Raw genomic sequence first — 55,904 nt, 5'->3', positions numbered from 1 at the left:
CCATAAGTCGAATTGCCGCACCCGTGGCAATCAGGGTTCAATATCGCAACCCAAAGACTGATTGGCGGTGTCCGCGGAAGTGGCAAGAACTGCGAAGAGTCGGACATGGCGATCCTGGCAACCCCAGTGGTCCTATGCTGTCAATTAGGTAGCTGTAGATTGTGGAGACGCGTTAAATGGCGCAGAACGAATCGGTTGATGTGGTATTGGTAGGCGCGGGCATCATGAGTGCCACCCTGGCCGTACTGCTCAAGGAGCTTGACCCGACCCTGAAGCTTGAGGTCGTCGAGGCAATGGACTCCGGAGCCGCGGAAAGCTCCAACCCCTGGAACAACGCAGGCACCGGCCACGCCGGCCTATGCGAGCTTAACTACACGCCCCAGGCCGCCGATGGCAGCATCGACATCAAGAAGGCCGTGCACATCAACACCCAGTTCGAGGTTTCGCGCCAGTTCTGGGCTTACCTGAGCAAGAAGAGCACCTTCGGCTCGGCACGTGCATTCATCAACCCGGTCCCGCACCTGAGCTACGTCGAAGGTGACAAGGGTGTGTCCTTCCTGAAGAAGCGTTTCGAGATGCTCAAGCAGCATCACGCCTTCGCCGAGATGGAATACACCGAAGACAAGGCCGTGATGAACCAGTGGATGCCGCTGATGATGCCAGGCCGCCCGGCCGACCAGCACATCGCCGCAACACGCGTGGCCAAAGGCACCGACGTCAACTTCGGGGCACTGACCAACAAGCTGCTCAAGGTGCTGGGCGACAGCGCGGACGCGCAGGTCAAGTACAGCAAGAAAGTCGTCGGCCTGCGCCGTAACGGCAGCGGCTGGACCGTGAGCATCAAGGACGTCAACAGCGGCGGCGCCCGCGAAGTCGATGCCCGCTTCGTGTTCCTCGGCGCCGGCGGCGCGGCCCTGCCGCTGCTGCAACTGTCCGGCATCCCGGAAAGCAAAGGCTTCGGCGGCTTCCCGGTGAGCGGCCAGTGGCTGCGTTGCGACAACCCGGAAATCGTCAAGCAGCACCAGGCCAAGGTGTACAGCCAGGCTGCGGTCGGCGCACCGCCGATGTCGGTGCCTCACCTGGACACCCGCGTGGTGGACGGCAAGACTTCGTTGCTGTTCGGCCCATACGCCGGTTTCACCACCAAGTTCCTCAAGCACGGCTCGCTGATGGACCTGCCGCTGTCGGTGCGCATGGGCAATATCGGCCCGATGCTGGCTGTGGCCCGCGACAACATGGACCTGACCAAGTACCTGGTCAGCGAAGTGATGCAGTCGATGGAACAGCGCCTGGAGTCCTTGCGCCGCTTCTACCCACAGGCCAAAGCTGAAGACTGGCGCCTGGAAGTGGCTGGCCAACGCGTGCAGATCATCAAGAAGGACCCGAAGAAAGGCGGCATCCTGCAGTTCGGTACCGAGCTGGTCTCGGCACAGGACGGCAGCCTGGCAGCACTGCTCGGCGCCTCGCCAGGTGCTTCGGTAACCGTGTCGATCATGCTTGAACTGATCGAGCGCTGCTTCCCCGAGCAGGCCAAAGGTGCCTGGGCTGCCAAGCTCAAGGAAATCTTCCCGGCCCGCGAGAAGGCCCTGGCCGCCGATGCAGCGCTGTACCGCAAGATCAGTGCCGACAACGATGTGGCACTGGAACTGGTGGAAGACAGCCCGGCCAAGCACTACGCCTGAGCCAGCCTGAAACGAAAAAACGCCCCTCGGGGCGTTTTTTTGTGCCTGGGCTTTATCAGCCGCGGGCCTTGGCGATGATCTCGACGTACTCCGGCGCGTTACGCTGGTCGGCGATGACTTCGACGAAGGTCTTGCCGTGCTCGTCCTTGCCATCCAGGTCCAGGCCAGCCTCGACGAAGAAGCCCACGAAGCGCTCGAAGTCATCGATGCGCAGGCCGCGGTAGCCTTTGATCAGCTTGTGGTGCGAAGGCGAGGTCACGCCATCGGCTGGCTCAAACTGGAGGAACGACTTGATGTAGTCGTCACTGATTTCGTCACCAATCACCTGCTTCTTGTCTTTGCGCATTGCCGGCTCCAACTGACCATCATGGAATTTCGAAGGCCGGCAGTTTACCCCCCACAGGCGGCACGCCTCAACGCGAACGTACGGTGCCGGTGTGTAGGTCGGCCCAGATGTGGCCATTGGCGTAGGTCAGGAACTGCACAAAGACCGTCTCGTTGCGCAACAGGTCCATGATCACCCGGTAGTCGCTGACGGGGTAATTGAGGCTCAGAGTGCGGGTCTTGTCATCGTACACCGGCTTCTTGAGGCTTTTGCCGGCCTCACCGTCGAAATTCAGCAACACTTGGCTGATTGTCGCCCCCTTGCTCAGCGGCTTGCCCTTCAGGCGCATCTGCAGCGAAGCAGTGATCGGAATCGGCTGCTGGTCGGACTGGCGCTGGGCTCCCACCACCACCGAGTAGTCGGTTACTTGCAGCAACTGCTGGCCGGTCGGCGCGTCCTGGCGCAGGGACTGGTCATCGGGCGGGAGGAACTGGCTGTGCAGCGGCGCGGCGGCGAGAGGCAGGCTCATCGCCAGCAGCAGGGGAAGAATCGCACGCATGTGAGGCTCCTTGGCATGAAGGAGCACTCTAGCATGCAGGCAACGGCAGGCTTCAATCGAACTGAGCGAGCATCCAGGCTTGGTACTCAGCCACGCCGGGTTCACCTTCACGTGGCGCCCAGGTCGCATGCTCACCCTCGACCAACTGGCGATAAGGGCCGGCCTTGCACTCGAACATGATGGTGTTGGCGTCGAGCGCCACCAGGCCATGGTAGACGCCCGGCGGCAGGTCCACGCCCATGCACTCGCCACCGGCTTCGAGGATACGCGTGCTGGTCAACGCGCCATGCTCATCGAACAGCAACAGGCCGAGGCGGCCCTTGAGCACCAGCAAGGTTTCGGCCTTGTCGTCACTCAGGTGCCGGTGCGGTGCGATATAGGTCGAGGGCTGCATGCCGATCGCCAGGCGGTGGCAAGGGTCTTCCATGTCATGGAAGTTGTGATGGTGCCGCAAACGCGGCGCGTCGGCGGCTTTTTTTGCCAGCCCGGAAAACAGCGTTTGATCGATGAACTCAGGCTGGATCATGGTTACAGTCCCTTGACTGCGAAGATGCCGTTTGCGTTACGCCAGTAGCCTTTATAGTCCATTCCGTAACCAAAGATATAGCGATCAATGCACGGCAGGCCGGCATAGCTGGCCTTCAGGCCTGGGCTGGCCTTGCGGTCGTGGTCCTTGTCGATCAGCACGGCAGTGTGCACAGCGCGTGCGCCGGCATGCTTGCAGAACTCGATGATGGCGCTGAGGGTGTGGCCTTCGTCGAGGATGTCATCGACGATCAACACGTCGCGGTCGATGAACGACACTTCCGGCTTGGCCTTCCAGAACAACTCGCCACCACTGGTCTGGTTGCGATAACGGGTGGCATGAATGTACGAGACCTCCAGCGGGAACTGCAGGTGGGTCAGCAGTTTGCCGGCAAAGATCAGGCCGCCGTTCATCACGCAGAACACCACTGGGTTGGTGTCGTGCAGGTCCTTGCAGATCTGTTCGCCGACCTTGGCGATGGCCGCTTCGACTTCGGCTTCGTTGTATAGGCAGTCTGCCTCGCGCATGACTTGACGGATGTGCTCGAGATCGGCGGACATGGCGCTCTCCAGGGGGCATTTTGGAAAAGCGGGCAAAGGTACGCATCCGCTCGTCACAGATCAAGCATTTATGGACTAACGTGCAAAAGGACTGCACGACAGCAAAGGCTGAATAGATTAATCTAGCGCGGTTTTTTTGCCCGCCTTTCGGAGCCCCCTATGCCTACTCGTGAGATCCGCCACCCGCTGATCCGCCACAAGCTCGGCCTGATGCGCCGTGCCGACATCAGCACCAAGAATTTTCGCGAACTCGCCCAGGAAGTCGGCGCGCTACTGACCTACGAAGCCACCCAGGACCTGCCCCTCGAAACCTACGAGATCGACGGTTGGTGCGGCAAGGTGCAAGTTGAAAAAATCGCCGGCAAGAAGATCACCGTGGTCCCGATCCTGCGCGCCGGTATCGGCATGCTCGACGGCGTGCTCAGCCTGATCCCGGGCGCCAAGGTCAGCGCTGTCGGCGTTGCCCGCAACGAGGAAACCCTCGAAGCGCACACCTACCTGGAAAAGCTCGCACCGGACATCAACCAGCGCCTGGCCCTGATCATCGACCCTATGCTCGCCACCGGCGGCTCGATGGTCGCCACCATCGACCTGCTGAAGAAGGCCGGTTGCAAGGAGATCCGCGCCATGGTGCTGGTCGCCGCACCAGAAGGCATCGAGGTGGTGGAAAAAGCCCACCCGGACGTCCAGATCTACACCGCGTCGATCGACCAGCGCCTGAACGAGCATGGTTACATCGTCCCAGGCCTGGGCGATGCCGGTGACAAGATCTTCGGCACCAAGCAGAAGGACGCCTGACCATGCAGGACGGCTTCAACGACCCGCTCTGGCGCCAGGTCGTCTCGGGCGCGCAGATGCTCTTCGTGGCATTCGGCGCGCTGGTGCTGATGCCGCTGATCACCGGCCTCGACCCGAACGTGGCGCTGTTCACCGCCGGCATCGGCACCCTGCTGTTCCAGCTGGTCACCGGCCGTCAGGTTCCGGTATTCCTGGCTTCGAGCTTTGCCTTCATCACCCCGATCATCCTCGCCAAGGGCCAGTTCGGCCTGGCCGAGACCATGGGCGGCGTAATGGCCGCAGGCTTCGTGTATACCTTCATGGGCCTGATGGTGAAGATCAAGGGGACCGGCTTCATCGACCGCATGCTGCCACCCGTGGTGATCGGCCCGGTGATCATTTCCATCGGCCTGGCCATGGCCCCGATCGCCGCCAACATGGCGATGGGCAAGGCCGGTGATGGCACTGCGCTGATGCCATACAAGACTGCGATGCTGATCTCCATGCCGGCCCTGCTGACGACATTGATCGTTGCCGTGTTCGGCAAAGGTATTTTCCGCCTGGTACCGATCATCTCGGGCGTGCTGGTAGGCTTTGCCCTGTCGTTCGCCTTTGGCGTGGTCGACACCGCCAAGATCGCCGCCGCACCGTGGCTGGAAATCCCCAACTTCACCGCGCCGGCCTTCAACTGGCAGGCCATCCTGTTCATCGTCCCGGTCGCCCTGGCGCCAGCGATCGAGCACATTGGCGGGGTGATTGCAGTCGGCAGCGTGACCGGCCGCGACTACCTGAAGAAGCCCGGCCTGCACCGCACCTTGCTGGGTGACGGCCTGGCCACCACCGCAGCCGGCCTGTTCGGCGGCCCGCCCAACACCACCTACGCCGAAGTGACCGGCGCGGTGATGCTGACCAAGAACTACAACCCGAAGATCATGACCTGGGCGGCAGTCTTTGCCATCACCCTGGCCTTCATCGGCAAGTTCGGCGCGCTGCTGCAGAGCATCCCGGTACCGGTGATGGGGGGCATCCTGTGCCTGCTGTTCGGTTCGATCGCGGCGGTGGGCATGAACACCATGATCCGCCACAAGATCGACCTGGCCGAAGCGCGCAACCTGGTGATCGTCTCGGTGACCCTGGTGTTCGGTATCGGCGGTGTGCTGATCGGTAGCGGCGACGGCCCGGACGACTGGGGCCTGAAGGGTATTGCCCTGTGCGCCATCGTGGCCATTGCCTTGAACCTGATCCTGCCAGGCAATGACGGCTGGAAGCACAAGAAGCTGGATGTGTAGGAGCGGCCTTATGTCGCGAAGGGGCCGCAAAGCGGCCCCCTCAATTCAGACCTTCTCGCACATCCCCGCCAGCACCTTCACCCACTCGGGGTGATCATTCAGGCACGGCACCAGCACCAACTCCTTGCCGCCCGCCTCGACAAACTGCTCGCTGCCACGCATGCCGATCTCTTCCAGCGTCTCGATGCAATCGGCAACGAACGCCGGGCACATCACCAGCAGTTTCTTCACCCCTGCCTTGGCCAGCTCATCCAGGCGCGTCTCGGTGTAGGGTTCGATCCATTTGGCCCGCCCCAGTCGCGACTGGAACGACACCGACCACTTGCCGTCCGCAATGCCCATCTTCCTCGCAAAGGCCTTGGCCGTCGCCAGGCATTGCCCGCGGTAGCACACCGCGCGCATCTCGGCGCTGGCATCCTTGCAGCAGTCTGCCGCCTGGAAGTCATGCTTGCCGGTCGGGTCGAGCTTCTTCAGATGGCGCTCAGGCAGGCCATGGAAGCTCAGCAGCAGGTGGTCGTAATCCTGCTGCAGATACGGTTTGGCGCTGGCGACCAGGGCATCGATATACGCCGCATGATCGTAGAACGGTTGCAGCACCCGCAGCTCCAACGGCAAGTGCCGCTCGGCAACAGTCTGTTTTGCCTGCGCCACCACCGTGGTCACCGTGCTGTCGGCAAACTGTGGATAAAGCGGAGCCAGGGTCACCTTGCGCACACCTTGTGCAGCCAGGCGCGCCAGCACTTCGGGCAACGCTGGCTCACCGTAGCGCATGGCAACTTCCACCGGCCCGTGTGGCCAGTGCTCGACCATCGCCGCCTGCAGGCGCCGGGTCAGCACTACCAGCGGCGAGCCTTCATCCCACCAGATCGAGGCGTAGGCATGCGCCGACTGCTCCGGCCGTTTGACCAGGATCAGCGACACCAACAGACGCCGCACCGGCCATGGCAGGTCGATCACATAAGGGTCCATGAGGAACTGGTTGAGGTAGCGGCGCACATCGGCCACCGAGGTGGAGGCCGGGGAACCCAGATTGACCAGCAGCAGAGCGTGATCGGTCATGCAGCGTCCTATGTCAGAGGCGGCTGGACAGGTTGCCCAGAGCCGATTGCAAATCGTTGAAGCGGAAAGCGAAGCCTGCCGCCAGCAAGCGCACCGGGCGTGCTCGCTGGCCGCCAAGCAGCAAGGTCGACAACTCGCCGAGGCCGGCCTTGAGCAGCAGGCCGGGCATGGGTACGAATGCTGGCCGGTGCAGGGCACGCCCCAGCTGCCTGGCGAAGTCGCGGTTGCGTACCGGCTCTGGCGCGCAGGCATTATAAGGACCGCTGGCATCCTTGTGCTGCAAGAGAAAATCAATCAGGCCGATCTGGTCGTCGATGTGCACCCACGGCATCCATTGCCGGCCATCACCCAACGGCCCGCCCAGCCCCAGCTTGAACGGCAGGCGCAGGCGCGACAAGAAGCCGCCGTCACTCGCCAGTACCAACCCGGTACGCACCAGCACCACGCGAATACCAAGGTGCTGCGCACGCTGGGCGGTTTCCTCCCAGGCGATGCACAGCTGACTGGCGAAGTCTTCGCGAACCGGCGGCGAGGCTTCGGTCAGTTCGCGCTCACCGCCATCGCCGTACCAGCCCACGGCGGAACCGGAAATCAGCACTTCTGGGCGCTGTTCACGGCTGCCCAGCCAGGCCAACAGTTGCTCGGTGAGCGTGATGCGGCTGGCCCACAACAGGTTGCGACGCGCTGCCGACCAGGGCCGATCAGCGATCGGCGCACCGGCCAGATTGACCACTGCGTCCACTTGCTCATCGGCGCTCAGGTCTTCCAACCGACCAATGCCCCGCACCCCACTGCCACACAATCGCGGCACTTGATCAGGGCGCCGGCTCCACACGGTCAGACGATGGCCATTGCCGAGCCAGTACTGGCAAAGGTGCTGGCCGATCAACCCTGTACCACCTGTCAGCAATATATGCATGACTGTGTCCTCGCAGCGTGCTGCCATGGTCTATTTTTAACAACAAGGCACTTTTCCAGACCCATCGCTATCGGATAACCATAGGCCAACATGCCTATGAAGCGGAATAACCTTATACAAAGATTTTTTATTGTACAGGTTTTACTGACAGCGTAGTCTGCCTACAGCAAGGTTCGAAGAGGCCATCATGACAGTACCTATTGCCATCATCGGTGCCGGTATCGCCGGTTTGTCTGCCGCCCAGGCGCTGCAAAAGGCCGGGCAATCGGTCCATTTGTTCGACAAGGGCCACGGCAGTGGCGGGCGCATGGCCAGCAAGCGCAGCGAAGCCGGCGCCCTCGACCTTGGCGCGCAGTACTTCACTGCTCGTGACCGGCGCTTCGTCGAACAGGTGCAGCAGTGGGTCGCCGCCGGCTGGGCGGAGCAGTGGAAGCCGCAGCTGTACAACTACCGCGATGGCGAACTCACCCCCTCCCCCGACGAACAAACCCGCTGGGTCGGCGTGCCACGCATGAGCGCCATCACCCGCGGCCTGCTCAAGGACGTCACGGTGAACTTCGGCTGCCGTATCGCCGAGGTGTTCCGCGGCAAGCAATTCTGGCACCTGCAGGACACCGAAGGTTGCAGCCATGGCCCGTTCAGCCGCGTGGTGATCGCCGTGCCCGCGCCCCAGGCCACCCAGTTGCTGGCCGCCACGCCCAAGCTCGCTGCCGTGGCGGCCGGTGTGCAGATGGAGCCGACCTGGGCCGTCGCCCTGGCCTTCCAGGCACCACTGGACACGCCGATGCAAGGCTGCTTCGTGCAAGACAACGCGCTCGGCTGGCTGGCCCGTAACCGCAGCAAACCCGGCCGTGAAGAACACCTCGATACCTGGGTACTGCACGCCACGTCCGACTGGAGCAAGCAGCACATCGACTTGGCCAAGGAGGAAGTGATCGAGCAACTAAGGGGAGAATTCGCCGAGCTGGTGGGCTGCGTGGTACCGGCGCCGAGCTTCGCCCTGGCGCACCGCTGGCTGTATGCGCGACCAACCAGCAATCATGAATGGGGCGCACTGGCCGATGCCGATCAAGGCCTGTATGCCTGTGGCGACTGGTGCCTATCAGGCCGCGTCGAAGGCGCCTGGCTCAGTGGCCAGGAAGCCGCGCGACGGCTGCTGGAACATCTCGAATAACATCATTCGGGAAAGCTATACAAAAATACTAGTTTGCATAAGTTTCTGGCTGTGCTGGAATGAACTTGTACGCGCTTGCTTCCATGTACAAGTTTCTAGGAGACAGCCATGCACCAACCCGCCCCCGCACATAAGCACCGTATCGCCATCAGCGCCTGCCTGACCGGCCATAGTGTGCGCTACAACGGCGGGCACAAGGCTTCCGATCTGTGCCGTGAACAACTGCAAGCGCATTTCGATTGGCTACCGGTATGCCCTGAGGTTGCCATTGGCCTGGGCGTACCACGCGATCCGATACGTTTGGTGGGTGACCCCGCGCAGCCAGCCGTGGTCGGCACGCGCAACCCAGGCATGGACCTGACCGGCCCTCTGCGCAACTATGGCGAGCAGATGGCCGATGAGCTCGATGACATCTGTGGCTACATCTTCATGCAGAAGTCCCCTTCCTGTGGCCTGGAGCGGGTCAAGGTCTATCAGGACAACGGTTACCCTGCGCCGCAAGGTGGCACGGGCGCCTACGCCGCTGCCTTCTGCGCCCGTCGCCCCGACTTGCCTGTCGAAGAGGAAGGTCGCCTGCACGACCCAGTGCTGCGCGAAAACTTCATCAGCCGCGTCTATGCCTACGCCGACTGGCAGCAATTGCGGGCGCAAGGCTTGAGCCGAGGCGCTTTGGTACGCTTCCATTCACGCTACAAGTACCTGCTGATGGCGAACAACCCCCAGGCCTATCGCCAGCTCGGCCGCCTGCTGGGCAGCATGAGCCGGGAGGATGACCCCGAACAGATCGGGCCTCGCTATTTCAGCCAGCTGATGCAGGCTCTGCGTCGTTGCGCCAGCCGGGGTACCCACTGCAACGTCCTGCAGCACCTGAGCGGCTACTTCAAGGACTCGCTGACGCAGCAGGACAAGGCCGAACTGCAGCACCTCATCGGCCAGTACCAACAAGGCGAGGTACCCTTGGTGGTGCCACTGACCCTGCTCAAGCATCACCTGCGCAAGCACCCTGATCCCTATCTGCAGCAACAGACCTACCTGCAGCCGCACCCCGACAGCCTGGGCCTGCGCAATGCTGTCTGAAACACTGATGCCGATTGGCGAACTGGCCCGGCGCACCGGCGTCCACCCAGTCACCTTGCGTGCCTGGGAGCGCCGCTATGGCCTGCTCAAGCCGCAACGCACCGCCAAGGGGCATCGTTTGTACGGGCAAGACCAATTCGAGCGGGTGCTGGCAATTCTCGCCTGGCTTGAACGCGGTGCTTCGGTCGGCCAGGTACGCGAACTAATCGAACAGCCAGTAGAGCGGGCACCGATGGGCGACTGGCAACCGCGCCAGCAGCAGCTGCTCGAAGCCATCGCCCATCTTTCCCAACGCAGCCTCGATCAGCAACTGAACCAGGTCATGGCCTTGTACCCCGCCGTGACACTGTGCGAACAGTTGCTACTGCCGCTGCTGGAATCCCTCGCCGTTCGCTGGCGCAGCCACTTCAACGCGCGCCTTGAACAGGTGTTCTTCCACACCTGGCTGCGCAGCAAGCTAGGGGCGCGGGTGTACCACGACAATCAATCGTTGCAAGGGCCAGCGGTGCTGCTCTGTGAAGACAGCGAGCGCCCGTTCGACCCCAGCCTGTGGCTGTGCGCCTGGCTGTTGAGCAGCAACGGCATCCCCGTAGAGGTGTTTGAGCAACCGATGGGCGGCACGCAGCTGCAACGCGCCGTGATCACCCTGCAACCGAGGGCAGTACTGATGCACCTTGGCCCACGCATCGACGCCAGCGCCCTGCTGCGCACCTTGCAGGGCATCGCCGGGATCAAGCTGCTGGGCGGCGCCACCCTCGCCCTGCACCAGGCCCAGCTGCACGCGTTCGATCTGCCCGACCTTTTCCTGTTCGATACCCCGCAGGCGGCATTGCGTTTGCTGCAAGGCAATGTCCGCCGGCCTGGAGAGACGAGTGCCCCATGCAACTGATCTGGCTGCGCAGCGACCTGCGCATCAATGACAACTCCGCCCTCAGCGTCGCCTGCGAACGCGGCCCGACCGTGGCTTTGTGGCTGGTTAGCCCCGGCCAATGGCAGGCCCACGACGACGCCGCCTGCAAGGTCGACTTCTGGCTGCGCAACCTGCGCCAGCTGCGCCAGTCGCTGGACCTGCTGAATATCCCGCTGCTGGTGCGCAAGGTCGACACTTGGGAGCAGGCACCGGCCACCTTGCTCGAAGTCTGCCGCCAGCATGCTATCGAGGCGGTGCACTGGAACGATGAATACGGCGTCAATGAAGAACGTCGCGATGCAGCCACGCGCAAGCTGCTGGAGGATTCCGGTGTCCGCACCCACAGCTACCTCGACCAGCTGTTCTTCCGCCCCGGCACCATCCTGACCCGCAGCGGCGACTACTTCCAGGTCTTTTCCCAGTTCAAGAAAGTCTGCCTCGAACACCTGCACCGCAGCCTGCCGTCACTGGCCCAACGGGTGACACGCCAGCAGCCGCTGGCTATCACCAGCGACCCGATCCCCCAGCATATCGAGGGCTTCGACAAGCCTGCCCGCACACTGAGCGAACACTGGCCCGCCGGTGAAGACGAAGCGCAAGCGCGGCTGGCCCGCTTTCTCGATGAAACGGTCAAGGACTATGGGTACCTGCGCGACCTCCCGGCCAAGCCTGGCACCAGCCAGCTTTCAGCCTACCTGGCCGCAGGCGTGATCTCGCCCCGCCAATGCCTGCATGCCGCCCTCGCCAGCAACCGTGGCGAATTCGACAGTGGCAGCAGCGGCGTCCAGACATGGATCAACGAGCTGCTCTGGCGCGAGTTCTACAAGCATATCCTGACCGGTTATCCACAGGTCTCACGGCATCGGGCCTTCCGCGCGCAGACCGAAGCCCTGCCCTGGCGCGATGCGCCGGACGACTTCCAGGCCTGGCAGGAGGGACGTACCGGCTTCCCGATCATCGACGCAGCGATGCGCCAACTGCTGCACACCGGCTGGATGCACAACCGCCTGCGCATGATCGTCGCCATGTTCCTCAGCAAGAACCTGCTGATCGACTGGCGCCTGGGCGAACGCCACTTCATGCGCCATCTGATAGACGGCGATCTGGCCGCCAATAATGGTGGTTGGCAGTGGAGTGCCTCCACCGGCACCGACGCAGTGCCCTATTTCCGTATCTTCAATCCGGTTTCGCAGTCGCAGCGGTTCGACCCCGAAGGACGCTTCATCCGCCACTGGCTACCGGAATTGCGCGGCCTGGATGAAAAATCTATCCATCAGCCGGTGAAGTCTGCTGATCTTTTTGCTAATAATTCCTATCACAGTCCAATAGTCGATCTCAGTAGTAGCCGCCAACGTGCGCTGGAAGCCTTCAAGGGCCTACCACGCCGGCAGGATCAGAGGGCAGTATCTTGAATCACTCGCGTAGTTTCTGGGTTACGGGGGCCAGCAATGGACTGGGTCTGGCCCTGGTGGAGCGATTGCTCGAGCAAGGGCACCGGGTTGCCGCAAGTAGCAAGGAAGGCGAGGAGCTGAAGGCACTGGCCGTGCGCCATGGCAGCCGGCTGTTGATCTTGCCTTGGCAATTGCATGAGGAAGGCGAGGCTACCAGCGCGGCAGAGCAGATATGCCATGCCTGGTGCTCGCTGGATGTATTGATCATCAACGCCGGGACCAGTGACTACCTGGCCGATGACGTGGCGGACAGCGATGTGTTCGAGGCCATCGTCAATGACAACCAACTGGCTGGCGAGCATTGCCTGGCCAGCGCGCAACCGTTGTTGGCACAGGGGCATAGGCCGCAGGCCATGGCGATTTTCAACCGTTATTCAGCCTTGCAGCTCTACTCACCGACGCAAGTGTCGGCGGGCTGGAACAATGTGCCGCAGTGGGCGCGTGAACAGCGCCAGGCGTTGAAGGACCAGGGGATCGACCTCACCGTGGTGGCACCGCAGTCGCTGAAGACTCCAGTGACTTCCGCGCAGGCTGTACCAGATGCCTGGACGCCGCAGAGTGCGGCGCAGGAGCTGATCTCTCGCTTGGCGTTGCGCGAGCCCGAGTTGGTATTGGAGGTGCTGGATATCAGCACTCTGTGGCCGCTGCCTCGCTGAGCTCTGTATCTCCTGGCCTGGCCTCTTCGCGGGACAAGCCCGCTCCTGCAAGCCCAGCGCTGTACCTGCAGGAGCGGGCTCGTCCCGCGAAGAGGCCGGCACAGGAGAAGTCACAGCGCCATGCGGTAATGCAGGCTGTAGCTCTCGACACCGTCGTTAGGGTTCTTGAGCCCGGCATTGGAATAGTGAATCGCCCTTACCCCGATCTCATGCCCACCAGCAAAACGCAGGCCGAAACCAATCCTGTCTTCGAACTGGAAAGCCGAGCCAAGCTCGTTGCTCTCGACCTCGGTATTGGCAAACGCCGCCACACCAATCCCCGCTTCGATATAGGGCTTCACCGAATTCCCGGCGAACTCATAGACGAACACTGGCGCAAAGGACAGGCTGTGGTTGCTCGACGTCTCATCACCCTCCCAGTAGGTATAGGCGCCGTCCCAATAGCCCGTCAGCCGGCCAACGCTGGTCTGCCACCAGCTTGCATCCCAGTTGGACTGCAGGCCCAGCCGGTAGACCATGGTGGAATCACCGGTCTGCCCCACCGAAAACGATACATCGGCCGCTTGCGCTGCCATCACGTGCCCCAGGGTAAAGGCGGCAACTGCCGCCAAACCGAGCCGTTTCTTCATGGGAAACTTCCTTATTCCTGATGCTGTTATTAGTGTTCGCCTTGTAGCAGGCAAATCGGTAGAAATCGGTAATGCAAAGATAGTTCAGCTGTATTTCACGTTTTTTTTACAACTGAAAGCTTTGCACACTGTCCGACTTATGCCACAGCACTGGCAGGATTTTTCTCAGGGACTGCGGTTCGGCGCTGCTCCAGAACGCCGCGTCGCGGGCAGGCCCGTCGGCCAGCAGGTCCCGCGCGGCCAGCAGGCGTTGCAGCTGGCGCGCCACGGCGGCACCGGTATCGATGATGGCCACATCGGCAGGCACCATCTGCGCCAGCAGCGGGCGCAGAAACGGGTAATGGGTGCAGCCGAGGATCAACGTATCGCAGCCAGCGGCCAACAGCGGCTGCACATACCCCTGCAGCAACTGGCGCAACTGCGGGCTGCCGAGGTCACCGGTTTCGATCAGCTCGACCAGCCCCGGGCAGGGCTGGGTGACCACTTGCACGTCGTTAGCGAAGCGGTCAAGCAAGGCAGCAAACTTGGCACTTTGCAAGGTACCGGTGGTAGCCAGCACGCCGACCACGCCCGAGCGGGTGGCGGCAGCGGCAGGCTTGACCGCCGGCTCCATACCGACCAAGGGCCAGTCGGGGTACAACTCGCGCAGGTCGGCAACCGCAGCCACAGTCGCGGTATTGCAGGCCAGGACCATTGCCTTGGCACCTTGTGCCTGGAAGAACTCGGCGATGCGCCGGCAGCGCTGGCGGATGTAGTCCGGGGACTTCTCGCCATAGGGCACATGACCACAATCAGCCACGTACAGGAGTGACTCGTCTGGCAGCAGGCGCTGGATCTCGGCGAGTACCGACAAGCCGCCCACCCCCGAGTCCATCACGCCGACCGGCGCCGAGCGCTCAGCCATCGCGCTTGCCACACACGGCACAAGCCGGGTCACGCTTGACCCGCAGCTCACGCAGCCGCGTGCCTAGGGCATCGATCAACAGCAAACGGCCAATCAGCGGTTCGCCAAAGCCGGCCAGCAGCTTCATCGCCTCCAGTGCCTGCAGGCTACCGACCAGCCCCACCAGCGGGCCGATCACGCCGGCTTCGCTGCAGGTCAGCTCGTCTTCGCTGCCGTGGCCGTACAGGCAGTGGTAGCAAGGGCTGTAGTCACGGCGCGGGTCGAACACCGACAACTGGCCTTCCAGGCGGATCGCCGCGCCGCTCACCAGCGGTTTACCCGCCGCGAAGCAGGCCGCATTGACCGCCTCCCGCGTACCGAAGTTGTCGGAGCAGTCCAGCACCAGGTCGACTGCAGCCACTGCGGCGGCCAGGGAGTCTTCGTCCAGTGCCTGGCGGTGGGCGACCAGCGCGATCTCGGGGTTGATCGCCTGCAGCCGCTGCAACGCCGAATCCACCTTGCTCATGCCGACGCTGTCGCTGTCATGGATGACCTGCCGTTGCAGGTTGGTCAGGTCGACGGTGTCGAAGTCGGCCAGGTGCAGCTCCCCCACGCCCGCAGCCGCCAGGTACAGCGCCACCGGCGAGCCGAGGCCGCCGAGGCCGACGATCAATGCCTTGCTGTGCTTGAGCCGCAGCTGGCCGTCGATGTCCACCTGGGCCAGCAGAATCTGCCGGCTGTAACGCAACAGTTCCTGATCGCTCAGCATGGCAGGCGCCCCAGTGAAATACGCTCGTGGCCGCCTAGGTCCTTGCGGCTGGCCACTTCGGTGAAGCCTTGCGCGCTCAGCAGAGCACGCACGTCCGTAGCCTGGTCGTAACCATGCTCGAGCAGCAGCCAGCCACCTGGCAACAGATGTTCTGGCGCATGGGCGACGATCACCCGCAGGTCATCGAGTCCATCGGTACCCGCCACCAGGGCACTGCTGGGCTCAAAACGCACGTCGCCTTCGACCAGGTGTGGGTCTTCGGCGCGGATGTATGGCGGGTTGCTGAGAATCAGGTCGAAACGCTGCCCGGCCAGGCTGCCAAACCAATGGCTGGCAAGCACCTGGACGTTGCCCAGGCCCAGACGCTGGCGATTGCGCTCGGCCAGCGCCACGGCTTCCTCGACGCGGTCCACGGCCGTCACCTGCCAGGCCGGGCAATCGCTGGCCAAGGCCAGGGCAATGGCGCCGGTGCCGGTACCCAGGTCGAGGACCTTGGCTGACGATGCAGGCTGCAGCTCCAACGCAGTTTCGACCAGCAGTTCGGTATCCGGGCGCGGTATGAGTGTATGTGGCGCCACTTCCAGATCGAGCTTCCAGAAGCCCTGCTGCCCCAGGATGTAGGCCACCGGCTCGCCGGCACGGCGGCGCTGCAGGTAGCTGGCGTAGGTCTCGGCATCTTCGCTGCTGACGATGCGCTCGGGCCAGGTGTGCAGGAAGCTGCGCGACTTGCCAATGGCGGCAGCCAGCAGCAGTTCGGCGTCCAGGCGCTCGCTGGGCGAGTCTGGCAGCTGCGCGTTGCGCAAGAGGCTGGCAATGATGGTCATCAGTCCCCCAGGGCAGCCAGTTGGTCGGCTTGGTATTCGGCCAGCAACGGTTCGATCACGGCCTCCACGCCACCGGCAAGGATGTCGTCGAGGGAGTACAGGGTCAGGTTGATGCGGTGATCAGTCACCCGCCCCTGTGGATAATTGTAGGTACGGATGCGTTCGGAGCGGTCGCCGGAACCGACCAGCAGCTTGCGCTCGCTGGCAATGGCGTTCTGCGCGGCGCTGGTCTGCATGTCGTTGAGCTTGGCGGACAGCCAGGACATGGCGCGGGCGCGGTTCTTGTGCTGCGAGCGCTCTTCCTGGCACTCGACCACGATGCCGGTGGGCAAGTGGGTGATGCGGATCGCCGAGTCGGTCTTGTTCACGTGCTGACCGCCGGCGCCCGAGGCGCGGTAGGTGTCGACGCGCAGGTCGGCCGGATTGATCTCGATTGCCGCTTGTTCATCGGGCTCGGGCAGCACGGCCACGGTACAGGCCGAGGTATGGATACGGCCCTGGGATTCGGTTTCCGGCACACGCTGAACACGGTGCGCACCAGACTCGAATTTGAGCTTGGCGTACACATTATCGCCTTCGACACGGGCAATGATCTCTTTATAGCCGCCGTGCTCGCCCTCGTTCTCGGAGAGGATCTCCAGGCGCCAGCCGCGCTTCTCGGCATAGCGCGAGTACATGCGGAACAGGTCGCCAGAGAAGATTGCCGCCTCGTCACCACCAGTGCCAGCGCGGATTTCGAGGAACACGTTGCGACCATCGTTGGGGTCCTTGGGCAGCAGCATGCGCTGCAAGTGGGACTCCAGCTCGACCAGCTGCTCCTTGGCTTCGCGTACTTCCTCGACGGCCATCTCGCGCAGGTCGGGGTCGGCGTCCTTGAGCAGCGCCTGGGCGCCTTCGAGGTCGTCCTGCACCTTGCGCCACTCTTTATAGGCGGCGTAAACCGGCTCGACTTCGGCGTATTCGCGGGAATAGGCGCGGAAGCGGGTCTGGTCGGATATGACTTCGGCGTCACCAAGCAGCGCGGTGAGTTCCTCGAAGCGGTCCTGGAGAATCTCCAGTTTGTTCAGCAGCGACGCTTTCATTGCGGGGATTTGTCCGTCGAGCCCTCGTTGAGGGCAAAGAGTTCCTGGGCCATGGCCAGCGCATCGAGGCGGCCCTCGGCCGAGAGCTTTTTCAGCTGCACGCTAGGGGCATGCAGGAGTTTGTTGGTCAGGCCCCGGGCCAGTTGCGCCAGTACATCCTCGGGGTTGCCGCCATTGGCCAGCAGGCGTTGGGCCTTTTGCAGTTCTTCGTCACGCAGGCGCTCGCTTTGCTGGCGGTAGGCACGCAGCACATCGACGGCGGCCAGTTCGCGCAGGCGCAGCATGAAGTCTTCGGCGCCCACCGAAACCAGCTCCTCGGCGGCCTGGGCTGCGCCCTGGCGGCTCTTGAGGTTTTCCGCGACCACTTCGTGCAGGTCATCGACGGTGTACAGGTAGACGTCGTCGAGTTCGCTCACTTGCGGCTCGATGTCGCGCGGCACGGCGATATCGACCATGAAGATCGGTTTGTGCCGGCGTTGCTTCAGCGCGCTTTCCACTGCGCCCTTGCCGAGGATCGGCAGCTGGCTGGCGGTGGAGCTGATGACGATGTCGCTGTTGGCCAGCTCCTGCGGGATGTCGGCCAGCAGCACGGCATGGGCCCCGAACTGCTCGGCGAGAATGCTCGCCCGCTCCAGGGTGCGGTTGGCCACGACGATGCGGCGCACACCTTGTTCATGCAGGTGGCGGGCGACCAGGGTGATGGTTTCGCCGGCGCCGATCAGCAGGGCCTGACTGCGGCCCAGGTCACTGAAGATCTGCTTGGCCAGGCTGACCGCGGCGAATGCCACGGAAACCGGGTTTTCGCCGATCGCGGTGTCGGTGCGCACCTGCTTGGCGGCGCTGAAGGTCGCCTGGAACAGGCGCCCGAGCAGCGGGCCGATGGTGCCGGCCTCACGCGCCACCGCGTAGGCGGACTTCATCTGGCCGAGGATCTGCGGTTCGCCAAGCACCAGCGAATCGAGCCCGGAGGCCACCCGCATCATGTGCTTCACTGCATCGTGCTCTTCATGGACGTAGGCACTGGCGCGCAGCTCATCCAGGCTCAGCCGGTGATACGCGGCCAGCCATTGCAGGACGGCGTCGGCGGACAGGTGGTCCTGCTCTATATAAAGCTCGCTACGGTTGCAGGTCGACAGGATCGCCGCCTCACGGCTGGCGGTCAGTCGGCAGAGCTGCTGCAGGGCGTCTACCAGCTGCTCTGGGGTAAACGCCACGCGCTCGCGTACGTCTACCGAGGCAGTCTTATGGTTGATACCAAGTGCAAGAAAGGCCATGCAAGGTCGCTGGTTGTGACAAGAAGCCGATAATTGTCCTCTTTCGCAGGTTTTAGAACAACCACCGTTCGCTATTGTCGCGATAGACCAGGCCGGCCCGGCCCCGGAGGCCCTCCCTGCCATGGCTGAGGCAAGCACGAAACCTGTGGGAGCGGGCTTGCCCGCGAAGAGGCCAGAGCAGACCAAGCCAAAATCTTTTGAGCCTCCTCCCTCACCAGGCTGCTCGCCCCGAACGATTGCACAGCTTGCGGGTAATATTTCCCACAAAAACACCTTTCAATGAAATCTTTCGACATATCCACAGCGAAGTTATCCACAATCTTGTAGTCCATTTCCCAAATATAGCCCCCTCTATTGCGATGCTCAATATCGATGCCTAGCCTTGCCAATCACTGACCGGTTCAAGTTCCTCGCCAGAAATTCAATCCCTTTAATGATTGCCAAGGAGAGGTAAGCATGGCATTTGACGCATATATACAAATCGACGCAATCGCGGGCGAAGCACTGGATGAAAAATACAACAAATGGATTGAAGTCACCGGCTACTACTTTGGCGTAAGCCAAAGCACTTCAGCCACTGCTAGCTCCGCTGGCGGGGCACGTCAGGCCGCACTGCCGTCAGCAATTTCAGATTCACCAAGTTTCTCGACAGCGCCAGTTGCAAACTGATGGAGGCCAGTTGTGCAGGCCTGCACCTCAAGGAAGTAAACTCGCACTGTGTCGCGCGCGAAAACAAAGGGTCGATCAAAAGAACCCTAGGCATTTCCACGAAAAGCTATTTGCATACAGGGGAAATAGCGGGGTACGCGGATAAGGTTGCAAGAGTGGGCAAAGCAGCGCGCCTGATCAAGAATGGCAGCTATATCGGCGTTGCACTCGGAGTGGGGGCTACGGGGCTCGAAATTCAGAAGGCCTGCACCTTGGGGCGAGAGGATGAATGCAGCAGAGCGCAGTTCGTCGAGATCGCTGACGCGAAGGAGGTCGAGGCTTTCCCCCCAAAGCATCGACGCATTCTAGTTTGCCTACTGGTCTTACATCTCACGCAGCTCTCTGCGCTCGTGCTCTCCCACTTCCTCTTTCCAGTTCAATAACCGAATAAAAGGGGCGACCTCCACCACCGAACCTCTCACCTACCCCGATGTCCGAGCTAGCATCACCCAAGCTGTAAACCACGACCTTCGCAGGTGGGTTTGCCCCCGCGCTTGTGTCATCATGCTCCGACCGCCGGTTAGTCTTTTTAAGCCTCTCTATGAACAGACCCTACGCACTGCTGCTTGCCTTCGCCCTGCTCCAGGGCTGCCAGAGCCTGGCCCCGCACAATGCCGAGCCTCCCGCCGCCGAGGCCGAGGCGAAGAAGCCCGTGGTGTATGGGTCATTCACGCAAGACACCCTTTATAGCCTGCTGGTAGCGGAACTGGCCGGGCAACGAAACCGTTTCGACATCGCCTTGGCCAACTACGCCGACCAGGCCGAGAAGACCCAGGACCCGGCCGTCTCCGAGCGCGCCTACCGGATTGCCGAGTACCTCGGCGCCGACGAGCCGGCGCTGGACAGCGCGCTGATCTGGGCCAAGAACGACCCGCAGAACCTCGACGCCCAGCGCGCCGCCGCCATCCAGCTGGCCCGAGCCGGTCGCTACGACGACTCCATGACGTATATGGAGAAGGTGCTGCAAGGCCAGGGTGACACCCACTTCGACTTCCTCGCCCTGTCCGCCGCCGAAACCGACCAGAGCACCCGCGACGGCCTGATGCAGAGCTTCGACCGCCTGCTGGTCAAATACCCGGACAACAGCCAGCTGGTGTTCGGCAAGGCGCTGCTGCTGAACCAGGACGGCAAGGCTAAGGAAGCCCTTGACCTGCTCGAAGCGCACCCGACGCAGAATGGCGAAATCGCCCCGATCCTGCTGCGTGCCCGCCTGCTCCAGAGCCTGGACCGTGGCCCTGAAGCGCTGCCGCTGCTGCGTGGTGCTATCCGTGACAATCCGGAAGACAAGCGCCTGCGCCTGACCTACGCGCGCACCTTGGTCGAACAGGACCGCATGGCCGACGCCAAGGCCGAATTCCTCAGCCTGGTCCAGCAGTACCCGGATGACGACGAATCGCGTTACTCCCTGGCCCTGGTGTGCCTGGAGATGAAAGACTGGGACGAAGCCGAGGTGTACCTGCGCGAGCTGATCGAGCGCGACAGCAACGTCGATGCCGCCCACCTGAACCTGGGCCGCATCGCCGAGGAGCGCCATGACCCGGCAGGTGCCCTGCGCGAGTACGCCCTGGTCGGCAACGGCCCGGACTACCTGCCGGCGCAACTGCGCCAGGCCGACATCCTCATCGCCAACGGTCGCGGCACCGAGGCTTCGCGCCTGCTCGCCGAGGCCCGCGAGTCGCAGCCTGACTACGCCGTGCAGCTGTACCTGATCGAATCGGAAAGCTACAGCAACAACAACAAGGACGCCCAGGCCGACCAGGTCCTGCAGCAAGCCCTCAACCGCTACCCGGACGACCTCAACCTGCTTTATACCCGCGCCATGCTGGCCGAAAAGCGCGATGACCTGCCGCTGATGGAAAAAGACCTGCGCGCCATCATCGCCCGCGAGCCGGACAACGCCATGGCGCTGAACGCCCTCGGCTACACCCTGGCCGACCGCACCACCCGCTACAGCGAAGCCAAGGCTCTGATCGACAAGGCCCACCAGCTGACCCCGGACGACCCTGCCGTGCTCGACAGCCTGGGCTGGATCAACTACCGCCTGGGCCACCTCGACGAGGCTGAAAACTACCTGCGCCAGGCCTTCGCCCGCTTCCCCGACCACGAAGTGGCCGCTCACCTGGGCGAAGTCCTGTGGGCCAACGGCAAGCGCCGCGAAGCCCGCCAGGTCTGGGCCAAGGGCTTCGAAGCCCAGGCCGACAGCCCCATCCTGCGCAAAACCATTCTGCGCCTGACCGGATCCGAGACCCTTTAACGCCATGTTTCTGCGCCATTGCATCACCTTCACCCTGATCGCCATGCTGGCCGGCTGTGCCGGCTTCGGGAGCCGCGAGGCCCTGCAGGGTCACGGCGACCCACAGCAGTGGCGCGCCCATAAAGAGCAGCTGAGCAGGCTCGACGGCTGGCAGATCAACGGCAAGGTCGGCATCCGCGCCCCGCGCGACTCCGGCAGCGGCACGCTGTTCTGGCTGCAACGCCAGGATTACTACGACATCCGCCTGGCCGGCCCGCTCGGCCGCGGCGCGGCTCGCTTGACTGGCCGCCCCGGCGGCGTGGTGCTGGAAGTGGCCAACCAGGGCCGCTATGAAGCCGCCAGCCCCGAGGCCCTGCTGGAAGAACAGCTTGGCTGGCAACTGCCGGTCTCGCACCTGGTCTGGTGGGTCCGTGGCCTGCCCGCACCCGACAGCAAGAGCAAGCTCACCCTCGATGGCGACAGCCGCCTGGCCAGCCTCGAGCAGGATGGCTGGCAGGTTCAGTACCTGAGCTATACCGAGCAGAACGGCTACTGGTTGCCGGAGCGCATGAAGCTGCATGGTAAAGACCTCGACGTGACCCTGGTAGTCAAGGACTGGCAGCCACGCCAGCTGGGGCACTGATCGCATGCACACGCTCACCCTGCCCGCCCCGGCCAAGCTCAACCTGTGGCTGCACATCATCGGTCGCCGCCCCGATGGCTACCACGAGCTGGAAACCGTATTCCAGTTTCTCGACCATGGCGACGAGCTGAGCTTCGCCTTGCGCGAAGACGGCGTGATCCGCCTGCACACCGAAATCGAAGCCGTGCCCCACGACAGCAACCTGATCGTGCGCGCCGCGCGTAAATTGCAGGAACAATCCGGCACCCGGCTGGGCGCCGATATCTGGCTGACCAAAGTGCTGCCCATGGGCGGCGGCATCGGCGGCGGCAGTTCGGATGCGGCGACCACGCTGCTGGCGCTGGCACACCTGTGGCAGCTGGACTGGGACGAAGACCGCCTGGCCTCGCTGGGCTTGAGCCTGGGCGCCGACGTGCCGGTGTTCGTCCGTGGCCATGCCGCATTTGCCCAGGGTGTCGGCGAGCAACTGACCCCGGTCGACCCCGAAGAGCCCTGGTATGTCGTACTGGTGCCGCAAGTGTCTGTCAGCACAGTAGAAATTTTTTCACATCCACAGTTGACACGTGATTCCCTCCCCCTTAAGATGCGCCCCGTTCCCGAGGGAAACAGTCGAAATGACTGCCAACCGGTGGTAGAGCAGAATTACCCAGAAGTTCGCAACGCGCTGAATTCACTGGGGAAATTCACAGAGGCTCGACTTACCGGCACTGGAAGTTGTGTGTTTGGGGCCTTCCCAAGCAAAGCCGAAGCTGATAAAGTTCTGGCCCTTCTTTCAGCGACCCAAACAGGGTTTGTGGCGAAAGGAAGCAATGTTTCGATGTTGCATCGCAAGCTGCAAAGTCTGATCAAGAAGTCGAGCGCATAGCGTTCGCAGCAACAGATACAGGGGCGTCGCCAAGCGGTAAGGCAGCAGGTTTTGATCCTGCCATGCGTTGGTTCGAATCCAGCCGCCCCTGCCATTTTCCTTATACTCATCCAGGTATACCCTCAGCCTTCAGGTACTGCGCGTGTCCAAGATGATGGTCTTTACGGGGAACGCTAACCCCGATCTGGCTCGGCGTGTCGTACGTCAGCTGCATATCCCTCTCGGTGACGTCTCTGTCGGTAAGTTCTCCGACGGCGAGATCAGCACTGAGATCAATGAAAATGTTCGCGGTAAAGACGTTTTCATTATCCAGCCGACCTGTGCCCCGACCAACGATAACCTGATGGAACTGGTAGTGATGGCCGACGCCTTCCGCCGCTCCTCAGCATCCCGAATCACCGCCGTGATTCCTTACTTCGGATATGCCCGCCAGGACCGCCGTCCGCGTTCGGCACGTGTAGCCATCAGCGCCAAAGTCGTCGCTGACATGCTCACTGTCGTGGGTATCGACCGTGTTCTCACCGTCGACCTGCACGCTGACCAGATCCAAGGCTTCTTCGATATCCCAGTCGATAACATCTACGGCTCGCCCGTACTGGTCGACGATATCGAAGACCAGCGTTTCGAGAACCTGATGATCGTTTCCCCGGACATCGGTGGCGTTGTGCGCGCACGCGCCGTTGCCAAGTCCCTGGGCGTCGATCTCGGTATCATCGACAAACGCCGCGAAAAGGCTAACCACTCCGAGGTTATGCACATCATCGGCGACGTCGAAGGGCGCACCTGCATCCTGGTAGACGACATGGTCGACACCGCCGGCACCCTGTGCCACGCGGCCAAAGCCCTGAAAGAACACGGCGCTGCCAAGGTTTACGCCTACTGCACGCACCCTGTCCTGTCGGGCCGCGCGATCGAGAACATCGAGAAGTCGGTACTGGATGAGCTGGTGGTGACCAACACCGTTCCGCTGTCCGCCGCTGCTCAAGCCTGTGACCGTATCCGCCAGCTGGATATCGCACCGGTTGTCGCTGAAGCGGTCCGCCGCATCAGCAACGAAGAATCGATCAGCGCGATGTTCCGCTAAGCGGAACTCGTGTTGATGTGAAGCGCCCCGCCCCAGCATTTGTTGGGGCGGGGCTTTTTTGCCATCCCCGTCTGGCGCTGGTCGCAAACGCCTTTCGGGAGGCTATTTTGGAGAAGCAAAATGACTGATTTCATCCTGAACGCCCAAGCGCGTACTGACCTGGGGAAAGGTGCGAGCCGCCGCCTGCGTCACTCGCTGAGCATCCCAGCCGTTGTATACGGTGGCGATAAAGAAGCCCAATCCCTGACCATCGTGGCCAAGGAAATCGCCAAGCTGTTCGAAAACGAAGCGGCCTTCAGCCACGTTATCGAACTGAACGTCGACGGCGCCAAGCAGAACGTCGTGGTCAAGGCCATGCAGCGTCACCCAGCCAAAGGCTTCATCATGCACGCCGACTTCGTTCGCGTCGTTGCTGGCCAGAAGCTGACCGCCAAGGTTCCAGTTCACTTCGTTGGTGAAGAAGCTCCGGTCAAGAAAGGCGGCGAAATCTCGCACGTTGTTTCCGAGATCGAAGTTTCCTGCGAAGCCAAAGACCTGCCTGAGTTCATCGAAGTCGACCTGTCCAAGGCCGAAATCGGCGCCATCATCCACCTGTCGGACCTGAAAGCTCCGAAAGGCGTTGAGTTCGTAGCTCTGGCCCACGGTGACGACAAAGCTGTTGCCAACGTTCACGCTCCACGCGTTGCTCCAGAAGCAGAAGGCGCTGCCGAGTAATCCACTCGCGCGCCGGTGTTGATCGGGTTACAGTGCGCCCCGCGCCCTGTAACCCACCAACTCCAAGGAAGAGCCCCTGACGTGACCGCCATCCAGTTGATCGTTGGCCTGGGTAACCCCGGCCCCGAATACGAACAGACCCGGCATAACGCAGGGGCTCTTTTCGTTGAACGCATTGCCAGCGCCCAGCGTGTATCGCTGACCGCTGACAAGAAATATTTCGGCCTGACGGCTAAGTTCAGCCATCAGGGCAACGACGTTCGCTTGTTGATCCCCACCACCTACATGAACCGTAGCGGCCAGGCCGTGGCGGCATTGGCCAATTTCTTCCGCATCAAGCCGGAAGCGATCCTGGTGGCACACGACGAACTCGACCTGCCTCCGGGCGTTGCCAAGCTCAAGCGCGGCGGCGGCCATGGGGGGCACAACGGCCTGCGCGACATCATCGCGCAGCTCGGCAACCAGAACGACTTCCACCGCCTGCGGCTTGGCATTGGCCACCCGGGCGACGCCAAACTGGTCTCCAACTTCGTCCTGGGCCGCGCGCCGCGCGCCGAGCAGGAGAAGCTCGACGCCAGCATCGATTTTGCCCTCGGCGTGCTGCCGGACGTACTGGCTGGCGACTTCGCCAAGTCCATGCGCGAGCTGCACAGCCAGAAGGCCTGATTTCCTAGAGAGGGGAATACCCATGGGTTTCAATTGCGGCATCGTCGGCCTGCCCAACGTCGGCAAGTCCACCCTGTTCAACGCCCTGACCAAGTCTGGCATCGCGGCGGAGAACTTCCCTTTCTGCACCATCGAGCCGAACAGCGGCATCGTGCCGATGCCCGATGCGCGCCTGGCGGCGCTGGCGGAAATCGTCAAGCCTAACCGCATCCTGCCGACCACCATGGAGTTCGTCGACATCGCGGGCCTGGTGGCCGGTGCGTCGAAAGGTGAAGGCCTGGGCAACAAGTTCCTCGCCAACATCCGCGAGACCGACGCCATTGCCCACGTGGTGCGCTGCTTCGAAGACGAAAACGTGATCCACGTTTCCAACAGCGTCGACCCCAAGCGCGACATCGAGATCATCGACCTCGAACTGATCTTCGCCGACCTCGACAGCTGCGAGAAGCAACTGCAGAAGGTTGCCCGCAACGCCAAGGGCGGCGACAAGGACGCCCTGGCACAAAAGGCGATCCTGGAGAAACTGATCCCGCACTTCACCGAAGGCAAGCCTGCGCGCAGCCTGATGAAGAACATGGCTGACGACGAGAAGGCTGTCATCCGTGGCTTCCACCTGCTGACCAGCAAGCCGGTGATGTACATCGCCAACGTTGCCGAAGACGGCTTCGAAGATAACCCGCACCTGGACGTGGTCAAGGCCATTGCCGAAGAAGAAGGCGCGGTCGTGGTGCCGGTGTGCAACAAGATCGAAGCGGAAATCGCCGAGCTGGACGACGGTGAAGAGAAAGACATGTTCCTCGAGGCCCTGGGCCTGGAAGAGCCTGGCCTGAACCGTGTGATCCGCGCCGGTTACGAGCTGCTCAACCTGCAGACCTACTTCACTGCCGGCGTGCAGGAAGTCCGCGCCTGGACCGTACGTGTCGGCGCCACCGCCCCGCAGGCCGCTGGCGTGATCCACACCGACTTCGAAAAAGGCTTCATCCGCGCCGAAGTGGTGGCCTATGACGACTTCATCCAGTTCAAGGGTGAAGGCGGTGCCAAGGAAGCCGGTAAATGGCGCCTGGAAGGCAAGGACTACATCGTCAAAGACGGCGACGTGATGCACTTCCGCTTCAACGTCTAAGTGGTAATTTAGATCCCTGTAGATCTCGATGGACATCAAAACCCTTGAAGATAGCCACTTCAAGGGTTTTTTATTGTCCATGAACGCCCATCAGGATCATTGAGATCCATACCTTTACCGGGTACGCTTCCGGGTATAACAAACCCATACCCGACCCAGAAACCGGGTACACGAGTAGGAAGCAGTCATGCCACTCACCGATACCCAGTGCCGTACAGCGAAGCCCAAGGACAAACCCTACAAACTCACGGATGGAAATGGCCTGTACCTAGAAGTAAAAACCAATGGCGTTAAGGCCTGGCGCTATCGGTTTGAGTTGAGCGATGGCAACACCAGGAAGGAAAGCGTTTTCGCTATTGGGGACTATGTGATTGTCACGAGGGGGGAAACGCCCGAGCAGGCACAGGAGCGGCGAAACGGACGTCGATTCACGTTATCAGAGGCTCGTGACGAACGCGTAAAAGCGCGTTCACTCGTCGTGCAAGGAATCAATCCTGCCCATCACCGGCAATTAGAACGGGTCAAGCGTGATCACGAGAGAACCATTACCTTTGAAGCGGTTGCCAACGAATGGCTAGCATTGAAGGATTGGGAGGAAATCACCAAGTCAAGGCGACTTAAGATGTTGGAGCGAGTCGTGTTTCCGAGAATCGGGGATATGCCCATCAAAGCCATCACATCCGCCCACATCCTTGAAGTGCTGAAGGGAGCCGCACAGGACAATGGGCCATCGGTCGCCGCTGAAGCCAAGAGAACCATGTCTGGCGTTTTCGAACTGGCAATCTCGACCTTACGCGCCAGCAGTGACCCCGTTCACCCAGTTCGCAGAGCGCTGCCCGCAAACAAAACCCAGCACAAACGACCGCTTTCTACAGAAGAAATTGGCCAGCTACTTCGAGACGTGGAAACTCACGGCGGACGCCATGAAACCCTCTGCGCCTTCCGCCTTATGTGGCTGACTCTGTGCCGCCCAAATGAAGCAGTAGAGGCTAAATGGTCGGAGTTTGAACTGGACAAGGCCATCTGGCGCATTCCAGCCGAGCGGATGAAAAAGCGGAAAGAACACACGAGCCCACTTCCCACCCAAGCAGTGGAAATGCTACAGGCCCTCCACGGAGTCACAGGCAAATACGACCATGTATTTCCGCATCGAGACGTGCGCACTCAGCCTATGGTGGCTGCCTCATTCCGTCAGATGCTCAACACACTGGGCTGGGGCGGCAAGTACAGCCCGCACGCCACACGTACAACAGGCAGTACCAGGCTCAATGAAATGGGCTTTTCAGCAGACTGGATCGAACGGCAGTTGGCACATACCGAACAGAACGCAGTCCGTCGCACCTACAACCACGCAGAATACTTGATTGATCGTGCCAAGATGATGCAACAGTGGGCCGACATGCTGGACGCATGGGTAATGGCGGAAAAGAACGTCAATTGACACCAGGTAGGAGCACCTCGCTCAGTACGTCTCCCCCAGCCCCAATCATGGCCAGGCCCTTAACGTTGCTCACAGGCAATTCACCGGATTCGATCTGGCCGATGATCCGGCACAGGGTTGCCACTGCATCCCGCCAGCCATCGCGCTAGAACTGGGAATCGTCATACCAGCACCACTCACAGGTACGAGAAGATCCCAGATCAGGCCCTCAATTATCAGCCAACCTGCTACAGCGCAGGTCGAGTGGTTGAAACGTGCCGATCACCTGGTTCAGTTTCGGCCAACGCCAAGAGGGCTTTCCCACTTCTTCGGGACATCATTTTCGACCCTCCCCTTCCTCAGAGCCGTCAGGACCAATATCCGGCTACTTCAGCAGCGATAGCTTAATCTAAAATTGGATCCAAAAATATTTCAAATCTATATCACCTCTATGAATGCCCCACAGTATCGACTGCCGTTGGGGATTTGGTGTGCCAGCTCTTAGCTCGGCACGCTCATCACTTGAGAGGACCTATATATGTATAGCCCTTGCCCAAGCTGCAACTCGGGACGCGTCGTCACGAAAAATATCGGTAAACAAACGGGTGGATTAATTGGTGCTGCAGGCGGTGCAGCCAGCGGCGCCGCTGGCGCCCTGTCGGGTGCGGAAGCCGGCGCGGTACTGGGAGTAGTCGGCGGGCCGGTGGGCATTGCAATCGGCAGCATTGCCGGTGCGATTTTGGGTGGTCTGTTTGGCGGGGTAGCGGGCGGGATAGCCGGAGCCACGCTGGGTGAGCAGATTGATGACAAGGTGCTGGCTAATTACGAATGCCTGGAGTGTGGTTACAGCTTCAGCGTCAATCGTTAAGCCGTTGTGATCAGACGTCGTTTGCTGAAACGACGCCCTTTCCCATTCATTCGCAAGGAATCACTCCAATGGCACATCTCATCGAAACCATGGCCTACGCCGGAGCCACCCCTTGGCATGGCCTGGGCAACAACCTGCCCCGCAAACAAGCTATCGAAGTCTGGCAACGTGAAGCTGGCATGGACTGGAAGATTTTGGAAAGCCCAGTGCACTTCAAGTCGGACGCGGTCGGCCACCTGGGCGCTATCCACTCCTTCCCTGAGCAGAAGGTGCTCTTCCGTTCCGACACCAAGGCCCCTCTGTCGGTGGTCTCGCAACGCTATCACACCGTGCAGCCGCGCGAGGTGCTGGAGTTCTACCGCGATCTCACCGAAATCTCTGGCTACGAGTTGGAAACGGCCGGCGTGCTCAAGGGCGGGCGCAAATTCTGGGCACTGGCGCGTACCGGGCAAGATGCAACCCTCAAGGGCAACGATCAGGTCAACGGCTACCTACTGCTGGCCACCTCCTGTGACGGCACCCTGGCCACCACAGCAACGCCAACCACGGTGCGGGTGGTGTGCAACAATACTCTGACCATCGCCTTGGACGGCAGCAGCCGGGCGATCAAGGTACCGCACAGCACTCGCTTTGACCCGCAGACGGTGAAGAGGCAACTGGGCATCGCCGTCTCTGGCTGGGACGAGTTTATGTACCGCATGAGGGCTTTGGCTGATCGTAAGGTGCAGTGGCATGAGGCCCTGGGCTTCTTCATGAACGTTCTGTGTGAAACCAATCCAACCGCCAAATTACCGGAAGTACTGCCCAACGAACGCGCGCTACGCAAAGTCCAGGAGTTATACGAGGGCCGTGGTCGCGGCAGCCAGCTGGACTCGGCACGCGGCACGGCCTGGGGCCTGCTCAATGCCGTGACCGAGTATGTTGACCACGAACGCCGTGCCCGCAGTAACGAGTACCGCCTGGACTCGGCCTGGTTTGGTCAGGGGGCGCAGATCAAGCAACGCGCCCTGGATGCCGCGCTGCAACTCGCCGCCTAACTCTCACTCACATCAACCCTTGCGCCCGGTCAGCCTTGTGCTGGTCGGGCGTTTTTATGTCTGCAGGTGAATACGATGAAAGCAACGTCATTGAATGGCAGCACCCGCAAAGCCCGCCCTGCCCTGCGCCTGGTCAGCACCAAAGAGCTGCCCCGCGAAGACTGGCTGCAGATCCGCAAGCAGGGCATCGGCAGTTCGGACGCCGCCGCTGCGGTCGGCCTTAATCCGTACAAGTCGCAGCTGGAGCTGTGGCTGGAGAAGACTGGCCGCGATGCCAGCATGCCCAAGGCCGATCCTCAGGATGAGGAAAACCCGTTGTACTGGGGCAATGTGCTGGAGCCCATCGTGGCCTGGCACTACAGCAAGCGCAGCCAGCACAAGGTTCGGCGGATCAACGCGGTGCTACAGCATCCCGATCCGGCGCTGCCCTGGATGCTCGCCAATATCGACCGCGAGGTGATCGGCGCCCCAGAGGTGCAAATCCTCGAATGCAAGACTGCCGGCATAAACGGGGCACGCCTCTGGAAAGAAGGCGTGCCCGAGTATGTGCAATTGCAAGTCATGCACCAGCTCGCCGTCACTGGCAAGCAGGCCGCTGATGTGGCGGTCCTGCTCGGTGGTCAGCACCTGGAAATCCATCGCATCACACGCGACGAGACACTGATTGCACGACTGATTGATCTGGAGCGGCTGTTCTGGGATTACGTCGTCAGTGACACACCGCCACCGGCCGATGGCACAGCGTCTGCGGAAGCGGCATTGCGCTGCCTCTACCCTGAAGATAACGGACAGACCCTGGACTTCAGCCAGCACACAGAGCTGGCCAGCACCTTCCTGGAACTCAAGTCTGTTCGCCAGCACATTGCCCAGCAGGAGACACGTGAAGCGCAGCTCAAGCAGGTTCTGCAGCAGGCCATGGGGGACGCCACCCGCGCAGAGTTTGCCGAAGGCTACATCAGTTGGAAGAAGTCCAAGGACAGCATTGGTCTGGATGTCGAACAGATGCTCAAAGACAAACCGTACCTGCAGGCCCGCTATCCCAAGGCCAAAGCCGGAAGCCGTCGCTTCCTGATTGGCTAAAGCTTTCTCCTCACCCTAGCCACCTGGACCGCCCACGCCCCGGTGGCTTTTTATTTTCAGATCAAGGAGTACCACCATGCTCAAAGGTTTAGCCATCACCCCACCGGTACTCGGGCGCATTTCCATCGGCAAGGTCGTCGAGAAACACGGCAAGCGTCTACCCGAGAAAGACGATCAGTTCACCATCACTTCACAAGTCCAGAGCCGTGACGGCTGGTTGCTACATCCACTCAATGAGGAGCTCCGCAATGGCCAGGACGGCAAGCTGCGCAGCATTCCGATCCGCTTGTTGTTCAACGAACCGGACCTCAACTTTCGCGCGGACTACAGCCTGTTCGACCGTACTACCGGCAGGCCGTTGTGCGTCGGCAATGGTGACACTTGCAAGCGTTTGACAAAGGACGGCATCCAGTCGCTACCCTGCCCTTCTCCCAATGGCTGCTCACTGGCCCAAGGCAATGCCTGCAAGCCTTACGGTCGGCTGAACGTGGTGATTGGCGATGACGACCCACTGGGCAGTTTTATCTTCCGAACCACTGGCTTCAACAGCATCCGCACCTTGGCAGCGCGACTGCATTACCTGCAAGCCATCTCTGGCAATCGCCTGGCCTGCCTACCGCTGGAACTGCGTCTGCGCGGCAAATCCACCCGTCAGAGCCATGGCACACCAATCTTCTACGTCGATATCACAGTACGCAGTGAACTGAGTTTAGAAGACGCCCTATTGGCAGCCAAGCAACTGGAGGAAACCCGGCAAGCCTCGGGCTTTGACCAGAGCGCCTTGGATCACGCAGCCCGGCAGGGCTTTAACAATGGCGCTTTTGAAGACAGCGAGGAGGACAGTGGCACCATTGTCGAGGAGTTCTTTCCCGCTGTTGAAGCCCCATCCAGCAACGCAGAGCCCCAACCGACAGCGCCTTCAAAGCGATCACTGGCTCAGAAACTGGAGGCTCAAGCTATCGAGCACAGCGCTAGGCCTTCCGTTCAGTAACGCTCTCCTCAACCTCTCCAGCCTGCTCCCCATTCGTACAGGAGTACCGTCATGAAATATCACAAGCTCAAAGCCCGTGAGGCGAGTGGCACCTACATCATGGAATCACCTGTAACCGAGGCCGACATCCTGCAGATGGCGAAACAACTGGCCATGAGTCGTCTGTCTAAAGGCCAGGCACTGACTGAGCCGAAGCAGGTCTTCAGCCACCTACGAACGCTGCTGCAGTACCACGAGTATGAAGTCTTTGCCCTGCTGCTGCTCGACTCCAAACATCGGGTCATAGGCTTTAGAGAACTGTTCAGAGGCACTCTGGATAGTGCCACTGTGTACCCGCATGAAGTGGTCAAGAACACTCTGGAGCACAACGCCGCGGCCATCATCATGGTTCACAATCATCCCTCCGGCGACCCAGAGCCCAGCCAGGCGGACCGCAACTTGACCCACAAACTGAGGGAGGCACTAAATCTAGTCGGGGTACGGACGCTAGACCATATCATCGTGGGCCGCGAAGGCTGCGTGTCGCTGGCGGAACAAGGCTATTTGTGAGAAGAAGAAAAATGACACTATTTCGCGTCTTGGCTGCGGCTGTCATGTTCGCTGGCATCTTCGCGGACTGCTTGGCACTCCTGCTGCTGGTGATTCTGGGGCTCCGCTTTCCACCGCTGCTCATCGTCGCGCTTTAGCCGTGCTGGATACTGAGTTGGCTGCAACGGGGCTAATTCACTTGGCGCAATGTTCAAGGAGGGCCGCTTACACGCGGCCCTCCTTGAACAGATCCCGCTGATGTTCTTTTTTTTGCCAGTCAGGCAGAATCCAACGCCCGATTGAATTTCAACCAAGCACCGATGAAACTGCTCAACACCTACGACGACCGAGATGAAGCCGACGCTGCTGCCGAAAAGCTCAGCGGGGAAAAGCGTCTTGCCAGCGAACGCGATGCCACCGTGGTCATCTACAACCTGTTTGGTATACCGAGCTGGGGCAATTTTCATCGCCTTGGCATGTACAACCTGGTCGAACTGAAAAACCTGCTGGAAAAACGCAACATTTGGCAGCTTGGCGAACAGGCCAGGCACAGCCGCGTGTGACAGCTGTGTCGCTCACCATGACCGGCAGTAATTCGACCCAGTTGGGGAGGCTGCCTGAGGACGCGCTGGCGTAGATGCTATTGAGTGAGCTAGTGAATAAAGGCAAGGCTTGAATCGAGATCCAGGCTTGGAACCGAAGGAGCGAGTAAGTGGCTGTTGAGAAGGCAAAGATCACGTTTTACCGCGCTCTTCAGTGTGGTTACTACCCGAGAGGAGAGGCAGATGTTGCTGCCTTCGGAAACTTACAGAGCACGCTTGTCGATTTGGCTGGCTGGAGCAATGGCAAACAACTCGCGGCTACGAAAACTTACGAAGCAGTTGATGGTGCTGATTTTCTCCCTGCGTACCTTATGGACATCACGTCTGGAGAGGACAGCTGCGTTGTAACGATGTGGAATCAGACGCCAGCCACAGAGGGCAAGGTCGCTGCCGCGATTGGCACATCCAATGTCGGCAACGCAGAAGTGGTTATGAACGATCTCCCCAAGGGCGGCATACCTGGGTTTGCGACCTACTTCTGGTTCATCCCATCTCGAAATGTTTTTGCCAGCATTCGCTTTCAGCATTTGGTTACGGGCCAGAAACCTATGCAGCAATACATGGAGTCGTTCTTGGGGACGTCCTCCAAGCATGTAGCTTGGACCGATCCACAGCCTGGCGTGGATGTCGAAGTCGCCGGATACCTAGAAGCTCCTGGTGGTGTGGTACAAGACTTGAATCCCCGCTTTAGAACTCAGCTGTTTAAGAAGCCGGGGGCTCATGAGCTCATCCTCAAAAATGCGGAAATTGTTCGCAAGGTCCTGCGCAAAACCACGTTGAAGCTTGATCGCCCAGAGCAGCTTGATCGTTGGCAGCATTTCCTGGAGTGGACGCACATGCGAGAGCCTCAGCACCGTCCAGACCAGGTGAAAGTCCAATATGAACTTCCTGCGCAGCTGTCTCGCGAGGATATCGAAGCTATGATTATCGCTTGGAATGAGGGGCATGACCGCGAATGGGATGATTACGGCTTCAAGCTTAAAGGATCATCGCAGCATATTCACTGGCTCAGTCATTCCCTGGCGCGACAGGAGTTCCAGCTGGACGTTGAACAAAACAACCTGGAGGTTGTGAATTCTCAGTCATTACTGAAGGCCCTGACTGATCATCGGGTAGAAATATTGCGGCTAATTGAATGAAAAAAACTGCGCTCAAGTGCCTCGCTTGGGGAATGTCCATTGCTCTGGTTGCCACTGCGATCGTACTCGGTCGTGGTGTCCCCTTCTCGGAGCAATGGCCACTATTTGAGGCTCTGAGAACTACTGCCTCCATCATCTTCGCCGTTGTTGGCGCTTGGCTCGCGATCATCTATCCAGAGCGCCTGAGAATGTCCTTTCAAAAGGCTGAAGGCGCTCCAGTCAGCAGCAACGGCGGAATGAACACGCTTTTCACGCCGATCGTTCACTCGACGGCAATCCTGTGCATCATTCTCTTCATCGGTATGGTTGCTCCCCTGCTGAAGCGCCTCGATCTACTACTACCGCATACCGTGCCATTGCGCGGTGTTTCCTATGGGGTACTAGCCTCACTCACGCTGTGGCAGCGGTGGACCGTTGTTCTCTCTTTCGTACCAGCAGACATCGTGAAGTCTCATACTGACAGCGAGAAGCAGCACCTCGAAACTACCGAGGGATATAAGAACCAATCAAACTATGTTCCTCGACCAAAGGACGACAGTTAGCAGTCATTAAATGCTGCTCTGCAGGAAATGGTGAATTGTGGTCGCGTAGGGCTCCCAACGGGTTGCCTCTAGCTCGCCAACCAAATAGGCCTGCCGATCCTCCAGCGACCAAGAGGCCAACTCACCGAGGTCGTCTAGAACCTTCGTCTTATAAAACGAAAGAGTCTTAGCCCTCGCCCCTGAAAGTGCACTCTCATTTAGTCCAAATACGCGAATGGTCTCGGCTGCTCGGTGGGCATTCTCCGCACTCAAGCCACTACGAACACGCACATCGCCGTAGGAATGAAAGTGAAGAAAGTCTGAAGGGTCATGCTCATCGGGCTTGATGAGATGATCAGAGTTGTAGACTGCCCCCCCCGGACGGTCTTTGTAGTGACCGCAATGTGAGCTAGCACCACATGCCAAAAAGAGATTCGGCCATGCGAAAGTCAGTTCCGGATAATGCGCAGGATTTTTTCGGCGAAAGTGCTCGATATGACCTTCATGAAAGATCGTCCCTTCACAGTAGGCACAGCGCAGTCCATATTCATTAGCATCTGGCGTGGTCACTCCTGGGATACCCTGCATCTGAACCAGTGCTGCACGCAACTCTCGTTTGCATTCCGAGCCAAGATCCTTCCATTTCTGAGTTCGGTAGTCGTAGGCATCCAAGCAGGCTGGAGGCGTAACGCTGGTGCGATCAAGCTTATGCATCAATCCTGCCCCCCAGGCTTGCTCGACTGGCGAACCTTGAAGCTTTGAAAGCGAATCAGCCGATCAGCATCACGCAGTACAGGATGCGCCGCGCCATAAATGGCCAGCAGCTTCCCACGCACAACCTTAGCGTCGTAGGTCTCATGCTGACCACTTTCAATGGCGGCTGTGTAATCGGCGATCAACTGCGCCTCATCCACAGGGGGAATAGGGTTTACACCCATAATGTCATTAAGAGCAATTGAGCTCTCCATGCCGAGAATCTCCTGATCCGGCGCCTGCGCCTGCCATTTTCCTTGGCCGTCCTTGAATACCACCTTAATGTTGTCGCGTTTAACAGTGGTGAGCACCTGCGGGCTGTGACTGCTAATTATGAACTGCAGACACGGAAAAGCGCGACGCAAGCTGTGCACCACCTGCTGCTGCCAAGCTGGATGTAAGTGCAAATCCACCTCGTCAATCAGCACGATTCCTGTGCTTTCCAGGGGTGAGCGTTCGCGCATGTAGCCATTAAGACGCACGCAGCGCAGGGCTAGATCAGCAACCAAGGAAATCATGGCCCGCACACCATCGCTCAGCAGACTAATGGGAAGTGCGCCGTGGTCAGGATGAACCATGGCCAACTCGTCAAAGACCACGCTGTAATGAAAATGGCTCCAGCCTTCGCTGGCCATGACAGTATCGACTGCGTTAGCAATACCTTGCAGGCGCGGTTCCAGATTGGAATGTTCGTACCCTGGCTGGGTGCGATGCTGAATGACAGCGAGCGAAGCCTTTTTCATCCACTCCTGCAGTTGTACAAAGCTGGAAAGCGACGACAGACAGTCCTCATAACCTGCCGTACGGCTTTCGGTAAGAATGGCCTTGGTGGCAACGTTCTTATGACTGACCCACAACCGTTTGGAGCTGTAGTAGCGAATGACAGGCAAAGGTGTCTCAGCGCTCGCACGCAACTGGCTCTGCAACGCCTTGCCCCACTCTGCTAGCGGAGCGGCTTCCTTAACTGTTGTCCGCCCCTTGGCACTCATCAATGCGCGTTGCCACTTGATGCTAGGTGTGCTGAGTGCGGCGTCGATAATGATTGGAAAGTTCTGCTCCTGCTCAAAACCTCCATCAGCCCCCCACAACACTCCATAACGAGCATCCGTGCGGCGAATGTGTTCAGACTTGCCCAAATCAAAAGCACCGACGAAGGGACCAAGGGCAGCAGCAATAGCTTCCAGAATGGTGGTTTTACCCTGGCCGTTGCGAGCAGCAATGACAGTTAGCTCGGGATGAAAGTCGATCTCGAAAGCTTCGAAGCGCCGATAGTTCTGTAGTCGCAGGTTTTCTAAATTCACAGGCTTTCCTCTGGCTTAATCGCTCGGGACAACAGCTCACTCAACTCGTAGTTGACGCTGCCAACACCGAACTCCGGCTCACTCTTAAATGGGTGCTTGATGTAATAAGGACCGTCCACCTGCTCACCATCCACCAACACGATGGCGAGGATGTTTTTCTCGCCTTGGTTGTAGCTGGAAAAGTTTTCGTTCTTGATGACTGTAGTTGAGCCCTTGACGCGCCCTTTGACCTCAATATAACGGTCGTCCCCGATGCAGCCATCGGCAGCAACCGGTAGACGTACAGTGATACCTGGGACACCTAACGCCCAAGCTTTGCTTGCCTGGGCCAGCTCAAAACGGGACTCGTCGCTGCGAAAAAGCATCTGGTCGCCATAACCACCGGCACTTTTCTGGTAAACGGCACTGATTGCCGAGTCACCGACCTTGTCGATACTGACGACTTTAACAACCCCGTCGCGATGCAGGCCACGAATCTGAGCGTCTTTTGTGATGTCCTCCAGCTTGACCATTTAAGCTTCCACAAATTCGTCGAATTTATCAGTCTACTTGAATGCAGCTGACCTCGTCATTCGACCCTCTCAGAAATCATGGGGTCAGTAGGAGCTTGGTCTTTGGGCGAACCTGCTATCGGCTACCCCTCAGTCGGAAGCAGCTCTTGCAGGATCAATAGCTACCTTTGCAGCTGCTCAATGTGTGCTTTCTCAGCCCGCAGTGCTGAACGCAGCTCCTGATTTTCCATCTCCCAAATGCGAGCCCAACGCACATCCCTTTTGAAGTCGAGAGCCATTTTCCAGTGCTCGCGTAGCCCCAGGCACTGGAGTACAAGCACTAGCAAGATTGCCCCCATCAACAGCAATGCACCTATAGAAACCGTATCCCACGCAACCATATTCGCCCCTCCATACAGCTCGGAAATTCAGAAGACAGCAAGACGATATGTAATTAAAAAAGACACGTCCAGAATGCAGACTTATGCAGGTAAAGAATTCGAGCATATGGAGAGGGCATGAAACGCAAACAATCCATCGAACAGGTTCGCTGGGACCTAGCTCTTCGCTATCGCCTGATTGAAACCGTAGCCTGGTGGGAAGGCCGGCTGACTACGGGGCACCTGATACAGAGCTTTGGTATCAGTCGGCAGCAGGCATCGAAAGACATTAATACCTACAGCGCTGTAGCATGCGCCCCAAAACCTTACATACGACAAGCAGATAAAAGGTTACGTGCCGAGCAAGACCTATAAACCGCTGTTCATCGATGACAACGCCAGCGCCTACCGTCGGAGCCTTCGGTAGGAATGCCATGGATCAGTGCTCCAGTAGGCGGCTGCACCGTGGACGCCGCACTGACCGCTGTCTCCTTGGCGCTAAGCGCCTTGGCATAGTCCGGTGCTGCGCTTGACTCGATTAGCAGGCAAGAGCCATCGAGAAAAATCGAGGTCGACTTGCCATCATGACATTCCCGGTCCCAAACTGAGTGTGGCTTCAGTCGCCCTACACTCAGTTGGTTCTTCATCCGAAGCTGATAGCCTCCGCAGTTGGATTTTTCCTGTCTACCGGAGTAGTGCGGTCTTGGATATCACGTGAACTCCAATACCGCGCACGTTACTATTCAGCAAAAACATGGTGGATCAAAAAGCTTTCTAGGCTGTCGTCTAGTACTCGAACCACACCGCCATTGGGTGTTGCCCACACAAGGACCTTTTTGCTCTGGTTATCGTAAAGGTAATACTGGCCGTCCCCTATATCAAGCAGAGGTACTGCCTGTGTGGGGTAGTTTGGATCCTTGGAAAGATCCTTGTAGCTCGTGAAAACGTGCAGGTAATACTCTTTTGGAATTCCGAGACCATAGGTTTCATAGGCATCGAAAACAATTACACCGAATGTTGACAGAAAAGATTTATATTCGGGAGAAAGCATAAACCCGAGGTCTTGCTGCAGAGCAATGATGCTGTCTGGATCTGCAGGGCGTGTATTGGCTTGGTGCTTATTGACCAGATTTTCTAATGTCTTCATAAGTAGGACTCGCACTCACTGCTGGTTTTCGATCTGTTCGGCTCGTGCCTTCCAGTAATCTTTTCTCTCTTTATCGAAATCTTCCCGATTTATTTCTGACTCTTTCTGCTTGTTGTGAAGCACATTGTCATTGCCATTACCGCGGTGCTCGCTGCAGGTCAGTTCAGCAAGGGGAGAGTCCTGTTTCTGGCCGATATGATGGAGTTCAATCGGCCTGCCATTGGCATCCAGCGGCGCCTTGCCCATCTGCATACGCTCAAGGTTGGTATTGCCAAACATATCTTTCTGATCGTAATCGATGTCCGTGCGGATCAAGGCATCTTTGCCGTTGACCTCGGCGGGTTCCAAGTTCGCATCCTCATAGATGCGGGCCTCGGCTTCACTGCCGATGACATCCAGCACCTCTTCGGGATAGCCCAGGTTTTCCAGGCGATCTCGTGTTTCAGCGGAGACCTCAGGTAACTCCAGGCGACTCTCCTGAGTGAGCACCATCGGCTTATCTAGATCTGCAAGGTTCAGGGATTTGTCTGGCGTTTCTTGGGCAAGCAATGCCAGCTTCGATGGCACATCGACCTTGTCAGAAGAGAAATTTTCAAGGTTCACAGAACACTCCCAGTTTCACGGTGTGTACGCCACATGGAGTAGATGTCAAGGTGACTGTCATGCTGCAAGCTGAAGTCTTTCATCAAGCATTGTTCTGCGGCCAATGCCAAGGCCGGATCCAGGCCGTTGACACGCGTTTCCAGCACCTCGTCAAGTAAGTCGCTCAGGTGTTGGTAGTCAGACGCTAAGTTGATCGCTTGTTGCACTGATTTGCGACAGCCGAGCAGGTCGACCACCAATTGCGCGGTGTGGGCAAACGCTTGTGGCTTCCATGCGGTGAGTGGTTGATCTGCTTTGTATTCGTCAAGCGCTTGAAGCAGTGCAATTTTACTGCGGGCAATCAAGGGCAAACTGCACAAGCCATTCTCCAGCAGTGTCACGTTCACTTCTGCCGGTGTATTAATACGCGTTGCCAGCAACAGCTTGAGTGCCTGGTGGTGGAACTGGTTGGAGAGAAGTCGGGCTTTGTCATGTGGGCGGTAGTCATAGGGGGTTTCCCTGCCCGCGAATTTCCTGATCTGGCACAGCACCGGTTCCAGCCAGTCGTTCTGGTAGACGATTGCTACACCTTTCGGCAGTTTGGCTATCTCTTCGAGTTGGTCATCACGCAGGGCCACCGACTTGCCGATCAACCTGCGGTCCATCTCATCGGGCAAACGCATAATGATTTTTGTGTTGGTGTTGCGAATCGCAGCAATATCGACAGCATGAGGCGACTGGTCGGCAATGATGAAACCTTCGCCATAGGTGCGCATTTCGGCAATTGCGTTGGTCAACATCTCAACGGATTTGCCAACCACGCTCCCACCTTCTGCACCGCCCTCAGGAGCACGTTTGAGAATATTGTGCGCCTCCTCAAGTACAGTAACGTGGCGCAGTGGTTGATTCATCCCTGCGAAGGACATGCGGTGTTCGCTCAGGCGCATCACAAGGATGCCCATGATCAACGCCTTGGTTTCGGATGAGCCAATGCGACTGAGATCGACGATGACATTGCTATCGAACAGCACAGCGTTGTCGATTTCATCCGAGGTGAAGATCTGGCCATTCAATCCATTGGTGAGCGATTTGATCCGTGTCGATAGCGAACCGATATAGTTGCCCTTGAGCTCCTGAGAATAGGCAGACGCCTCAATCACGGTTTCCAGCGTCACGAGCAGATCGGCAAAGGTCGGGAACAGGCTGTTGCTGTAGCGATTGCTCGAAAGCTCCAAGTCCCAGCCACAGGCTTGGTAGGCCTGCAGGATTGCCTCTTTGAGCACCGCAGGCATGGCCGCATACATTGGCCAGCAGACGTTGAATATCTCAACCAGCCGGTCTACATGCTCCAGTACATGAATGGCTTCAGGGAAGCGGAACGGGTTGATTCTGAGCAGTTCGCTGTGCGCTGGGTTGGTACCGAACACGCTGACATCGGGGCGATGGCCAAAGACGTGTTTGTATTCACCTTTGGCAGGCTCAATCACCAGAAACGGCACACCTGCAGCACTGATTTGGGTGAGCATTTCATACAGCGTGTTGCTCTTGCCGGCCCCAGTCGAGCCGCTGATGAACACATGGCTGGACAGTTGGTCGAGGCTCAGTTGAATGGTCTGAGGCAGGTTCTCCCAGAGGTGGCGGATGTTGCCAAGCGTCAACTTCCGGTCCTCAGCTACCAAGCTTGCATGGCCGTCCAGGCGTTGCACCTTGCGTCCGAAGGCCTGGGTTTCGACCACGGATACCGTTGAGGTAGAGCGCCTCGGCAGGCTCATCTGAATTGCCATTTCCTTTCCGGAAATCAGCGTCGCCGGAGTGACATAGCGGATGGGCACTTGCTTGGAGAAGCTCGGCTTTAGTTGCGGATGGCTAAACGCTGCTAGCCAGTCGAGCACCGCTGACTTGTGACTGGAGGTCCAAGTGGTCAAGGCGAAGTCTTCATGGCTGGATTTGCTGCCGCGAACGAGGCCGAGAAAGATGCTTGCTAGAGACTCGGAAGATGCCGTGCTGTCTCCGATGAAGTAAGCGGCTGAGTTCCAACCGCCGTAGGTCTTGGCTTCGTCGATGCGCTGCAGGTGGTGGTCGATTTTGCTCAACAACTGCTCGATGGTCTTATCGACAGCTTCAATCGAGATTTGTCGATTGGCTCCAGTCGTCCTGTTGAGCGAGTGGCTTTCGGTTGTGCTAGTAGTCTGTGTGGTAGACGTGGTTTTCGAGGCCGATTCGCTCCGAGAAGTACCATGACTTTCACTTCGGCCATGTGCAGTAGATTGGCTGGTGCCAGTGGTCCGTTGCTCATTGAACAATGTACCGAGGGTCTTGCTGCCTAAAGCCGCCAACTTGCCAAGCGTGGTCTGCGCACTGATGGACTCGCTGGTTCCAGTCGTTTCAGTCGTTGAGGTACCAATAGTTTCCGAGGCCCCCTTGGTTTCTGTCAGGCCAAGGCTTTGTCCCAACGACTCGCTTAGACCCTGGCTGATGCTCAGCCCAACGCTGTCACTTTCCTGCTCGCCGAACGACATCTGCCGCTTGAGCAATGGCGATAGTTGCGTGGCCACCTGCTCGTAACCGGCACGGATCAGGTCAAGGTTCTGCGAAGACACCGGCTCAGCGAGAATCACCGCTTGGTAAACACGTTGCTCGGCCGCGTCGATAAAGCGTTCCAGCCCCTGCATGAAATGTTCGCGGTTTTCAGTTGAAAGGGCAGGCACGCCGGTGACCGCCGTGATACTCGCAACAGGGTTGCTCTTTTCTGCCTGCAACGAGTTCAGCAGCGTATCAACGGCGTTTACATCGAGGGGATGTAGGGCGCTGCCCGAAAAATGACCCTTGAACGTTTCGCGCAGCAACTCACCGGAGTTGTGCCCGAGCATCTTCCCTGGCTCGCCACGCGTACCAATGTACAGGTCGGTTTCACGGCCATCGGAGCGTAGAAAGAGGAACACCGAGTACCCGGCGGCGCCCAAAGCGGTGTAGGCGGCAGTAGTACTCTCGAGCACCGATTGCTTGTTGTCCTGAACGATTCGTTCGACACGATAAATGCGCATGTCGCTTGACCGGTTGAACGACACGCCTTTTCCGGCAGCATGAACCGGATACTGCCCCAGTTCCGATAGGTAGCTGCGATTGATCAGTGCTCGTCCGGCCTCCAGAGCCAACGCAGCATTTTGCTGGATGTCCTGGATAGCCAGTGGGCTGAGGGTTGTTGTGCTCATAGGGTCATTTCACCAGCGCAACCAGAAAGACCACCACAGCGGCGATGGCACCGCCGATCATCAGCGCCGTTTTGAGTACCGGATTGCGTTCCGGACTGAAAGCGGTGGAGCTCGGACGCTGGGATTGAGAGGATGGCCGTTGAGTACTTGACGCCAAAGGCTCTGCCTGGCTTGAGGTGGCCTTGGGTTTTGCGGCGAACCCTTCAACGCCTCGTTCACGCAGCAGTCCACGTACTTCAATCAGGTGCAGGTAGCGCTCTTCTGCAAAGTTGGATTTCAGGTACACCACTTGGCCGTCGTAATACTCCGATGTCCAATCGTTACGATTCGGATTGGTTGCCCGTGCAAAGGCTTTTTCCGAGTAGCTTTCACAGAGGCCAGGCACCTTGGTTTTAGCCCATGCCAACGCCGCGCGTAGCTCTTCGCTTGGCAGGCGATTGTCATTGAGTTCCATCCGCAGCGCAGTTCGGATCGTCAGCAGGTCACCTTCATCGACGAACTTTTTGAGATTGGCAGACGGGGTATATTGCATCGAAGCGGTCCCTGGTTTTTCAGTGCGGGGTTGTTCTGAAGACGGAACGAAGCCCTTGATACCCTGTTTGCGAAAATGATCTCGAACCTGGATTAGGTGCTCCAGGCGTTCGCGGGAAAAGTTGTGTTCAGCAAGAATTTTGTGGCGGCTGTAGTAAGCGCCGTTCCAGCTGACCGGATCATTGTCGATCGCGCTTTTAGGATCGTTTGCTTCATAACTGACAACCAGCTCTGGCGTCTGTAGTGCTTGAGCAAGGACACCCAGCAGCAGTTCGGTGCTCAACTGAGCATCATCCAGCGACAGCAGAAAGCTTTTGCGAGCCTTGGAGAGCGTTGCGGTAGAAGTGGTCATATGAGCTCCAGATTAAACAGCCAAGGTGTTGTCGAGTTTACGTTTGAAGGCTTCGATCCAAGCGTGCAGATCCTTTGCCTCTCTGATTGCCAATTCACGGGCATTGCGATCACTGGTTTTTTCACTCAGTGACACCAAAAGCTCACTGAATTTGCTATCGAACTCGCGATTCATAAAGGCCAGGAATTGATCGATCAGGCGATTTTTGCCGATTTCAATTTCGTTTCTGGCGCTGTCCACCAACCGCGAAAACTCTGTTTCAACTCGTGTGACGCGCTCTTTCCACAACGCCTCGAGATCAACATAGGTTTCAGTTCCATACTCACGAACGGTGCGTGTTGAGCCCCAGGAGAAAGGGTTGTACCACTTGCTGTCACTCACCTCGCGGGTGCTGATGACAACTTCCCGCTCTTTAATCTCGTTGTTTTTCACGTTGAGATTGAACGAAATATCCCCGACCGTTTTCTTGATACCTTCCAGAATTGGTAACTGCAGGTGTTGGGTGTCTTTGAACAGATCCGCGATGTAGAGTTGGTACTCCTGATGCAGGTCCTGGCGAATGATTTCCTGGCTGGAACTGAATAGCGCCTCATAAGCGTTAATCAGCTTTCGGTGCTGGAACTGAAGCTGTTCTTCAGCTTCCTGGATGCGCGTCTCGGCGATGCTAACCGTCACATTATTGTTGCTGAAGCGCTCTGCGAGTTTTCGCAAGATAGGCTGAATGACATTCTCCAGCTCAGACAACTCACGCTCGGTAGCGGCGGGCAGGGCTTTTCCTTCCCGGGCGACCTTGTCCTTGTACGCCGCCGTATCGAACCCTTTCTCCTGCCGTTGTTGCAGGGCTTGAATTTCCTCATTGACGTGGGCAAGGAAGCGCTCATCCTGATCCAGCTGCTCGATCAGCTCCGCTTCGTTGAGGCCGATCTCGATGGCCTTGGTCATGGCGTCATAAGCGCGTTTCAACCGGTGCGGGAAGTTGTACTTGTCGATGTACTCATCGATCATCGCCTCGACCGCCGGCAGACCACTGCTCAATAACAACTCGGAGTGTTTCTTCTCCTGTAGCGTACGTTTTACCCGTGAAGTAATCGGCATGTACTGAAGCAGGTTCATGCTCGGCTCTTCGCTGAACATGTCGGCCATAGCAATGTATTCACCGCGTTCCTTACGGGTGTGCTCATCACTGGGCTTGCGAATCAGTCGCGTGAGGTTGGCCGATACCGGGTAGATCAACGGGTTATGAATGCCGTTGGTGGTGAGGTAGTCGTTGACACGAGCCAGCACCGAGGGCAAGTCTTCGCCATTCTCGGGGTCGAACACGTCCATTTTGTTGATCACGAAGATAAAGCGGTCTTTGCTCTGCTTGCCGCCCTTGCGCATGGTATCAGCAACCAGGCCCAGCAGGTTACGGTCGTCATTAGTGCCCAGTTGGCTGGCATTGAGGACATAGAGGATCAGCGGATTACGCTTGGAGTCCTGAATGAAGCCCATGGTGGTACGTTGATGTTCTTCGTCCTGGCTGTTGTTGGGGCCGGGGGTATCGGTCAGTACCAGGCGAACGCTGTCACGCTCCTTAATTGCTTCGATGTTGCCTTCGATATTGATCTGTTGAGTATCAGTCAGCAGGTTCCATTCCTTGAGCGTCTCCAGAGTGACGTCATCATCCTGGCCGACTTTTTGCCCATTGCGGTTGATTCGCTGAGCGGCAAAACGCCCGCTCATCGCGTCGTTATCGGTAATTTTGGCAATGGTCGCCGTAGTGGCTTCGTTCGCTGCCGGCAACAGATCACGGCCGAGCATGGCGTTGATCAGTGTCGATTTTCCGGATGACATCGTGGCCACGACATAGACATCGAAGTCACGGTTGAACGCTTCATCTACCGACTTACGCACCTCATCGTTTTCGGTGATGAAGTGTTCGAACTTTGGATGCTGGCGCGCCTCTACCATAAGTTCGCGAATCTGCTCCAAGCGGGTTTCGGTCGCAACAGTTTCAATCCAGCTCAGCTCAATCTGCATGCCTTTAGAAGAGGCGACTTCAGCGGCCTCGACGATGTCCAGGTAGTCAGATTCAACACCCTTGAAGGTAATGTTGAATCTGTTGTCGCCATTGAACAGGTTGCTCAACTCATCGAACAGCTTCTCAACCCAGAGCTGCAGCCGCGACTCCTTATAACTAGACAGTTTGCAACCATCAGCAGGCGCCTGGCCATTAATCAAAAACGTCGTGTCGACGGTGAATGGATTGTGTTTGATTTCGATAATGTTCATAGAGTCTCAACCAATTGCCGTTGATGTTTTATTAGGGCTTCAACTGTTTTCAGACCACTGATGGCAACCAGTTGCTGTAGTTCGTTTTTCTCGCAGGCCTGCTCGTCGGAGGCTTTGACCTGACGTTGTCGCTCCAGGCTCGCCAACGCCTTGAATACCCGCTTCTTAATGGGGTCGGGAACCACCGTCGCGTGAAGCAGGGCACGTTTGTTATCGCCAAGCTCATCCAGGGCCTGTCGAAGTTTCGAGCGCTGGGCACGGGTCAGCGCTTCGTCCTTTAGTGCCTTGCGGGCGTAGAGAGCGGCATTGGCCATGGTTGGAATGATCATCGGGCTCTTGAAACCGATGGACGTCAAGTAGCGGTATGCGTTATCGACATAGACGCCGATTTCTTCACCTTTGTCAGGGTCGAGTAAGTCGACTTTATTGAGAATGAAATAAATGAGGTGACCGGGTTTCTTTGCCAGCTCTTCGCGAAGTTGCTCCAGGAACAGACGGTCATCCAGCGTGCCCAGTTGGCTGGCATTGAGCACATAACACAGGGCCTTGAAGGATACAGTGCGTACTGTCTCAAGCATCAGTTGGGCATGCCGTTCGTCCTGGCTATTGTTCGGCCCGGGTGTGTCGTGAAGCACTAGGCCGGGAGCAGGACTGGGAACGATCTTGAAGCTACCTGACAGGCTGATGCGCTTGACTTCGGTGTTGGCGTTCCAGTCACGAACAAGCGCCGCCGAAGTGTTTTGCTGACGGGCCAGTTCCTGGTCGGTGTAAGAGTAACAAGCACCGCTGAAGCATCTCGAGCCCTGGCGGTGCTCGATACTGGTCATGCACGCTGTGGTTGCTTCGTTGGCAGTATGCAAAAGCTCCTGCCCGATCAAGGCGTTGATGAAGGACGTCTTGCCGGCGCTCATGGTCGCCAGAACCAACACGTCGAAGGTTTCCTTGACCACAGGTCTACGCGACCTGAGTGTAGTTGCCCGTGTTTTTTTGGGCGCTATTGGTTTCATTTCCTTACTATCCCTATCCCTATCCCGCCGGAACGCGTCTGGCAAAACTAAACCATGGGTGCATTAAGGCAGCACGGTAGCTCCGATCGCACGTACCCATTAAGCAGTCGGCCGGAATTCAATAGTCTTTAACGCTATTGATGAATAGGCCCTATGGGGCTGCTGACTCACGGATTTAAGCCTGCGCTCTGCCAGTAAATTGATATCAATTGGCTATCACGCCATTTTAGAGGATCTAGTACCCAAGGGGTCTTTCCCGAGAGGTGACTCGCTTGGGACAATGCAGATGTGGGGCTCGCCAGGGAGTCTCCGGAAAAATCCCGTTTGATCTGCTGAAAAGGTGCCTCGCTGAACATCTGCGGCAGAACATGATCCTCGATGATGACCTGTATTCACATTTCTCCTCCCTGGGATTTTCTGATGGGTGTCATGTTCCGTGAGGTGCTCGATTCATCATACTCGCCGGTACTGGCAAACTGCCCAGATCTTGACTCGTTTCTCTGTTCGAATGCCGGGCCCCAGATCGAATCAACGTGGCCTCACCTGCTCGGTGAACTGGCTAAGCGAATTCTGCAGTTCCCGAACGCGCTTGCGCTCGGCCTGCAGCGTGCGCTTGAGCTCGCGATTTTCACTTTCGAAGATGCGCGCCCAACGCATGGCCTCGCGGCAGCGGCTAAAGCCCTCCCACAGGTCGCGCAGCTTGATGTATTGCAACAACATCACCAGCAGGATCACGCCGATCATGCCCATTGCGATCAACGCAACCCAGTCATAGGTACTCATGTGTCTTCTCCTAGTGAGGCGATGTGCCTTCATGCCATGAAGAAGATATGTATAGTTAAGCGACAGATCTACTGTGTAGACCCATACAGGTAAAGTATTAGCACACATGCATAACTGGTGGAGGCAAGCCCTCTTTCGCTCAGGTAGCTGGCAAGGCCAGCTGAAAGAGGGGTAATCGACGCAGAGTCCTAGTGCCGGTCGACACATTCCTCGAACGGCATCAACTCTCATGTGTCAAATAACCTTACACACGAGAGCCATGTCCCCACGGCCCTCACAAGCGCCAACGTGCGAGTAACTCCGCCTTGGCGCCCTTGAGCCAGCCCGCCTGGCGGATGGTCAACGCCTTGCTCCCCCATTTCGCGCATCGCTCCGGCCACTCGCCCGGCATCAAAACATCGCTGCGCGGTGCCACGGTCCTGCTCCAGCCACACGCGTCGCAGACACAGGTAAACGGCTTGGGTTTGATCGGCATTGCTTCTCTCCTTGATACCTATGCGAATGCATTACCTGCGGCCAGTGCCCTGGTAGTGCCTCCAGTGATGCCATGCTCTCATCCCAATGTCGGCATCGTCGCTTGTCAGCTTAACTTGGATCTACAGCGGACCTTGCACGATACGTCACTTGTCACGACAGGTCTTTCCTATAGAGTGACGCTACCCACCCCATCAAACATCAGGAGAGCCAATGAAACGCAAGCAGACCGTCGAGCAGGTGCGTTGGGACCTGGCACTACGCTACCGGTTGATAGAAACCGTCGTCTGGTGGGAGGGGCGCCTGACCACCGGCCACCTGATGCAGAGTTTCGGCATCAGCCGGCAACAGGCCTCCAAGGACATCAACACCTACATCACCGAGCATGCGTCAAAGAACCTGGCCTACGACAAACAGCTCAAGGGCTATGTACCCACCAAGCAATTCAAGCCCAGGTTCATCGACGACAGCGCCAGCGCCTACCTGCACCTGCTGTACCAGAACAACGAACGCGCGCCCCATATCGACGGCCTCGCCCTGGCCTATGCCCACACCAATGTGCTGGAAGTCCCGGACCGGCCGATTCGCCCGGAGGTGCTGCGCCCCTTGCTCAAGGCCTGCCGAGAAGGCCTGCGTCTGGAAACCGAGTACGTGTCGCTGAACACGCCGAACGTGGAAGTTCGCCTGATCGCCCCCCATACTCTGGTCTACACCGGCATGCGCTGGCATGTGCGCGCCTATTGCGAAAAGAACGGCCAGTATCGCGACTTCGTCCTCAGCCGCCTGCGCGGGAAGCCTGACTTGCTCGACGAGTCGCCCAACACGCGGGCGCTGGACGAAGAATGGAATTCCGAGGTGCAGGTCATCTTCGAGCCCGACGGGCGACTGAACGCGGCACAGAAGGCCATCATCGAAGTCGACTTCGGCATGCATCATGGGCAGTTGGTGGTGTCTAGCCGCAAGGCCTTGGTGAAATACGTGCTGCAGCGCTTCCACATCGACCCGCGTAACCTGGCTACCAGCCCCGAGGCGCAGCAAATCGTGGTAAAAAACCTCAAGGATTTGCGCCCCTGGCTGATGACCGACTGATGCCGCCAGCTCAATGCGCCGCGCCGGTGGCGGGATGTGGCCCACCATCGGATCGGCAGCTCGCACAGGTCAGTTGTAGGTGGCTTACGCTTCAGCCAGGTCGGTCGGCGTCAGCGGCCAACGCTTCACCGCGAAACTGGCCAGCACCTGGCTTCGCTCCACTAGGGCGTTCTTCGAGTACGCGGGACTGCAGTTGGCGCCACTGGCGGCCAATGCCTTGATCAAATTGAACTGCGAGTTCCTGTAGAGCTTGGGTTCGCTCATCTTCTTCTCCGCAGAACAGTTACTGCACGCACTGTTGATGCGTTTCTCCAGCGGCGCCAGGTTGCCGATCAGGTGGAGGTGCTCCAGGTACGATTCCGTACTGTGGAAGCCATACAGGCGCACGCCGAACGAGGTTTCCTGGGGCAGAATGTGTTCGATCGTCAGCCCCTCGGTATTGATAAGTACAAGGTCGCCTATTTCCAGATCAGATTGGCCCGCCTCCCGCCTTGCCGCCCCCTCAGCCTCAAGAAGAATGCGCGGTAGACCCGGGTTCCTGAACATATCTTCGTTGACCAGCTTGGCTTCGAACCGGGCACTGGGCATGAAGCGCTGGCAGAAATTCACTAGGCGCTCGGCGATCTGCAGCGGGCTCAACCGACCGAAGTCTCGCATCAGCGCGGCCATGTCCGCCTGTGGGTTGGTACCCTGTAACTTGAATACGCGCAAGTCTGCCAGCTCGACCAGTTGCAGCAAGGTGTAATCCAGTTGCTGCGGGACGCGAACATCGAGCATCCGCTCATTGTGCAAGCGCACCAGCAGCGGATAGAGGGTGGCGGCCAGGTCCTGCACTACCAACAGCAAATACAGCTCGCGATTGCTGCGAGTGGCCTCAGCCAGTGCCAGTAGACCCTTGAAGAACCGCTCCAGGTCACATACGTAGTCTTCGATGAAAGCCGCCAGGCGTTCGGGGTCGTTGCGCATACCTTTGAGCGCTGGCTTGAGGAACGACTCCAGTACCGTCTCCGAAGTCGCACCATGATCCGCACCCGCTTGCACGTCATGCTTCTCACCATCAAAGGCGAAGTAGTGATAGCGCAGCACATCGTCCTCACGGAAGGGGTCCCGATTAATCATGCGAATCTGGTAGCCCGTCTCCCCTGCCAGTTTCTTCAAGCGGCTGAAGCAGCGGAACGCCTCGCCAAAACGGTCGGAGACCAACGCATCCAACTGGCCGCCCAGGAAGCGGTTGGAGTAGTAGATCAACAGGCTTTTGGCGATATCCATCTTGGCCAGGGGCACACCACGGTCATTCACCGACTGAAACATACGGATGGCCTTGCCCTCGTTGACCTCAGTGAAGTCCAGCACCTCGAGGCGGCTGATCGCAAGCAGCCAGTTCTTGATGGCCTCCTGCCCCTGACGGGTCTTAATGTTCGCCACCCGCTGACGAATCCAGTGATGGGCGGCCAGCAGCCGCTGCTGGCCATCGGACTCCGGCTGTGGGTGCTGATCGTTGAGCAGCGCGGTGAAGAACTCCTGATTGACACCCAGCACCGTGAATTTCGGGCCGTGCACCGGATGCTTGATGTAGGTGCCCCGGTAATGCTCCTTGATCGCCGGTTCCTCAACCGCATCCACCAATGCTTCGAGCAACAGGGTCAGCGTCGTCAGGCGTTGCTGCCCATCCACCACCTTGACTGGGGCCGTCTTGCCCATCTGGGACAGGATGAAGGTGCCCAGGTAATGGCCACCATCCAGCTCCATGGCCTCCTCGATATCCTCGAAAAGGTCGTCGATGTTGCTGGTCGTCCAGGCGTAGTCCCGCTGGTAGGCAGGAATTTCCAGGGTCTTCCCCGTGAAGAACTGTTCGATGGTTTGTGTAGCCAAGATCCGTTTCCTTATGTGATCGGCGGGCGCGAAGCCGCGCCCAGCCTATCCCGGCGGATAGCTTTTAGCCATAACCCGACGCGCGTCAAACCGAACTGGCGGCCGCTTCCCGCGCCGCTTTCTCACGCTTCATCTCGCTGTACTCGCGATACAGCTCATAGCTCTTGGTGGCGATCACGATAAAACCGACAACGGCGAAAATGTTCTTCATGGCTGGCTGCTCCTGATTGATCGACTTGGTTGCCCATACCCTAAGCAAAAGTCCATCTCCCCGTCCAAGATGTCTATTCATACAGGTAAACAAACGCAGCGGATTCAGAGGCGACCGGTAGGTCACCCCCCCCTATCTGCATTGCCATCTCCGGCCATGTGTAAAGTTTTTAGGCGCCGGGCGCCGTTTCGCGCAACCCACGCCACCACGGCGACTACCAACGGGCACTGCCCCTTCACCGTGACCTGGATATCCCATCACCTCCAGGGAACTTATTCTGTAAATAAGTTCCCATACTGGGTGGATACACACTAACCCAGTACCAACACATTCCTATGCTCGGCTGTATCCAAAGCCATGTGCTCCATCTCCATAACGCTTTGTGGCCGCCTTGCAAAGATAGCTGGCTCGATAAAACAGTTCAGGCAACTGATCCACATTTCCTGGCCGGACATTCCGATCTACTCGGTACTCTGCATTCTTAGGGATTTCCACCAAGCCCTTCACTTGCTCAAATTCGCACTTCAGCGCACTGGCCCAAGCCTCCTGCATACGGGTGATCATATTAGGCCTCTGTGGCTGCAACCGCCCTACTGTGTAATAGGCGTCTCTGTTCAGAAGGATCAGCAAGTGGTAATGCGGACGCCCTCCCCAGCCCACTTCTCTCGCCCAAACGTAACGCACCCTGCAGTCATGGGCGTACTTGTTCTGCTCACGCGCCTTATCACGGTTATGCTCAATTTTTGCTTTGAACGACTCAAGGAATCTACTGATCACACGATTTGACAAAGCGTCATCCGGAATCCCCATCAGACGTGGAAGACGCAAATCCACCCGGAAAGCAATCACCCTAGGATACTGATCAAGGGCAAGGTTAATGGTGCGATTCAGCGCTTCAAGGTACCCAAGTATAAAAGGCCCTTTTTCAACCATTATCGGCAAACCTTGGAATATAGCTGCTGAGTACAAACGAAGATTACGGTTTTCGGAAAAACGAAGCATGGTTACTATCTACTTTGTTAATGTTCATATCTTCAGTCAACTTGGTAGTTATTTACACGCCCACCACAACCCATTGAGCTAGACCTCAATGGGCTCATCACACAGACACCAACTCTCAACAACAACCACCTAAGAAAAACTGTCAACCCCCAAGCATAAAACAGACAACCATAATAGATACACTTTGAAGGGTCCTCTATCACTTAACCTAATGATTAAATAGATATCAGATTCTACATGAGCGATAGACAAGACTTATTAGAAGGTAGTAATTAAACCATTAAAGCATACTACCCACACCGAAAACCCCAGCAGTAGAAACCCAAGAGAAAGTTAAAGAATTCCTGTTCAGAATCAGAAAATCAACACTATCAAAAGGTCCGACAAAAAAAACATCATGTCCGGGAGTCAACCGGACATGATTTTTTCATTGAAAGAAAATAAAGCAAACAAGAAGCAGACCAGATGCCAAGGACAAGCCCATCAAGCCCTACTGATTGCGCTCCACTAGCCTAGTCTGAATCCAACCATGAACCTCAGACTCCAACCAGCCAACAGAGCGCCCGCCTAGCGAAAGAGGCTTCGGAAATATCCCTTCAGCAACGTATTTATACACCGTAGATCGGGCCAGACCTGTTGTTTCAATAACAGTTTTCATTCGAAGTATGCGCATGATCAACTCCTCAAATCCGTACACAGGATCTAGGAGGTCGGTAAAGAGTTACTGCCCACTACTGGCATACAGAGCGACTTACCCCCGATACCGATAGCGCGTAGGAGTATGAACCTGAAAAAGAAGTCCAAAACGATAACGGTCAATTTCAGGCAGTTCCTCCTCACTTGAAAACCTCTCGCACGCAGGCTCGCCAAGATTGCTCTCATTCATGACAAAGCATTCTCCTGCTCGAAAACTATTACCAGGAACAATCAACAGAGACCGACCAACAGCAAACCGCCCAAAGTATGGACCGGGCTCAAAACTCGGCAGGATCTGCAACCCGGCAATTTCGTGCGAAAAACCCTTAACACTTAAAACCAAACTCTGGATACGCCGAGCCATCAAAACAGCGACTACATAAATGAACTCAAAAAACAGCTCGCCTCGAAGGCCGTCATCCTTGAAGTCTCGCCCTAAGCCCGTTCCTTTACTGAAATCTTTCTTGATTCGCACCAGCAATTCATCATCAGAGTTAAACTGACCTAGCTCCAAGGCTTTCCAATGTTTGGACAGCAGCCCTGACGCGTACTCCTCCAATCTAACCTGAAGCGCTCTCGACGAGCTTCTATCCTTGGCTAAAGAAGAAAACAACCCCGCCAGCGCATTAAATCTATCGCTATCAGGCAGTATTCCAGAAAACTTTTTATGCCTCTCGAAGCCCAGCCCTTTGCCAAGCCCCGCAGAGCCAATGATGGCTGCAACCTCACTCATCCCCCCCGAATCCCCACTGGATTTCGAGACGAAAGTTAGCGCGATCGCTCCCGAACTACCTTTTTGAAAAAAATTATGGTGAAAATTAATAAAATAAACTGACTTTGAAACACCCAATGCAACAGACGTTGCAACACCAGGGATCACCCCTCTCATGACCCTCAGAGCGATCAATTTGTGCACCTGGGCCTTTATTCGATCTCGATTCAGACCAGTAGCCCTGGACAGCCTGGATACTCCGACTCCCCGTACAACCCCAAATTGATCGGCGTACAGAAGCAGAGTGGACAGTAGCAACCGATTACAAACACTCAAGCCACCCTTACAGTTTTCTGCAGAAGGGTTTAGTACGTGATCAATTCTCAGTCTATTTATCACATTGAGCTTTTCGTTCTCGCCTTCCAACAACCTGGATAATTTACTTGAAGCCCGATACCCACTCTTGGGACGCCCCCGCCCGCAGACGATAGGGGTGCGTATTAAAAGATCTTCGGCCACCAATTCAGACAGAGCGCTAGATACCACACGATCCGTAGCACCTGAGACCTTGGCTAACTCCTTAACCCCGATTGTGATCGACTCGCACAGCCCGTACAGCTGCACGAACCTTACAAGGACAAACTTCGCCTCAGGGCTGATCCCAGCCAATCCAAGACCCAACAGAACGCAGTGCATCACCCACCCTCATCCCTTTAGAAAGGCAGCCATTAAATCGTAGAATAACACCCTGTTTCAAGTGCATAAAGAATAGCTTATGCTACTACGTAACGTCACTCCGTAACGCCACACAAAAAATCATTCAATTTTAATAAGCGCATTAGCGAGGGATTCCTTGGAAAAGGCACAAAACAGGCTTGGATGGATAAAAAAAGACAACCAAGACATGCTGAAGTGGGCCATTCGATATTTAAACAACCACAGAGCAAGTATTCCCGAACAAACCACATACGAGGAACTTATAGGGGCATCTGAGAAATGGCCTGACAGTAGCGAAATACGAGAAATTCTAAAAAAGATGAAAGGCGCCTGGCGTCAAAAGAAACTGAGAGAAAGCCTAAACGGGAAAAAGCCCAGAAACTTTATACTTTCGACCTCAGCAAATAAAGCCCTGGAAACTCTAGCCAAATCAAGAAACAAAAACATAACTGACACACTGGAATGGCTAATTAAAAGCGGGCTTGAAATCAAAAACCAATACCGCAGCCAACTCAACGAGCTAAACAAGTCCCATCGCAAACAACTCGACAATTATCAAATAGCAGCTGTCACTCTCACTGAAAAACTAAGCGAAGCCCTAACCGAATCCTGCAAATTAACGCTTCAAATTGAAACATTAACCCCCAACCCGGAAAGTCTCCCAACCCCACAAAAGGACCAAATCGAAATACTCTTCAGAAAGAAAAAATCAACACTCTTGAAATCAAACACCATCATCAAAAGAGACGCTATACGAATACACGAAAGACAGATACAACCAACAACCCATTACATTGAGCAGGAGCAGGAGCAGGAGCAGGAGCAGGAGCAGGAGCAATAAAGAGATTATAAAAAATCACCCCATCAATACTGTAATCGAAAAATCATCACTAACCATGAAGACAGACCAAACCCTACTCTCATTATTTAATTTTTGTTTTATAGTTAGCCAGTGAGCGCTTCGAGTTTTGGCATTGACACAGCACCGCAATTGCGCTGGTCATTTCCAATAATTTTGACATGTTAGCTCGATGCTTCCTGCCCCTGAAGATATGCCTTGGAGAAGTGCTAAGGTCAACCTTTAGTGCGTCATCCAACACCTTATGACGGTTTTCCTTAGGCCGACCATTGGTACCAACTGACACCCGTGATGGGAAAGCATCCCTGCCATAACCAAGTTATTCTTGAGTAATTCACCAAGTCTGTTACGGGCGATGATTAGCGTTCACTTTAAGTAGTCATATAGAAATCTCTTCCAGCTCTTAGCCACCGGCACCGTCCGCTTGCGCCACCAGGGCCTAAAGGATGTTTTTTATATTAGCAGCCAAAATACGCTTATACGCATTAGGATCGATCCGCAACCTTCGAACAAGCTTTTCGTTTATGGACTGCTTAAACTTTATAAGGTGCCCATTCGCACTCATTTTGATCGGCAGGAACAATTTCAGACAGCCGTTGGTTAGAGATTTTTCCATCTTGGACTTTGCAAGCTTGCTGGATGCCCTCAGGATATCAAAGCTAGTGGCTCGACACTACGTTAAAATCTTCTCGTAGATACCAAATAAAATCATGCCATTACATGAGGTGCGTCCTTGAGGCAACCCGAGACTTTCATCATTTTAATGGACAGAATGATCTGGCGGGTCGAGCGCTGCTCGCTGGCGCGTGGAAGAC

Annotated in this window: 55 protein-coding genes, 1 tRNA gene and 3 pseudogenes; 30 read left to right on the top strand and 29 right to left on the bottom strand. The window is 57.8% G+C overall.

The genetic code is table 11. The features are described 5' to 3' along the window. Positions 1–176: 176 nt before the first annotated feature. Complete coding sequence (gene mqo / locus ACOKS3_RS04205) at positions 177–1,682, top strand: malate dehydrogenase (quinone) (RefSeq protein WP_422763334.1); 1,506 nt, start codon at positions 177–179, stop codon at positions 1,680–1,682. A 55-nt stretch (positions 1,683–1,737) separates the two neighbouring features. Here mqo and ACOKS3_RS04200 read toward each other — a convergent pair whose 3' ends face one another. From ACOKS3_RS04200 to ACOKS3_RS04185, 4 genes are all read right to left on the bottom strand, one after another. Further along, complete coding sequence (locus ACOKS3_RS04200) at positions 1,738–2,028, bottom strand: PA4642 family protein (RefSeq protein ID WP_103445697.1); 291 nt, start codon at positions 2,026–2,028, stop codon at positions 1,738–1,740. 67 nt (positions 2,029–2,095) lie between these two features. Next, positions 2,096–2,566: a hypothetical protein gene (locus ACOKS3_RS04195; RefSeq protein WP_422763333.1), complete on the bottom strand. Its 471-nt coding sequence runs from the start codon at positions 2,564–2,566 to the stop codon at positions 2,096–2,098. A gap of 52 nt (positions 2,567–2,618) precedes the next feature. Next, entirely contained in the window at positions 2,619–3,092 is a 474-nt protein-coding gene (locus ACOKS3_RS04190; RefSeq protein WP_103445699.1) for a WbuC family cupin fold metalloprotein, read from the bottom strand. Between the two features lie 2 nt (positions 3,093–3,094). Continuing rightward, positions 3,095–3,652, bottom strand: a complete 558-nt coding sequence (locus ACOKS3_RS04185; protein ID WP_054887476.1) for a hypoxanthine-guanine phosphoribosyltransferase — start codon at positions 3,650–3,652, stop codon at positions 3,095–3,097. A 159-nt stretch (positions 3,653–3,811) separates the two neighbouring features. Here ACOKS3_RS04185 and upp point away from each other — a divergent pair, with 159 nt between their 5' ends. Beyond that, positions 3,812–4,450, top strand: a complete 639-nt coding sequence (gene upp, locus ACOKS3_RS04180) for a uracil phosphoribosyltransferase (RefSeq protein ID WP_011532223.1) — start codon at positions 3,812–3,814, stop codon at positions 4,448–4,450. A gap of 2 nt (positions 4,451–4,452) precedes the next feature. After that, complete coding sequence (locus ACOKS3_RS04175; RefSeq protein ID WP_103445700.1) at positions 4,453–5,718, top strand: uracil-xanthine permease family protein; 1,266 nt, start codon at positions 4,453–4,455, stop codon at positions 5,716–5,718. 45 nt (positions 5,719–5,763) lie between these two features. On the opposite strand, the gene hemH is transcribed toward ACOKS3_RS04175, so the two are convergent. Together hemH and ACOKS3_RS04165 are read right to left on the bottom strand one after the other, a co-directional pair. Beyond that, the gene (hemH, locus tag ACOKS3_RS04170; protein ID WP_422763332.1) at positions 5,764–6,777 is read right to left on the bottom strand and encodes a ferrochelatase; all 1,014 of its coding nucleotides are present in this window, start codon (positions 6,775–6,777) and stop codon (positions 5,764–5,766) included. Positions 6,778–6,790: 13 nt separating this feature from the next. Further along, positions 6,791–7,696, bottom strand: coding sequence for a TIGR01777 family oxidoreductase (locus ACOKS3_RS04165; RefSeq protein WP_103445702.1), 906 nt, complete (start codon positions 7,694–7,696; stop codon positions 6,791–6,793). Between the two features lie 187 nt (positions 7,697–7,883). Here ACOKS3_RS04165 and ACOKS3_RS04160 point away from each other — a divergent pair, with 187 nt between their 5' ends. The 5 genes from ACOKS3_RS04160 to ACOKS3_RS04140 all read left to right on the top strand — a co-directional run bounded on the left by ACOKS3_RS04160 (position 7,884) and on the right by ACOKS3_RS04140 (position 12,964). Then, positions 7,884–8,870, top strand: a complete 987-nt coding sequence (locus ACOKS3_RS04160; protein ID WP_103445703.1) for an NAD(P)/FAD-dependent oxidoreductase — start codon at positions 7,884–7,886, stop codon at positions 8,868–8,870. A 108-nt stretch (positions 8,871–8,978) separates the two neighbouring features. Beyond that, positions 8,979–9,947, top strand: a complete 969-nt coding sequence (locus tag ACOKS3_RS04155) for a YbgA family protein (protein ID WP_103445704.1) — start codon at positions 8,979–8,981, stop codon at positions 9,945–9,947. Continuing rightward, on the top strand, positions 9,937–10,836 hold the full coding sequence (locus ACOKS3_RS04150) for a MerR family transcriptional regulator (protein WP_422763331.1): 900 nt from the start codon (positions 9,937–9,939) through the stop codon (positions 10,834–10,836). Before ACOKS3_RS04155 ends, ACOKS3_RS04150 begins: the two co-directional genes overlap by 11 nt. Next, on the top strand, positions 10,827–12,269 hold the full coding sequence (phrB, locus tag ACOKS3_RS04145; RefSeq protein WP_422763330.1) for a deoxyribodipyrimidine photo-lyase: 1,443 nt from the start codon (positions 10,827–10,829) through the stop codon (positions 12,267–12,269). The genes ACOKS3_RS04150 and phrB overlap by 10 nt, the downstream gene beginning before the upstream one ends. Then, positions 12,266–12,964: an SDR family oxidoreductase gene (locus ACOKS3_RS04140; RefSeq protein ID WP_103445707.1), complete on the top strand. Its 699-nt coding sequence runs from the start codon at positions 12,266–12,268 to the stop codon at positions 12,962–12,964. Before phrB ends, ACOKS3_RS04140 begins: the two co-directional genes overlap by 4 nt. Before the next feature lie 110 nt (positions 12,965–13,074). On the opposite strand, the gene ACOKS3_RS04135 is transcribed toward ACOKS3_RS04140, so the two are convergent. From ACOKS3_RS04135 to hemA, 6 genes are all read right to left on the bottom strand, one after another. Continuing rightward, on the bottom strand, positions 13,075–13,593 hold the full coding sequence (locus ACOKS3_RS04135; protein ID WP_103445708.1) for an acyloxyacyl hydrolase: 519 nt from the start codon (positions 13,591–13,593) through the stop codon (positions 13,075–13,077). A 106-nt stretch (positions 13,594–13,699) separates the two neighbouring features. Next, positions 13,700–14,497 (bottom strand): glutamate racemase, encoded by a 798-nt coding sequence (gene murI, locus ACOKS3_RS04130; protein WP_103445709.1) that lies wholly within the window; start codon positions 14,495–14,497, stop codon positions 13,700–13,702. Then, on the bottom strand, positions 14,490–15,245 hold the full coding sequence (locus tag ACOKS3_RS04125; RefSeq protein ID WP_422763329.1) for a molybdopterin-synthase adenylyltransferase MoeB: 756 nt from the start codon (positions 15,243–15,245) through the stop codon (positions 14,490–14,492). The genes murI and ACOKS3_RS04125 overlap by 8 nt, the downstream gene beginning before the upstream one ends. Next, complete coding sequence (gene prmC, locus ACOKS3_RS04120; protein WP_103445711.1) at positions 15,239–16,069, bottom strand: peptide chain release factor N(5)-glutamine methyltransferase; 831 nt, start codon at positions 16,067–16,069, stop codon at positions 15,239–15,241. The genes ACOKS3_RS04125 and prmC overlap by 7 nt, the downstream gene beginning before the upstream one ends. After that, the gene (gene prfA / locus ACOKS3_RS04115) at positions 16,069–17,151 is read right to left on the bottom strand and encodes a peptide chain release factor 1 (RefSeq protein WP_103445712.1); all 1,083 of its coding nucleotides are present in this window, start codon (positions 17,149–17,151) and stop codon (positions 16,069–16,071) included. The genes prmC and prfA overlap by 1 nt, the downstream gene beginning before the upstream one ends. Beyond that, positions 17,148–18,425 carry a glutamyl-tRNA reductase gene (gene hemA, locus ACOKS3_RS04110; protein ID WP_103445713.1) on the bottom strand — a complete coding sequence of 426 codons (1,278 nt, stop codon included), beginning with the start codon at positions 18,423–18,425 and terminating at the stop codon, positions 17,148–17,150. The genes prfA and hemA overlap by 4 nt, the downstream gene beginning before the upstream one ends. 456 nt (positions 18,426–18,881) lie before the next feature. On the opposite strand from hemA, the pseudogene ACOKS3_RS04105 reads away from it, so the two are divergent. The 19 genes and pseudogenes from ACOKS3_RS04105 to ACOKS3_RS04015 all read left to right on the top strand — a co-directional run. After that, positions 18,882–19,152 (top strand): annotated as a pseudogene (locus ACOKS3_RS04105) (Hcp family type VI secretion system effector); the annotation flags it as partial. 4 nt (positions 19,153–19,156) lie between these two features. Next, positions 19,157–19,387: pseudogene (locus ACOKS3_RS04100) on the top strand (hypothetical protein); the annotation flags it as partial. Between the two features lie 287 nt (positions 19,388–19,674). Continuing rightward, positions 19,675–21,387, top strand: coding sequence for a tetratricopeptide repeat protein (locus tag ACOKS3_RS04095; protein ID WP_422763328.1), 1,713 nt, complete (start codon positions 19,675–19,677; stop codon positions 21,385–21,387). Between the two features lie 4 nt (positions 21,388–21,391). Further along, complete coding sequence (gene lolB, locus ACOKS3_RS04090) at positions 21,392–22,009, top strand: lipoprotein insertase outer membrane protein LolB (protein WP_103445715.1); 618 nt, start codon at positions 21,392–21,394, stop codon at positions 22,007–22,009. A 4-nt stretch (positions 22,010–22,013) separates the two neighbouring features. Next, the gene (gene ispE, locus ACOKS3_RS04085; protein WP_422763327.1) at positions 22,014–22,874 is read left to right on the top strand and encodes a 4-(cytidine 5'-diphospho)-2-C-methyl-D-erythritol kinase; all 861 of its coding nucleotides are present in this window, start codon (positions 22,014–22,016) and stop codon (positions 22,872–22,874) included. Between the two features lie 19 nt (positions 22,875–22,893). Then, positions 22,894–22,968 (top strand) — tRNA-Gln (locus tag ACOKS3_RS04080). 48 nt (positions 22,969–23,016) lie between these two features. Next, positions 23,017–23,958, top strand: coding sequence for a ribose-phosphate pyrophosphokinase (locus ACOKS3_RS04075; RefSeq protein WP_003247410.1), 942 nt, complete (start codon positions 23,017–23,019; stop codon positions 23,956–23,958). A gap of 120 nt (positions 23,959–24,078) precedes the next feature. Beyond that, a complete protein-coding gene (locus ACOKS3_RS04070; protein WP_103445717.1) occupies positions 24,079–24,672 on the top strand; it encodes a 50S ribosomal protein L25/general stress protein Ctc in 594 nt (197 codons plus the stop codon). An 81-nt stretch (positions 24,673–24,753) separates the two neighbouring features. Next, complete coding sequence (gene pth, locus ACOKS3_RS04065) at positions 24,754–25,338, top strand: aminoacyl-tRNA hydrolase (RefSeq protein ID WP_422763326.1); 585 nt, start codon at positions 24,754–24,756, stop codon at positions 25,336–25,338. A gap of 22 nt (positions 25,339–25,360) precedes the next feature. Then, on the top strand, positions 25,361–26,461 hold the full coding sequence (ychF, locus tag ACOKS3_RS04060; protein WP_103445718.1) for a redox-regulated ATPase YchF: 1,101 nt from the start codon (positions 25,361–25,363) through the stop codon (positions 26,459–26,461). A 187-nt stretch (positions 26,462–26,648) separates the two neighbouring features. Beyond that, complete coding sequence (locus ACOKS3_RS04055) at positions 26,649–27,902, top strand: tyrosine-type recombinase/integrase (protein ID WP_197879579.1); 1,254 nt, start codon at positions 26,649–26,651, stop codon at positions 27,900–27,902. 517 nt (positions 27,903–28,419) lie between these two features. Further along, complete coding sequence (locus ACOKS3_RS04050; RefSeq protein WP_197879578.1) at positions 28,420–28,749, top strand: hypothetical protein; 330 nt, start codon at positions 28,420–28,422, stop codon at positions 28,747–28,749. Between the two features lie 68 nt (positions 28,750–28,817). Next, positions 28,818–29,786 (top strand): DUF932 domain-containing protein, encoded by a 969-nt coding sequence (locus ACOKS3_RS04045; protein WP_065761649.1) that lies wholly within the window; start codon positions 28,818–28,820, stop codon positions 29,784–29,786. A gap of 75 nt (positions 29,787–29,861) precedes the next feature. Then, complete coding sequence (locus tag ACOKS3_RS04040; RefSeq protein ID WP_065761650.1) at positions 29,862–30,866, top strand: YqaJ viral recombinase family nuclease; 1,005 nt, start codon at positions 29,862–29,864, stop codon at positions 30,864–30,866. A 76-nt stretch (positions 30,867–30,942) separates the two neighbouring features. Beyond that, positions 30,943–31,857, top strand: a complete 915-nt coding sequence (locus ACOKS3_RS04035; RefSeq protein WP_065761651.1) for a recombination directionality factor — start codon at positions 30,943–30,945, stop codon at positions 31,855–31,857. 51 nt (positions 31,858–31,908) lie between these two features. Next, positions 31,909–32,406 carry a RadC family protein gene (radC, locus tag ACOKS3_RS04030; RefSeq protein WP_065761652.1) on the top strand — a complete coding sequence of 166 codons (498 nt, stop codon included), beginning with the start codon at positions 31,909–31,911 and terminating at the stop codon, positions 32,404–32,406. A 299-nt stretch (positions 32,407–32,705) separates the two neighbouring features. After that, a complete protein-coding gene (locus ACOKS3_RS04025; RefSeq protein ID WP_065761653.1) occupies positions 32,706–32,948 on the top strand; it encodes a hypothetical protein in 243 nt (80 codons plus the stop codon). Between the two features lie 149 nt (positions 32,949–33,097). Next, positions 33,098–34,126 carry a hypothetical protein gene (locus tag ACOKS3_RS04020; protein WP_065761654.1) on the top strand — a complete coding sequence of 343 codons (1,029 nt, stop codon included), beginning with the start codon at positions 33,098–33,100 and terminating at the stop codon, positions 34,124–34,126. After that, positions 34,123–34,668 carry a hypothetical protein gene (locus ACOKS3_RS04015; RefSeq protein ID WP_422763325.1) on the top strand — a complete coding sequence of 182 codons (546 nt, stop codon included), beginning with the start codon at positions 34,123–34,125 and terminating at the stop codon, positions 34,666–34,668. The genes ACOKS3_RS04020 and ACOKS3_RS04015 overlap by 4 nt, the downstream gene beginning before the upstream one ends. A gap of 6 nt (positions 34,669–34,674) precedes the next feature. Here ACOKS3_RS04015 and ACOKS3_RS04010 read toward each other — a convergent pair whose 3' ends face one another. From ACOKS3_RS04010 to ACOKS3_RS03995, 4 genes are all read right to left on the bottom strand, one after another. Further along, positions 34,675–35,361, bottom strand: a complete 687-nt coding sequence (locus ACOKS3_RS04010) for a retron system putative HNH endonuclease (RefSeq protein ID WP_065761656.1) — start codon at positions 35,359–35,361, stop codon at positions 34,675–34,677. After that, on the bottom strand, positions 35,361–36,701 hold the full coding sequence (locus ACOKS3_RS04005; RefSeq protein WP_197879576.1) for an AAA family ATPase: 1,341 nt from the start codon (positions 36,699–36,701) through the stop codon (positions 35,361–35,363). Before ACOKS3_RS04005 ends, ACOKS3_RS04010 begins: the two co-directional genes overlap by 1 nt. After that, on the bottom strand, positions 36,698–37,213 hold the full coding sequence (locus ACOKS3_RS04000) for a protein NO VEIN domain-containing protein (RefSeq protein WP_065761658.1): 516 nt from the start codon (positions 37,211–37,213) through the stop codon (positions 36,698–36,700). The genes ACOKS3_RS04005 and ACOKS3_RS04000 overlap by 4 nt, the downstream gene beginning before the upstream one ends. 161 nt (positions 37,214–37,374) lie before the next feature. After that, positions 37,375–37,593 (bottom strand): hypothetical protein, encoded by a 219-nt coding sequence (locus tag ACOKS3_RS03995; protein ID WP_065761659.1) that lies wholly within the window; start codon positions 37,591–37,593, stop codon positions 37,375–37,377. Between the two features lie 117 nt (positions 37,594–37,710). Between ACOKS3_RS03995 and ACOKS3_RS03990 the strand changes: the two are divergent. Next, positions 37,711–37,981: pseudogene (locus ACOKS3_RS03990) on the top strand (WYL domain-containing protein); the annotation flags it as partial. Positions 37,982–38,311: 330 nt separating this feature from the next. Here the strand turns inward: ACOKS3_RS03990 and ACOKS3_RS03985 are convergent. The 8 genes from ACOKS3_RS03985 to ACOKS3_RS03950 all read right to left on the bottom strand — a co-directional run bounded on the left by ACOKS3_RS03985 (position 38,312) and on the right by ACOKS3_RS03950 (position 47,932). Beyond that, positions 38,312–38,719, bottom strand: coding sequence for an SMI1/KNR4 family protein (locus ACOKS3_RS03985; protein WP_065761661.1), 408 nt, complete (start codon positions 38,717–38,719; stop codon positions 38,312–38,314). A 15-nt stretch (positions 38,720–38,734) separates the two neighbouring features. Further along, the gene (locus ACOKS3_RS03980; RefSeq protein WP_197879575.1) at positions 38,735–39,322 is read right to left on the bottom strand and encodes an HNH/ENDO VII family nuclease; all 588 of its coding nucleotides are present in this window, start codon (positions 39,320–39,322) and stop codon (positions 38,735–38,737) included. Beyond that, entirely contained in the window at positions 39,319–42,513 is a 3,195-nt protein-coding gene (locus ACOKS3_RS03975) for an ATP-binding protein (RefSeq protein ID WP_197879574.1), read from the bottom strand. The genes ACOKS3_RS03980 and ACOKS3_RS03975 overlap by 4 nt, the downstream gene beginning before the upstream one ends. A gap of 4 nt (positions 42,514–42,517) precedes the next feature. Further along, positions 42,518–43,396, bottom strand: a complete 879-nt coding sequence (locus tag ACOKS3_RS03970; RefSeq protein ID WP_232108606.1) for a hypothetical protein — start codon at positions 43,394–43,396, stop codon at positions 42,518–42,520. Positions 43,397–43,408: 12 nt separating this feature from the next. Then, positions 43,409–45,667 (bottom strand): dynamin family protein, encoded by a 2,259-nt coding sequence (locus ACOKS3_RS03965; protein WP_065761391.1) that lies wholly within the window; start codon positions 45,665–45,667, stop codon positions 43,409–43,411. Beyond that, on the bottom strand, positions 45,664–46,617 hold the full coding sequence (locus tag ACOKS3_RS03960) for a dynamin family protein (RefSeq protein ID WP_245704379.1): 954 nt from the start codon (positions 46,615–46,617) through the stop codon (positions 45,664–45,666). The genes ACOKS3_RS03965 and ACOKS3_RS03960 overlap by 4 nt, the downstream gene beginning before the upstream one ends. A 585-nt stretch (positions 46,618–47,202) precedes the next feature. After that, on the bottom strand, positions 47,203–47,457 hold the full coding sequence (locus tag ACOKS3_RS03955) for a hypothetical protein (RefSeq protein WP_065761390.1): 255 nt from the start codon (positions 47,455–47,457) through the stop codon (positions 47,203–47,205). A 274-nt stretch (positions 47,458–47,731) separates the two neighbouring features. After that, positions 47,732–47,932, bottom strand: a complete 201-nt coding sequence (locus tag ACOKS3_RS03950; RefSeq protein ID WP_065761389.1) for a hypothetical protein — start codon at positions 47,930–47,932, stop codon at positions 47,732–47,734. A gap of 212 nt (positions 47,933–48,144) precedes the next feature. Between ACOKS3_RS03950 and ACOKS3_RS03945 the strand changes: the two genes are divergently transcribed. Then, entirely contained in the window at positions 48,145–49,020 is an 876-nt protein-coding gene (locus ACOKS3_RS03945) for a WYL domain-containing protein (RefSeq protein WP_065761388.1), read from the top strand. 84 nt (positions 49,021–49,104) lie between these two features. Here ACOKS3_RS03945 and ACOKS3_RS03940 read toward each other — a convergent pair whose 3' ends face one another. From ACOKS3_RS03940 to ACOKS3_RS03920, 5 genes are all read right to left on the bottom strand, one after another. Continuing rightward, entirely contained in the window at positions 49,105–50,892 is a 1,788-nt protein-coding gene (locus ACOKS3_RS03940; RefSeq protein WP_065761387.1) for a DUF262 domain-containing protein, read from the bottom strand. Positions 50,893–50,977: 85 nt separating this feature from the next. Then, on the bottom strand, positions 50,978–51,103 hold the full coding sequence (locus tag ACOKS3_RS03935; protein WP_269669825.1) for a hypothetical protein: 126 nt from the start codon (positions 51,101–51,103) through the stop codon (positions 50,978–50,980). Positions 51,104–51,436: 333 nt separating this feature from the next. Further along, entirely contained in the window at positions 51,437–52,105 is a 669-nt protein-coding gene (locus ACOKS3_RS03930) for an inovirus Gp2 family protein (protein ID WP_065761386.1), read from the bottom strand. 490 nt (positions 52,106–52,595) lie between these two features. Further along, complete coding sequence (locus ACOKS3_RS03925; RefSeq protein WP_083199883.1) at positions 52,596–52,778, bottom strand: helix-turn-helix transcriptional regulator; 183 nt, start codon at positions 52,776–52,778, stop codon at positions 52,596–52,598. Positions 52,779–52,856: 78 nt separating this feature from the next. Beyond that, a complete protein-coding gene (locus tag ACOKS3_RS03920; protein ID WP_125862959.1) occupies positions 52,857–53,717 on the bottom strand; it encodes a hypothetical protein in 861 nt (286 codons plus the stop codon). A gap of 649 nt (positions 53,718–54,366) precedes the next feature. Here ACOKS3_RS03920 and ACOKS3_RS03915 point away from each other — a divergent pair. Further along, positions 54,367–55,071: a hypothetical protein gene (locus ACOKS3_RS03915; RefSeq protein WP_422763324.1), complete on the top strand. Its 705-nt coding sequence runs from the start codon at positions 54,367–54,369 to the stop codon at positions 55,069–55,071. Positions 55,072–55,904 lie beyond the last annotated feature (833 nt).

Source organism: Pseudomonas sp. HS6-2 (genome assembly GCF_049325675.2).
Lineage (GTDB): Bacteria > Pseudomonadota > Gammaproteobacteria > Pseudomonadales > Pseudomonadaceae > Aquipseudomonas > Aquipseudomonas putida_N.
This window is presented reverse-complemented; position numbering and strand designations above follow the sequence as displayed.

Excerpts from the sequence above, each read along its gene's own strand:
- ACOKS3_RS04190 (WP_103445699.1), bottom strand. The coding sequence starts at position 3,092 with ATGATCCAGCCTGAGTTCATCGATCAAACGCTGTTTTCCGGGCTGGCA.
- ACOKS3_RS03985 (WP_065761661.1), bottom strand. The coding sequence starts at position 38,719 with ATGAAGACATTAGAAAATCTGGTCAATAAGCACCAAGCCAATACACGC.
- ACOKS3_RS04125 (WP_422763329.1), bottom strand. The coding sequence starts at position 15,245 with ATGCTGAGCGATCAGGAACTGTTGCGTTACAGCCGGCAGATTCTGCTG.
- ACOKS3_RS04000 (WP_065761658.1), bottom strand. The coding sequence starts at position 37,213 with ATGGTCAAGCTGGAGGACATCACAAAAGACGCTCAGATTCGTGGCCTG.
- ACOKS3_RS04070 (WP_103445717.1), top strand. The coding sequence starts at position 24,079 with ATGACTGATTTCATCCTGAACGCCCAAGCGCGTACTGACCTGGGGAAA.
- ACOKS3_RS04035 (WP_065761651.1), top strand. The coding sequence starts at position 30,943 with ATGCTCAAAGGTTTAGCCATCACCCCACCGGTACTCGGGCGCATTTCC.
- ACOKS3_RS04150 (WP_422763331.1), top strand. The coding sequence starts at position 9,937 with ATGCTGTCTGAAACACTGATGCCGATTGGCGAACTGGCCCGGCGCACC.
- ACOKS3_RS03950 (WP_065761389.1), bottom strand. The coding sequence starts at position 47,932 with ATGCCGATCAAACCCAAGCCGTTTACCTGTGTCTGCGACGCGTGTGGC.
- ACOKS3_RS04045 (WP_065761649.1), top strand. The coding sequence starts at position 28,818 with ATGGCACATCTCATCGAAACCATGGCCTACGCCGGAGCCACCCCTTGG.
- ACOKS3_RS04055 (WP_197879579.1), top strand. The coding sequence starts at position 26,649 with ATGCCACTCACCGATACCCAGTGCCGTACAGCGAAGCCCAAGGACAAA.
- ispE (WP_422763327.1), top strand. The coding sequence starts at position 22,014 with ATGCACACGCTCACCCTGCCCGCCCCGGCCAAGCTCAACCTGTGGCTG.
- ACOKS3_RS04015 (WP_422763325.1), top strand. The coding sequence starts at position 34,123 with ATGAAAAAAACTGCGCTCAAGTGCCTCGCTTGGGGAATGTCCATTGCT.
- upp (WP_011532223.1), top strand. The coding sequence starts at position 3,812 with ATGCCTACTCGTGAGATCCGCCACCCGCTGATCCGCCACAAGCTCGGC.
- ACOKS3_RS04095 (WP_422763328.1), top strand. The coding sequence starts at position 19,675 with ATGAACAGACCCTACGCACTGCTGCTTGCCTTCGCCCTGCTCCAGGGC.
- ACOKS3_RS03925 (WP_083199883.1), bottom strand. The coding sequence starts at position 52,778 with ATGCGCATACTTCGAATGAAAACTGTTATTGAAACAACAGGTCTGGCC.
- ACOKS3_RS04165 (WP_103445702.1), bottom strand. The coding sequence starts at position 7,696 with ATGCATATATTGCTGACAGGTGGTACAGGGTTGATCGGCCAGCACCTT.
- murI (WP_103445709.1), bottom strand. The coding sequence starts at position 14,497 with ATGGCTGAGCGCTCGGCGCCGGTCGGCGTGATGGACTCGGGGGTGGGC.
- hemH (WP_422763332.1), bottom strand. The coding sequence starts at position 6,777 with ATGACCGATCACGCTCTGCTGCTGGTCAATCTGGGTTCCCCGGCCTCC.
- ACOKS3_RS04025 (WP_065761653.1), top strand. The coding sequence starts at position 32,706 with ATGAAACTGCTCAACACCTACGACGACCGAGATGAAGCCGACGCTGCT.
- hemA (WP_103445713.1), bottom strand. The coding sequence starts at position 18,425 with ATGGCCTTTCTTGCACTTGGTATCAACCATAAGACTGCCTCGGTAGAC.
- ACOKS3_RS04135 (WP_103445708.1), bottom strand. The coding sequence starts at position 13,593 with ATGAAGAAACGGCTCGGTTTGGCGGCAGTTGCCGCCTTTACCCTGGGG.
- ACOKS3_RS03935 (WP_269669825.1), bottom strand. The coding sequence starts at position 51,103 with ATGAAGAACATTTTCGCCGTTGTCGGTTTTATCGTGATCGCCACCAAG.
- ACOKS3_RS04200 (WP_103445697.1), bottom strand. The coding sequence starts at position 2,028 with ATGCGCAAAGACAAGAAGCAGGTGATTGGTGACGAAATCAGTGACGAC.
- ACOKS3_RS04195 (WP_422763333.1), bottom strand. The coding sequence starts at position 2,566 with ATGCGTGCGATTCTTCCCCTGCTGCTGGCGATGAGCCTGCCTCTCGCC.
- ACOKS3_RS03995 (WP_065761659.1), bottom strand. The coding sequence starts at position 37,593 with ATGGTTGCGTGGGATACGGTTTCTATAGGTGCATTGCTGTTGATGGGG.
- ACOKS3_RS04175 (WP_103445700.1), top strand. The coding sequence starts at position 4,453 with ATGCAGGACGGCTTCAACGACCCGCTCTGGCGCCAGGTCGTCTCGGGC.
- ACOKS3_RS03965 (WP_065761391.1), bottom strand. The coding sequence starts at position 45,667 with ATGAACATTATCGAAATCAAACACAATCCATTCACCGTCGACACGACG.
- ychF (WP_103445718.1), top strand. The coding sequence starts at position 25,361 with ATGGGTTTCAATTGCGGCATCGTCGGCCTGCCCAACGTCGGCAAGTCC.
- ACOKS3_RS04010 (WP_065761656.1), bottom strand. The coding sequence starts at position 35,361 with ATGCATAAGCTTGATCGCACCAGCGTTACGCCTCCAGCCTGCTTGGAT.
- ACOKS3_RS03975 (WP_197879574.1), bottom strand. The coding sequence starts at position 42,513 with ATGAGCACAACAACCCTCAGCCCACTGGCTATCCAGGACATCCAGCAA.
- ACOKS3_RS04160 (WP_103445703.1), top strand. The coding sequence starts at position 7,884 with ATGACAGTACCTATTGCCATCATCGGTGCCGGTATCGCCGGTTTGTCT.
- ACOKS3_RS03930 (WP_065761386.1), bottom strand. The coding sequence starts at position 52,105 with ATGCTTCGTTTTTCCGAAAACCGTAATCTTCGTTTGTACTCAGCAGCT.
- phrB (WP_422763330.1), top strand. The coding sequence starts at position 10,827 with ATGCAACTGATCTGGCTGCGCAGCGACCTGCGCATCAATGACAACTCC.
- ACOKS3_RS04185 (WP_054887476.1), bottom strand. The coding sequence starts at position 3,652 with ATGTCCGCCGATCTCGAGCACATCCGTCAAGTCATGCGCGAGGCAGAC.
- ACOKS3_RS03970 (WP_232108606.1), bottom strand. The coding sequence starts at position 43,396 with ATGACCACTTCTACCGCAACGCTCTCCAAGGCTCGCAAAAGCTTTCTG.
- prfA (WP_103445712.1), bottom strand. The coding sequence starts at position 17,151 with ATGAAAGCGTCGCTGCTGAACAAACTGGAGATTCTCCAGGACCGCTTC.
- ACOKS3_RS03955 (WP_065761390.1), bottom strand. The coding sequence starts at position 47,457 with ATGAGTACCTATGACTGGGTTGCGTTGATCGCAATGGGCATGATCGGC.
- lolB (WP_103445715.1), top strand. The coding sequence starts at position 21,392 with ATGTTTCTGCGCCATTGCATCACCTTCACCCTGATCGCCATGCTGGCC.
- ACOKS3_RS04040 (WP_065761650.1), top strand. The coding sequence starts at position 29,862 with ATGAAAGCAACGTCATTGAATGGCAGCACCCGCAAAGCCCGCCCTGCC.
- ACOKS3_RS04050 (WP_197879578.1), top strand. The coding sequence starts at position 28,420 with ATGTATAGCCCTTGCCCAAGCTGCAACTCGGGACGCGTCGTCACGAAA.
- ACOKS3_RS03945 (WP_065761388.1), top strand. The coding sequence starts at position 48,145 with ATGAAACGCAAGCAGACCGTCGAGCAGGTGCGTTGGGACCTGGCACTA.
- prmC (WP_103445711.1), bottom strand. The coding sequence starts at position 16,069 with ATGACCATCATTGCCAGCCTCTTGCGCAACGCGCAGCTGCCAGACTCG.
- radC (WP_065761652.1), top strand. The coding sequence starts at position 31,909 with ATGAAATATCACAAGCTCAAAGCCCGTGAGGCGAGTGGCACCTACATC.
- ACOKS3_RS04155 (WP_103445704.1), top strand. The coding sequence starts at position 8,979 with ATGCACCAACCCGCCCCCGCACATAAGCACCGTATCGCCATCAGCGCC.
- mqo (WP_422763334.1), top strand. The coding sequence starts at position 177 with ATGGCGCAGAACGAATCGGTTGATGTGGTATTGGTAGGCGCGGGCATC.